Below are 52,897 nucleotides of genomic sequence, written 5' to 3' on the forward strand. Positions count from 1 at the left end.
TCACTCCCCCGCCCATCGGGAGAGGATCGGCAAATCACGGCCGCCGGGCTCCCAGGGCGCGCCCCGGGAGCCCGGCGGCAGACGTCCAACTGAGGAGATTTCAAACGGCGGTTCTGGGGAGTTTCACTCCGGCATCAACACCATCGCGAACGGCGCTCCCACGAGGTCGAGGGCGTACTGCTCGGTCACCTCGTCGGCCCACGGGAAGGCCTCGCGAAGGGCGGCCGCGAACACCGCCGGATCCGGCGTCGGAGCGAGCGGCAGAGGGACCTCGACGAGATCCTCGCACAGCGCCCGCGGGCTGTCGGCCCGTTCGCGTGCGAGCTTGTTGGGCTGGGGGAGGTGATCGAGCCGTGGGAACACGACGAGCGTGCGCCCGCCCCGGCCGGGCGCCTTGGGCGCCGGCGCCGAGACCGGAAGGCGCACGATGCCCCCGCGGTCCTCGGCGATGACCTGCGCGTCGGCCTCCTCGGCCTCGTCGCTGACCGCCACGAGGCGCGCGGCGTCCCGGTGCGCGGCCAGGCCGAGTGCGCGCGCCCTCGCCAGGGCCCCGGGGCGGTGGACCGGATGAAAGCCGCTGCCGCACAGGAACAGCCGGATCCCGTGTGCCATCACGGAGAAGTGCGGCAGGCCGGACCCGACGCAGCCCTCCGCGATCTCCGCGACCTGGACAAGGGCGTCGCGATGGCCGAGGTCGGCCAGGTCGCCGAGGCATGCCCGCTCTAGGCGCAGGAAATCCTCGACGAGGGATGCCTGGCCGGGCGTGTCGTCAGGGACGTAGATCTCGCCATCGGCCCGGATGGCCTGCTCGCCGGCGTCCTGCAGGATCGTGCGCAGGCGGGCGACGGTCGCGGCGTGCATCATCACCCGGTTCGACGCGGACGCCGACAGGGCCTCGTGCACCGTGATGTACGCAGCCCGGTACAGCCCGGCGAGGCGCTCACTGCAGTGCCAGTGCGTGCCGGGGTACGCGGGATCCGGCAGCAGCACGCCGCGGTCCGTGCGGCAGCGGCCGGTGGCCGTGCCAAAGGTGAGGCTGAAGGGACGGTCGTCGGGGCGAGGATCCGGCCGGTCGCCGCGCAGTTGCGCGTACAGCAGGTCCTCCGCCCTCTCGGGGGAGTTGGTCATCGTCGATCTCCAAGGTCTGACGGCGCCTCGGACAGACCAAGGCACTTGAAACGCAGGCTATAGGGGAAGTCTTACTCGTCCGTTACCGGCTTGCGCTGCCGGAACGCGGCTCGCTCCTCAAGGATTGTGTCGACCGCGGCCAAGGCCTTCGTCATGGCGTCGTGCACGAACCGATTCCGCTCGACGTAATCCACGGCCATCGGACGGCCCGTGGAAGCCCGGTCGACCGTGACGCCGTGAGCGTCCTGGATCGCCTCGACGCACAGGAGGGCATGCCCGAGCGCCCGGGGATGGGGGTGATGGCTCGCCTCGGCCAGGAACCGGAGCGCGTACTCGGGCAAGCCGAAGCGCACAATTCTGTCCTTGGCAGTGCTGCGCCGGTTGATCTGCAGGAGGCGGGAGAGCGGATTGACCCACTCGTGGCCGAGTACCTCCGTCGCCGCCCGGTCGACGGCGCGCATCAGGTCCACGCCGACCTCTTCCATCGTCACCAGGCGGTCGCCGGCGTACAGGTCGCGGCCGCGGTAGGTCAGCGGCTCCCCGTCCGCGACGCCGACGCAGACGCCATCGGCGGGCTGGGGCATGGGCTTCAGGTCGATCTTCATGGCGTGCTCCTGACATGAGGAAGGGCGGCCCCGCGGGACCGCCCAGGAATTCGGTGCGATGGTTGCCGGCTCAGGCGTGGCTATGGTCGTAGATCTGGTAGTGGAGGAGTTCGAGCTGCGCCTTCAGGAGCTCCGCCTGCAGCGGGTGGCCGGCCTTGCCGCAGTAGCCCCGGGGCTCCAGCGAGACGGGCCGGAAGCGGAACGTGCAGGGCACGTCGTCCGACCACTCGCCCGCCTCGCCTGCAGCCTGGACGAAGTAGGCGATCTTGGCCTGCTCGGCGTCGGTGAACCACTCGGGATCCCCGCAGTCCAGGGTCCCGACGTTGACCTCCCAATGACCGGCCAGGGTGGGCGCGGGGATGCCCTCCGACAGGTTGCCGGTGCGGGTCTGGGTCGGGCTCTGGTGCCGCTCGCCGCGGTCGTGCCAGCGCCAGAACATGCAGTCGCTCGCGGCGCACATGGCGTCCTCGTTCGTGGTGACGCCGGCGTCGTTGTACACGGTGACGGAGCGGGTCTCGGGGCACCAGGTGGAGTGGGCCTGGCCTTCGGTCAGTAGGGCGGCTTCGAGTTGGGATTCCATGACGATCTTCCCTTGGTGACCGCCGCGGACGTCCCGCAGCGGCGGAGGCCTTGCCGGCGCTCCCCGCTCCCCCGCCGATAGCCTGGCGGGGGAGAAGGGAGCGCCGCCTCAGGTGGCCTTGGGGGCGGGGCTCCGGACCTTGCCGAAGCCCTCCATCGCGGCGCGGAGCACGGCCTCCTTGGCCTTCGGGGTCAGGTCGATGCGGTCGACCTTGCCCTGCTTCGAATAGACGTCCGTGTTGCCGGCGTGGGTCACGGTCCAGCCCTTGGCGCTGCGCTTGAGCGCGAACTCGATGACGGTCTTACAGTACTTGTAGGCGTTCGCCGTCGGGCCGGCCTCGCGGTAGCTGTACAGGCACCCGACGCGGTTCGAGGCGGCGACGCCGGCGTCGGCGAGCCGGTCCTCAAGGGTTTTGGCGCGGTAGAGGATCTCGGTGGCGTCCGGGAAGACCTTGGCGCGGCCCCTGAGGGCGGCGAGGGCCTCGTTGATGGCGGCCTCGTTCTCGGCGGAGATGACGAGGGCGTTGAGAGGCTTGGTGGCCATGGTGTCCGATCTCTCTGGTCTGTAGCGACCGCGGACAACCCGCAGCCGTTAATGTCAATCTAATGGGACATTAACGCTTCGTCAAGGCCCGCTCCGGCGGGCGCCCTGTACGAATCCTGGATCGTGCGTACCCTGTGCTGGAGGACTGTGCGGGGCCGACAGCGAAGGGGGGCGGCGGGATCGACCATGCGCGTCCCCGAGCACATTGCCGTGACCGACGCGGACGGGATGACCTGGCGACCGGACAAGGCGCCCCAGGAGGTCCGGGACGCCATCGCGGCGCGTCAGAAGACCGAAGCGGATGAGACCGACGCCATGTACAGCATCCCCTACAGTCAGATCACGCTCAGGTCGGCGCAGTCTGGGTCACTCCGGCTCAGGACAGTCGTCAGAGACAGGGCCACGGTCGAAGCCGAGATCGCCCAGGTCGAGGATGCGTTCGCCTCGGGAGGTCGAGGCATATCGCTCGAAACGTTGTCGACCCGCCTGCGCGCCCTGTACGTCGAGTTGGAGAGCCTCGGCAGTCCGCCGGTCCTCCGTCTTCGCATTGTCCGCAGCACCGAACCCGGACTGCGGACAATGCCAGATCCGGCGCCCGGCGAGCCGGTCGAGTTTGAACCCGTCCCGACAACAGCAGTCCTCGTCCCGAACGATGCGGAGTGCATCCGGCTCGCGAAGCAGGCGGGTTTGATCAGCAACCACGAAAGGACCGTGGATGAATGGCAGGCCCACGTCATCGAGAGCATGGAGATCCGCGTCGAAGGGACGGGCGATCTGGACACGGTTCTGGCGCAAGTCCTCACGCCGAACGGTGACGGGACGCACGTGTGCCGGGCGTCACGCGACAATTGCCACATCTACCTCCCGCGCGTGCGTAACGAGGGATGGCGGTGGAGCGATGGCGTGCTCACGGTAAAGGTCTCGATTAAGACGCCGCGGCAAGCCCAGGTGAGCCGACCGATGCGTACCGCGGCCGGCGGTCTCGTGATGGTCTCCGAGCTCTGGAGCGAGACGGTGCACCACCATTCCTAAGACCCTGATCCAGGGCTGAGCGTGGTACGTTGGTGGTACACTCGGATTTCAGCGTACCACGGGGACCGGCTAAGTGCCTGAAAAGATTGGAGCGGGCGATCGGGATCGAACCGACGACATTCAGCTTGGGAAGCTGACGTTCTACCACTGAACTACGCCCGCAACGCCAAGCCTTTTGGACGGCTTCGGGGGTCCGAGTCAACGGCCAGTGCCGCCGGCCGGGCCGGAGCGAGACGACGCCGCAGCGGCTCAGGGCCGCCGCCCGGCGCCGCCCTACGGTTCGTGCACCAGCCGATCGAGACGCATCCGGGTGATCGCGCCGATCTCGTCCAGGGCTGCGGCCTCCTCCTCGCCGGGTTCGCGCGCCAGGCGTTGCTCGAACAGCACCAGGATCTCGCGCAGGTCCCGGCCGCGCACCGCGACGATGAAGGGGAACCCGAACCGTCGCCGGTAGGCGGCGTTCAGACGGTCGAAGGTCGCCGCGTCCGCCGCGGAGAGCCGGTCGAGGGCGGCGCTGCCCTGCTCCTGGGCCGACTCGGCCGTCATCGCCCGCGCCCGGGCCTCGGGCCCGGCGAGTTCGGGATGGCCGTTGAGGAACGCGAGACGCTCGTCCGCCGGCGCCGCGCGCACCGCCGCCATCATCGCGTCGTGGAGGTCCTGCACCTGCGTGAACGGCCTGCTGGCGTAGGCCGCCCGTGCCACCCAGGCCGCATGCTCGAACACCCCGCCGAGATGATCGACGAAGGCATCGGCGGTCAGGCCGTTGATGCGCGCGAGGTCGATCATCGCCCTCAGCTTCCGCGATAGGTGGTGAAGCTCGACGGCGCGCACAGCATCGGCACGTGGTAGTGCTGCTTGGCGTCGAAGACCGCGAAGCGCACCACCGGGTCGTCGATGAAGATGTCGGCCTCGTCCGTGCCGGAGCGCGCCTTGAAATAGGCGTCGACGTGGAATTCCAGCTGGTATTGCCCGGTCCGGGCCTGGTCCGCGGGGAGGAGCGGCGCGTCGGTCCGGCCATCGGCATTGGTGACGACGCTCTTGATCAGCCGCCACCGGCCGTCTTCCAGGACGGAGAAGTCGACGCGCACGCCCGCCGCGGGGCGTCCGCGGTCGGTGTCGAGGACGTGGGTGGTGATGCCGGCCATGGCGGGTCTCCTGATCGCATTGGGGGGACCGGCGCCCTGCAGCCGCGTCCCGGGGGGTCGGTCCCGATGTTCCGGACGCCGCGCTAGCTGCCGCGATAGTACGAGTAGCCCCAGGGGGTGAACAGCACCGGCAGGTGGTAGCGCTGCCCCGCGTCGCGGATCCGGAAGCGGATCGGCACGCGGCCGAGGAAGTTCGGGCTCGGAAGCTTCACGCCGAAGGTGGCGAAGTAGTCCTCGACATGCATCACCAGCTCGTAACGGCCCGTCTTGAAGGCGTCGTCGACGAGGAGCGGCTCGGCGGTCCGGCCGTTCGGCGCGGTGGTGACCGTCTTGATCGGCCTGTAGCCGTCGCCGTCAAGCATCGCGAGGTCGCAGACCATGCCGGCGCCGGGGGTGCCGTGGAAGTTGTCGATGGCGTGCATGGTCAGCCGCGGCGACAGACCGGATTGCGAGACGGGGGCGGTCGTCAACGTCCCGGGCTTGGCCGGACTTCCGGTCGGGGCGGGGACGCCCTGGGCCAGCGCCGTACCGGCGGACGCCGCGGCGCCGAGGCCGGTGGCGACGAGGCTCCGCCGCGTCAGGACGTATCGGTCTGCTGCGTGATCCAAAACGCGCTCCTCCTGTCGGTTGGGTCTCAAGCCGGCTCGTGGGCGGCACGGGCCTGGGCGCGGCGCTCCATCCCGGGCGTCGCCGGCGGGACGAAGGCGAGGATCAACATCAGGGCCGCGGCCTCGACGGCCGCCACCAGCCACAGCCCGGTCGAGGCCGCGCCGGTATGCTCGCGCAGGTAGCCCATGACCGCCGGCGCACCGAACCCCGCCAGATTGGCCACGGAATTGATCAGCGCGATGCCGGCCGCGGCCGCCGAGCCGGCCAGGAATCGGCTCGGGATCTGCCAGAAGACCGGGATCGCGCTCATCGTGCCGACGATCGCTAGGCCGAGCGTGACCAACGCCAGGATGGGGGCAGCCGTCACGAGGAGGCCGGTCAGGGCGATCGCCAGGGCGCCGACGAAGGCCGGCACGCCGCAATGCAGCCGCGCCTCGCCGGTCCGGTCCGAATGACGCCCGTTGAGGATCATCCCCGCGCCGCCGCACAGGTAGGCCGCCGACATGATCCAGCCGACGTCGAGCGGATCGGTGACGCCGGCGTCGCGCACCACGCTCGGCCCGAAGAACGTCAGGGCCGAGTTGGCCGTGACGATGCAGAAGAAGATCGCGATGCAGTGCCAGACGCGGACATCCTTCAGCGAGGCGAGGATGCGGTACTCGCGGGGGCCGAGGGCGGCCGCGTCGCGGGCGAGGTCGGCCTCGACCAGCGCCCTCTGCTCCGGCGTCAGCCACCCGGCCTTCGCCGGTCGGTCGGTGAGGTAGACGAGCGTGACCAGGCCCGCGAGGATCGACGGGATGCCTTCGAGAAGAAATACCCACTGCCAGCCGGACCAGCCGTTGACGCCGTGCAACCCCGCCATGATCGCCCCGGCCAGCGGCCCCCCGACGACGCCGGCCAGCGCCGAGGCCGACATGAACAGCCCGAACACCTTGGCGCGGCGCTCGCTCGGATACCAGTAGGTCAGGAACAGGATCACGCCGGGGTAGAACCCGGCCTCGAAGACGCCGAGCAGGAAACGCAGGCCGTAGAAGAACATCGGCGTGGTCACGGTCATCATCGCCACGCAGCAGAGGCCCCACAGGAGGGTGATCCGCGCGATGGTCTTGCGTGCGCCGACATGCTCCAGCAGCAGATTGCTCGGCACCTCGCAGAGGAAGTAGCCGATGAAGAAGATCCCCGCGCCGACACCGTAGACCGTCTCGCTGAAGCGGAGCTCGGAAAGCATCTGAAGCTTGGCGAAGCCGATGTTCACCCGGTCGATCCAGGACAGCACCCAGAGGAACATCAGGAACGGCAGAAGCCGCCACGTGATCCGCCGGTAGGTGGCGTCGAGGGCGGGGTGCGCAATTGCGCCCGGGTTGTCTGCAGCTCGCCGCGCCTCTGTCGTCATGGCTTGTCCTGCACCGGAAGCGTGATGGGACTGGATTGGACAGTGTTCGACAAGGGATCTCTACGCCAGTCCCACGGCCGGGGCGCGGTCTATTCGATCTCTCCGCCGGCGGCTCCGCGCGGCATCAGCAAAGCGGCGAGCGCGTTTCCGAGGCCGACCGTCTCCAGGGCGACGGCCGGCGGCCGCCGATAGGGCGCCCGGGCCGCCGCGACGACGGCATGCACGCCCGTTTCGACGGAGCAGAGGATCGGCACCGACACCTGCGGCTGCAAGAGTGAGGCCAAGCCCACCAGGGCGGCGCCTCCGAGGATGATCGCCTCGGCCTGATCATGGTCGACGCAGGCCCGGCACGCGGCGGCGAGGTCCGGCAGCGCCGCCTCCGGATCCTTGGCGATCTCGCCGCCGGTGCGCTCGATCGTCCGGATGCTCGCGAGGCCGTCGCCGAGGCCCAGGCCGGCGACGGCCTCCGCGAGCATCGGTTTCCACAGGGCGCCGCCGGTCACGATGGCGTAGCGGGACGCCACCGGCTGCGCTGCGCGGCACGCGGCTTCGAGCATCCCGACGACCGGGACCGGCGCGATCTCGCGCAGGGCCAGCAGGCCGGGATCGCCGAAGCAGGCGAGGAGCACCGCGTCGCAGCCGTGCCCGTGTTCCGCGAAGGCGTCGAGGGCGGCATGGCCGGCGATGGCCAGAGCCGCCCGGCTCGCGATGTAGGCGGCGCCGAAGCGCGCCGTGGCCGGAACGAAAGTCGCGGTCCCGCCGGCCATGGCGGCGACGCGGTCGGTCACCAGGGCGGTCACCGCGTCGCTGGTGTTCGGGTTGAGCAGGAGGATCCGCATGGCGCGCCCGGGTCCGACGGTGGGGATGGGAAGGGTTCGGCGGCGCGGGTGATGCCGCGCCGCCGCGACGGTTCCGTCACCGATCCGGGACGGGGCGATATCGGATCCTCGCGCTTCAGGCCGGCTGCGCGCCGAGGACGGGCCGCCGCCGCATGATCAGCGCGTAGATGGTGAAGCCCAGGCCGCAGCCGATGAACCACGTGAAGTTCGCCACGCCCTCGAGGCCCGGGAGGAGCACGCACAGGACCGGGATCAGCGCGGAGGGGATGATGGCTCCCACGGCGGCGCGGTTGTAGCCGTCGGTGTACCAATACGTCCCGGCGGGGCTCATCGTGTAGAGATCGTCGACGATGATCGTCTCGTTCTTCACGCGGTAGAAGTCGGCGATCAGGATCCCGAACAGCGGGCCGATGAACGCGCCGAGGATATCGAGCGTGTAGTGGATCACGGCCGGGTTGTTGTAGAGGTTCCAGGGCGTGATGAAGATCGAGCCGACGGCCGCGATCATCCCGCCCATCCGCCAGGAGATCCGCCGCGGGGACACGTTCGAGAAGTCGAACGCGGGCGAGACGAAGTTCGCCACGATGTTGATCCCGATGGTGGCCGTCATGAAGGTCAGGGCCCCGAGCACGACCGCGAAGGTGCTGTCGATGCGGCTCACCGTCTCCACCGGATCGGTGATCAGGTGGCCGAAGACCGGCACCGTCGCCGAGGCGGTGATGACCGTGAGCAGCGAGAACCCGAGGAAGTTCACCGGAAGCCCCCAGAAGTTGCCCCGCTTCACCGCCTCGAAGCTCGATCCGTAGCGCGCGAAATCACCGAAGTTCAGCATCGGGCCGGAGAAGTAGGAGACCACCAGGGCGACGGCATTGATCATCACCGGGAGCGCGTCCCAGCCGGTGTATTTCACGGTGCCGAGGGTCAGGCCGATCTCGCCGATGCCGGCCTTGGCCACGAGAAAGGCGGCGAGCGCGATCATCACGACGTAGACCGCCGGCCCCGCCCAGTCGATGAACGCGCGGATCGCCTCCATGCCGCGCCAGAAGACCAGCGCCTGCAGCACCCAGAGCGTCATGAAGGCTGCCCAGCCGAGCCCCGACAGGCCTGCGAAGCCGTATTGCGCGCGGTCAGCATAGACGGCGAGGTCCGGCACGAAGCGCAGCGCCACCACCGTGAGGGCGGCCGAGGCGAGGTAGGTCTGGATCCCGTACCACGCGACCGCGATCAGCCCCCGGATAATCGCCGGGATGTTCGCGCCCTTGACCCCGAAGGAGGCGCGGCAGATCACCGGATACGGCGTACCGGTCTGCTGGCTCGGCTTGGCGACCAGGTTGCAGAAAACCTGGACGATCGCGATGCCGACGAGCAGGGCGATCAGCACCTGCCAGCTCACGAGCCCCAGCGAGAACAGGCTGCCGGCGGTCACGTAGCCGCCGACGCTGTGTACGTCCGACATCCAGAAGGCGAAGATGTTGTAGGTGCCCCAGCTCTGCTTCCGGAGGGGGGCGAGATCCTCGTTGACGAGATCCGGATCGTAACTCGGCTTGATCACCACCGTCTGGTGTTCGTCGCCTGCGGACGTGCCGAGCCCGGCGTCGACCTGTGCGGACATCGCGTTTCTCCCTGTCCGATGCAGCCCTGTTGCCGGGCCTTCTCGCGATCGTGCCGGCCCGTGCCGGTCCGGAACGCAAAACGTAGGCTTGGTTCGCCGCCCGCGGTCGGCCGATGCGGGGACGGCGGGATCCCGGAGCGCCCCGGGCCCGCGGTGGCGCTCACACGGCGGGTCGGGGCGATCGGCCGAGGCGGGCATCCAGCCTGTCCCGCAGCCGGGGATTGTCGGCTGAGGTGCGCGTGGCCTCCGCGAAGCGCCGGGCCAGGTCCGGATGCGTATCGGCCTGGGGCCCGAGTCCGTCCGCGTAGACCCGCTCGGCCATCGCGGCCCCCTCGTCGATCGAGCGGCCGGACAGGTCGGCGCAGAGGGCGCCGAAGACCTCGCGGAACAGCGCGCGGCCCATGCGGCTCGGGCGATAGCCGCCGTGCGGCGGATGCGCGGCGATCCAGTGGCGGGCGATGTCCAGCCGGGTCGTCACCCAGGCATCGGGATGGTCGCCGACATAGTCGAGGAACCGTTCCAGGGCGGCCGTCCGGCCGGGGCGGCCGACCAGGCGGCAGTGAAGCCCCACCGACATGATCCCGCCGTGCCGCATCCCGCCCTCGCGGTACAGGACATCGAACGTGTCCTTGAGGTAGGCGAAGAACTGGTCGCCGCTGTTGAAGCCCTGCGGTGTCGCGAACCGCATGTCGTTGGCGTCGAGGGTATAGGGGACGACGAGCTGCTGGCGGCCGCCGGTCAGGATCCAGTACGGCAGATCGTCCGCATAGGAATCGGCAAGATAGAGGAAGCCGCCCTCGGCGGCGGCCAGGGCCACGGTATTCGCGGAGGTCCGTCCCTGGTAGAGGCCGAGCGGCCTGTTGCCGGTCAGCGCCGTCTGGAGCGCGACGGCCGCGTCGAGGTCGGCCCGCTCGGCTTCCGGGCTGTGGTCGCGGTAGTCGATCCAGCGCAGGCCGTGGCTGGCGATCTCCCAGCCGGCCTCGACCATGGCCGAAACGGCCTCGGTGTTGCGCTGCATCGCTGAGGCAACGCCGAAGACCGTGACGGGCAGGTTCCGGCGGGTGAACGCCCGCCAGAGACGCCAGAAGCCGGCCCGCGCGCCGTACTCGTAGAGCGATTCCATGTTGGCGTGGCGCCGACCCGGCCAGGGCAGAGCGCCGACGATCTCGGACAGGAAGGCTTCCGACGCCGCGTCACCATGGAGGACGCAATTTTCGCCGCCCTCCTCGTAGTTGACGACGAACTGAACGGCGACACGCTTGTTCTCGGGCCAGCGCGGGTCCGGCCGGTGCCGGCCATAACCCACCATGTCGCGGGGATAGTCCTGGTCGAGATCGAACATCGTGCGAGGCCTCGTCCCGACGCGTGATAGCGGGCGCGTCGCTCCGCGGTCCAATATCCTGTTCGGCTCGATTGATACGCCGCGCGTCTGGATCGCGCTCACGTCGACCGGGCGACCGAGGCTGCCCCTACCGGTTCCGGTACGCCTCGGCGAGTCCCGCGGCGTCCTCGCCGATCAGGGTCAGGAAGTTGTCGACCACCGGGCTCTTCCGCCGGTGGTGCAACGCATAGACGTCGGCCGAGAGGAAGGGCGGATCGATCGGCAGAACGACGACGTCCGGATGGCGCAGGCGACCGACGAATTCCGGTATGATCGCGAGGCCGAAGCCGGCGGCGACGAGACTGACCAGAGACGACGCCTCCCGGACCTGCTGCGAGATGCGCGGGGTGAAGCCCCGGACGACGCAGGCGCGGAAGATCTCGTCGGCGAAGCGGGAGCTTTCGAGGCGCAGCGAGATCAGCCGCTCGGTTCGAAAGACATCGACGGGAACGCTGCTGCCGGCGGCGAGGTCATGGTCGGCCGGAAGGGCCACACACAGCCGTTCTCGCCACGCCAGGTGGGCGACGAGGTCGGGGTCTTCGGGCGGACAGCGCAGGACGCTCAGATCCGTCCGGTGCGCCTTGAGCGCCGCGATCTGATCGTCCGGCGCCATCTCGTGGATGCGCACGTCCACCGCCCGGAACCGCTGCTCGAAGGCGCGGATCAGGCTTCCGAGCGGCCCGGTGAGGACGGAACTCGTCATCCCGATGTTCAGGATGCCTGCGGCCCCCGTGCCGATGGTCCGCGCCCGGTCGGCCGCATCGACGCTCTGGCGCAGGATCGCCCGGGCGTTCCGCAGGAAATCCGCACCGGCGGCCGTCAAGGCGACGCGTCGGCTCGACCGTTCGAACAGGGTGACGCCGATCTCCACCTCGAGGTCGCGGATCTGCTGGCTCAGCGGCGGCTGAGACACGCCCAGGACGTTGGCCGCCGCGGTGAAGCTGAGGTGCTCGGCGACCGCGACGAAATAACGGAGGTGTCGCAGCTCCATGCGCAGAACCATATGGATTTCGAATAAATCACAACACAGAAGGTATTTGACGTCTAGACCGTTGCTGACGATGGTCAGCGAGCCGGCTGTCCGCGCCGCGTCGAGGCGGGCGTCCGCGTCGCCCCGCGCCGTCCGCAGCCTCGGAGCCCGAGAGAGACCCCCATGTCGCAGTCGCCCTACAATCCCCCCTGCGGCGGCCTGCCCCCGCAGACGGCGCTGATGACCGGTCGGGCGGTGTTCACCGAGGCCTACGCGGTCATCCCGAAGGGCGTGATGAGCGACATCGTCAACAGCGTGCTGCCCTTCTGGACAGGCACGCGGGCGTGGATCCTGGCCCGCCCGCAATCGGGCTTCTCCGAGACCTTCGCACAGTACCTGATGGAGGTCGCCCCCGGCGGCGGCAGCGAACAGCCCGAGCCGGATCCGGAGGCCGAGGGCGTCCTCTTCGTGGTCGACGGCGACCTGCGGCTCGTCCTCGACGGTCACGCGCACGACCTGCGGCCGGGGAGCTACGCCTACCTGACGCCCGGAGCCGCCTGGAGCCTGCGGACCGTCGGCGACGCCCCGGCGCGCTTCCACTGGATCCGCAAGGCCTACGAGCGCGTGCCGGGCCTGGACGCGCCCGAATCCTTCCTCGCCCACGAGTCCGAGATCACGCCCGCGGCCATGCCGGGCACGGACGGAGCCTGGGCCACGACGCGGTTCGTCGCGTCCGACGACGTGCGCCACGACATGCACGTGAACATCGTGACGCTGCGTCCGGGTGCGTCGATCCCCTTCGAGGAGACGCACGTGATGGAGCACGGCCTGTTCGTGCTCGCGGGCAAGGCAGTCTACCGGCTCAACCGCGACTGGGTCGAGGTCGAGGCGGGGGACTTCATGTGGCTGCGCGCGTTCTGCCCGCAGGCCTGCTACACCGGCGGCCCGGGCCCGTTCCGCTATCTGCTCTACAAGGACGTCAACCGGCACGCCGGCCTGCGTCTCCGGTCAGGATCCCAATGACCCGGCGCACGCTCACGGCCCGACAGCTGACGGCCGAGGCCTTCGCGCCCTTCGGGACCGTGATCGACAAGGCCGGCGCCCTGCCGCGCCCGATGAATGCGGGCAAGGCACGCCGCTTCCACGATCTCGCGACGGTGCAGGTGTCCGGCGCGGCGGCCGATGCCGTCGTCGGACTGGTCGAGGCGGAACCCTACGACCTCCCGCTGACGTTCCGGCTCGTGGAACGCCACCCCCTCGGCAGCCAGGCGTTCATCCCCCTCAGCGCGGCCCCGTTTCTCGTGGTGACATGCCCCGACGCCGGGGATCGCCCGGGGGATCCCCAGGCCTTCGTCACAGAGCCCTGGCAGGGCGTGTGCTACGCACCCGGGACCTGGCACGGCGTGCTCACGCCCTTCGGACAACCTCAGGATTTCGTCGTCGTGGACCGCGGCGGCCCAGGGGCGAACCTGGAGGAATACCTGTTCGACGAGGCCTGGACCGTCACCCTGCCGGCCTCCGTCGGATAGCGGCACGGAGCCGGCCGAGTTCGGCCAGCCCGCGTCGGCAGGCCGACCATCCCGTCCGCCCGCCCGGTACGACGGCAGGCGCCTCACTGCGCGCCCTCACCGGCGGGATCCTTCGCAAGGAGGCGGTCGCGCGAGGCGCAACGCCCCGTTCCCGCCGCGCCTCGCGTGCCCCCCGGGCGGGCGACGAGGCGATGCGAACGCGTGCCGCCCGTCAGCTGAGGGCGACCGCGAAGCCGCGTTGCACGGCCGGCCGGTCCATCAGCGCGCGATACCAGCGCTGCACATGCGGGTATTCGGCCAGGTCGACCCGATGGCGCTCGTGCCGCCAAACCCAACCCAGGATCGCGAAATCCGCCACCGAGAGCGCATCCACCAAGTACGCGACCTGAGCCAGGCGCCGGTCCAGGACGCCGTAGAGGCGCCGCGTCTCGCCGAGATAGCGCGCGAGCCCGTAGGCCCGGTCCTTCTCGTCGACCCCGAGAAAATGGTGGACCTGCCCGGGCATCGGTCCGAAGCCGCCCATCTGCCACATGAGCCATTCCAGCACGGCCGTGCGCAGCCGCCGGTCCTCGGGGAGGAAGCGGCCCGACTTCTCGCCCAAATAGAGGAGGATCGCGCCGGATTCGAAGACCGAGATCGGGGCCTGATCGGGCCCGTCCGGATCGACGATGGCCGGGATCCGGTTGTTCGGGCTGATGGCGAGGAAGTCCGGCTCGTGCTGCCGCCCCTTGGTGATGTCCACCGGCCTGACCCGGTAGGGCAGCTCCATCTCCTCCAACGCCACGCTGATCTTGCGTCCGTTGGGGGTGTCCCAGGCATAGAGATCGATCATTGCGGGTCCATCTGCTCGCGAGCCCAAGGCCCATTGTCGCCGATCCGGGCCGGCAATCCACCCGTGATCCGCGCGCGCCGGCCGCCCCTGGCGACCCGACGGCGACATCCCCACAGGTATCCGGACGGACGATCCGCGGAGGGGCGCGCCGCGACGGCGTCGCCGCAACGGAACGCAGCGGCTGCCCGACCGTTGCGCCCCCTTGGAGCGTCGCATCGGCCGGGTCAGGGACGGATCGCCAGGATGTGCGGGATCTGCGGTGAGATCAGCTTCGACGGTCCGGCCGATCCGGCCGCCGTCCATGCCATGATGGGGTGTCTCCGGCCCCGCGGGCCGGACGGGGAGGGCCTGTTCGGCTCGGGCCGCGTCGTCTTCGGGCACCGCCGGCTGAAGATCATCGACCTGTCCGAGGCCGGTCAGCAACCGATGGTCGATCCGGGCCTCGGCCTCGCCATCGTCTTCAACGGCTGCATCTACAACTTCCGTGCGCTGCGCGCGGAGTTGGAGGCCAAGGGCTACCGCTTCTTCTCGACGAGCGACACCGAGGTGGTCCTGAAGGCCTTCCACGCCTGGGGCAGCGCCTGCGTCGAGCGCTTCTACGGCATGTTCGCCTTCGCGGTGCTGGAGCGCGATTCAGGCCGCGTCACGCTGGCCCGGGACCGGCTCGGCGTGAAGCCGCTCTACTACAGCGAGGCGAGGAAGCGATTCCGCTTCGCCTCGTCGCTGCCGGCCCTTCTCGCCGCCGGCGACGTCGATACGGCGATCGATCCGGCCGCGCTCCACCACTACATGAGCTGGCACGCGGGCGTGCCGGCGCCGCTCACCATCCTGAAGGGCGTGCGCAAGCTCGCGCCGGCCACGATCCTGACCATCGAGGCGGACGGCGCGCGCCGCGAGACGACCTACTGGACGGTGACGATCGGACCCCGCGACGCCGATCGCGGGATGACCGAGGCCGACTGGCGGGAGGCCGTGCTCGAAACCCTCGGAACCGCGGTGGAGCGCCGGCAGGTCTCCGACGTCCCCACCGGCGTCCTCCTGTCGGGCGGTCTCGACAGTTCGATCCTGGTGGCACTGCTGGCCCGCAGGGGCCAGACGGGCTTGAAGACGTTCTCCGTCGGCTTCGACGCGGTCAACGGCGTCGAGGGGGACGAGTTCAAGTACTCGGACATCATCGCCAAAACCTTCGACACCGACCATACCAAGCTGGCCGTCGACGGCTCGCGCACCCTCGAGGCGCTGCCGGCGGCGATCGCGGCGATGTCCGAGCCGCAGATGAGCCACGACGCGGTGGCGTTCCTGCTCCTGTCGCAGGAGGTCGCCAAGCACGTGACGGTGATCCAGAGCGGTCAGGGCGCCGACGAGGTGTTCGGCGGTTATCACTGGTATCCGAAGCTGATGGGCTCGGCCGATCCGGTCGCCGATTACGCCGCGGCGTATTTCGACCGCGACCACGCCGAGATGCGCCGCGCCCTGGCGCCCGACATGGTGAACGGCGACTACAGCACCGCGTACATCGCCGATTTCTTCGCCGCCTCGGACAGCAGCAGTGCGATCGACAAGACCCTTCAGCTCGACCAGCAGATCATGATGGTCGATGACCCGGTCAAGCGCGTCGACAACATGACCATGGCCTGCGGCCTCGAGGCGCGCGTGCCGTTCCTCGACCACGACCTCGTCGAGCTGGCGGCCCGCATCCCGGCCGCGCTGAAGGTCCGCGACGGCGGCAAGTACATCCTGAAGGAAGCCGCGCGGGCCGTGGTGCCGTCCGAGGTGATCGATCGGAAGAAGGGGTATTTTCCGGTCCCGGCGCTGAAGCATATCCGCGGCCCGTTCCTGGACTTCGTCCGCGACGTGCTCGACCGGCCCGAGGCGCGGGCCCGCGGGATCTTCGACCGCGCCTACGTTGATCACCTGCTCGCCGACCCGGACGGCACGCTGACGCCGAAGGGCAATTCGAAGCTCTGGCAGGTCGCCCTCCTGGAGAGCTGGCTCCAGACGCAGGGCGTTTGAGGCGGCCGCCGCGGCACGGCCCTCGCGAGGGATCGTGATCGGCACGGCGCTCAAGGTGCCGCGCTTTGTCCACGATCGTCCGAGATCAGAGCCGCGCCCCACACCCGGAGGAGACCCTCGATGTGCCGCTGGATCGCCTACGCGGGACGCACCATCCCGCTCGAGCACTACGTCACCGAGCCGTCCCACAGCCTCGTTTCTCAGAGCATACAGGCGCTCGAATCGACCGCAGCCACGAACGGGGACGGGTTCGGCCTCGGCTGGTACGGCGATCACCCCGAGCCGGGCCGCTACCGCGAGGTCCAGCCCGCCTGGTCCGACGACAACCTCCGCTACCTGTGCCGCCACCTCCACTCGCACCTGTTCTTCGCGCATGTGCGGGCCGCGACCGGCACGCCGATCACGAGGCCGAACTGTCATCCGTTCGCGTGCGGGCCGTGGCTGTTCATGCACAACGGCTATATCGGCGACTGGAGCCGCCTGCGTCGGCCGGTCGAGGCGATCATCCCCGACGCACTCTATCCGTCGCGGGCCGGGACCACGGATTCCGAGGCGCTGTTCCTCGGGCTGCTGGGCTACGGCCTGATGGGCGATGGACCCCGCCGCGATCCGGTCGAGGCCACCGCGCTCGCCCTGGCGCAGCTGACGGCACTGGCGGGCACGCATCCGTTCCGGTTCACCGCCGCGCTCGCCGACGGCCGGGACCTGTACGCCTTCCGATACGCAGCCAACGACAAGGCCAACACGCTCTACTACCGCGCCTCGGAGGGGGGCGTGGTCATCGCCTCGGAACCCCTCGACCGCGACCCGGCGACCTGGACGCCCGTGTCGGAGAACAGCGTCGTGGTCGCCCGGCGGAACGAGCCCGTGGAGGTCCTGTCGCTGGCCCGGTTCGGCCTCGGGACGGCCGCTCCGGGCGCCGATGCCCGGCGGCTGCGGGCCTGAGGGCGCCGCGTCAGGCGACCCGCGAGAGGCCGCCGGCCTGCGAACCGCGCGGTGCGTGCGTGGAATCGTAGGCCCGGTTGCGCAGGGCCGTCTCGCTCGGCAATTGCTCGATGACGTTGCCGGAATTGGGATCGACGACCTGGAACACGATCGAGCTCGTATCGGGGTCCTGGATGTAGCGTGCCTTGTTGCCGTTTGTACCGATATCGAGCTTGACCGCCGGTTCGAGCGTCGGCGCGGCTGCCGGGGTCTCCGGGGGGGCCTGGGTCGCGGCGGAAGCGGCGGTCGCCCCGAGCGCGTCCAGACCCTGGGGCCCCGGCGTCGTGTTCGTCAGCGGGCGGATCTCCATGGTTGATCTCCTGCGATCCTGTGATCGGAGGATTCAGGCGCTCGCCTGCCTAAGCGTCCCTTAACGCAGGTTGGTCATCCACCGGATGTCGGGCGCCGATCCAGGGCGCGATGAACATCCCGTTACCGCGATGACACAAATCCATGCTGTTCTCGCGTTCCGGGCGGGTGTGCGGCGCTCCCCGCCGGAGGCTTTCCGATGCGTACGGTCTGCGCGGCGATGCTCATCGGGGCGGCGTCGCCCCGCGCCGCGGCAAAGCCCGGCAGCCCGATCCGGACGCGGGCGCGGTTCATCGCGCAGTACTGATGCCCGATCGTCGGGCGCCTGGACGTCATGCATCGGCGCGGCCCGGTCTGGAAGTCGCGCGACCGCTTCGTCATCGTCGCGCTGAAGGACCAGCCGCAGCGCTACGTCCAGTGCGTCTTCCACGACCATGACAGCCGGATGTTCTGCGAGGCGTCCTCCGGCGCCTACGGGCCGGCCGGCCCGGGCCGGTTCCGCCTCGACGCGCCGGCCCGGGCGGCCCTGCGCGCCCTCGGCTTCGTCCAGGCCGATCCCGGGAAGAACTTCGTCCGCGACGTCGACCTCGGCGATCCGCCGGACGTCACCGTCGCGGCGGACCTGATGCTCGCGGCTCGGCACGACGGCTACGGCGCGCGACCGGGATCGGTGATCGAGATCTCGGCGCCTTACGGCGACGATCCGGTCGCCGATTGCGGCACGCCCGTCTCCTGACCGGACCGGGCGTGCCGTCGCTTCACTCGGCGGCGTCGACGTAGAGCTTCCCGCCCTCGGCCAGGAACTCCTGCGACTTCGCCCGCATGCCGGCCTCGGCCTCGGCCTGCGACATGGCGGGCGCCGCGCCCACGACCGCGCCGGCCTCCTCCATCGCCAGCACCTCGGCGCGGAGATCCTGCGTGATTTTCATCGAGCAGAATTTCGGTCCGCACATGGAGCAGAAATGCGCGACCTTGTGGGCGTCCTTGGGCAGAGTCTCGTCGTGGTAGCGGCGGGCGGTATCCGGATCGAGGCCCAGATTGAACTGGTCCTCCCAGCGGAAGTCGAACCGCGCGCGGCTGAGCGCGTCGTCGCGCAGCTGCGCGGCCGGGTGGCCCTTGGCCAGATCGGCGGCGTGGGCGGCGATCTTGTAGGTGATGACGCCGGTCTTCACATCGTCCCGGTCGGGCAGGCCGAGATGCTCCTTCGGGGTCACGTAGCAGAGCATCGCGGTCCCGAACCAGCCGATCATGGCGGCGCCGATGCCCGAGGTGATGTGGTCGTAGCCGGGGGCGATGTCGGTGGTCAGCGGGCCCAGCGTGTAGAACGGCGCCTCGCCGCATTCCCGCAGCTGCTTCTCCATGTTGACCTTGATCTTGTGCATCGGCACGTGGCCGGGGCCCTCGATCATCACCTGGCAGCCCTTGTCCCAGGCCACCTTGGTGAGTTCGCCCAGCGTCTCCAGCTCGCCGAACTGCGCGGCGTCGTTGGCATCCGCGATGGAGCCCGGGCGCAGGCCGTCGCCCAGCGAGAACGACACGTCGTAGGCCCGCATGATGTCGCAGATCTCGTCGAAATGCTCGTACAGGAACGACTCCCGGTGCCCGGCGAGGCACCAGCGCGCCATGATCGAACCGCCGCGCGAGACGATGCCGGTGACGCGCCGGGCGGTGAGCGGCACGTGGGCCAGCCGAACGCCGGCATGGATGGTGAAGTAGTCGATCCCCTGCTCGGCCTGCTCGATCAGCGTGTCCTTGAACACCTCCCAGTCGAGCTTGAGCGGGTCGCCGCCGACCTTCTCCAGGGCCTGGTAGATCGGCACGGTCCCGATCGGCACCGGGCTGTTGCGGATGATCCACGAGCGGATGTTGTGGATGTTGCGGCCGGTCGACAGGTCCATGACCGTGTCGGCGCCCCAGCGGATCGACCAGACCAGCTTTTCGACCTCTTCGGCCGCGGACGACGTCACCGCGGAGTTGCCGATATTGGCGTTGATCTTGACCAGAAAGTTCCGGCCGATCGCCATCGGCTCCAGTTCGGTGTGGTTGATGTTGGCCGGGATGATCGCCCGGCCGCGGGCGATCTCGTCCCGCACGAATTCCGGGGTGATGAACGGCGGCACCGAGGCGCCGAAGCTCTGGCCGTCGGCCAGAATCGCCTCCGCGTTTTCCAGCATCGCGTCGCGGCACGCGTTCTCCCGGTGGGCGACGTAGATCATCTCCTCGGTGATGATCCCGGCGCGGGCGAACTCGTACTGCGTGACCATCTGGCCGGGGGCGGCCTTGCGGATCGTCCGGGTGGCCGGGCAGGGGGCCACGAGCTTGTCGCCCGCGAAGCCGTTGTCCTCCGGCTTGACCGCGCGGGGCTCGACGGCGGCGTAGCCGCGCGCCGCGATCCACGGCTCGCGCACGCCGGAGAGACCGGCGCTCAGGTCGATGCGCGCTTCGGTCTCGGTATAGGGGCCCGACGGATCGTAGACCCGCACCGGCGCCTCCTTGGGATCGGAGAGGGCGATCTCGCGATAGGGCACGCGGATGTCCGGCCTGCCGACCGGGCTCGCGTAGACCTTGCGCGATCCGGTGACCGGACCGGTGGTCACGGCCTCGGGGCTGCCTTTCACGTCCTTGGGGAGAACGGGTGCGTTCATCGTGGGCCTCTCCTCGCTCCGGAGCAATCCGATCCACGCGATGGGCGAGATGAGAGTCGGTCGCTGAAGATGCGCCCGCAGGTTCCCGTCCCTCCGCCGGTATGAGCCGGATCAGGTTCAAGGGTCAGGGCAGCGTGCCCAATCTCAGCCCCCTTCAGGGGCCCCCCTCGGAACGGTTCAAGACTCGGGCCGGGGACGGGCTTTGTCAATGCTGTGGCGAACCGGCCCCCTGACAGCGGCGTCTCGGTCACCAGATTTGCATCGCCGGCCCCGCCGCCGCCGGGAAGCCCAAGCCGTCGCGCGCCAGGAAGACGATCGGCATCACCACGGGGAACAACGGATCGATGTAGCGGCGCGGGTCCAAGAGCAGATACCCGGTGGCAGGAATCGTGTCGTCGCCGCCTCTCCACGCCACCCCGGCACGGCCGAACTCATGCAGGCACAGGCTCGGCATCCAGACGGTCAGGTTCGACGCGAAGGTGACACCCGAGCCGCCGATCCAGTCGCGGTCGAGGCTCAGCCCCAGCACCGCGAAGGTCAGGAAGAGCATCAGGACGTTGAAACGCAGGCGACCGGACTGACCGCCGCACGGACGTTGATCGAACCTGGCATGGGCCCCGAGTCGGCTTTACCGATGGCGCCGTCGAGAAAACGCAGTCGGCCTGCGTTGGCAAGCGGAGGCGCCATAGGGGAAAAGCAGAAACGCCGTCGTCCCGAATAGCGCGCGCTCGTCGCGACACTTACCTAGAATGAAAAGGCAGCGATGCGTCTCGTTCTCGTGGTTTTATCCGCATCGATGCTGCTGACGGCTTCGGCCATGGCGGCACTCTTTATTCTTCAAAGGCGGTTGATCTATCCGGGCGCTTTCCGCGGCATCGAGCCGACGGCCGTCCTTGCCGTTCCGCCGGGGACCGGGCGGATCCTATTGACGACCGCGGATGGCGAGCGGCTCCATGCGCTCTGGCGTTCGCCCGCCCCCGGCTGCGGCGTGGTGGTCAGCTTCCATGGCAACGGGTCCCGGCCCGAGCCGCATGCCGAACGGTTCGCCGCCGACCCCTGGGATGCCGCAGGCTGGGGCCTGCTGGCGCCGGCCTACCGGGGCTATCCGGGCTCGACCGGGGAGCCCAGCGAGGACGGCTTGATCCGCGACGGATTGGCGGCGGTCGCGGCCGTCGCCGAGCGCGCGCCGGGCGCGCCGATCCTGCTGCACGGCCATTCCCTGGGCGCCGCCGTCGCGGTGGCGGTCGCCGAACGCATGCCTGCGATCGGCCTCTACCTGGAGGCGCCTTTCGACTCGATGACGCACACGGTGCGGCTGCATGTCCCGCTGGCTCCGTCCTGGCTCCTGCGCGACACGTACCGTTCCGACCTGCGCATCCGTGCCGGGACCACGCCCGTCCTGATCGTACAGGGTCGCGACGACATGGTGGTGCCGGCCAAGCTCGCCCTTCTGCTCGCCCGGGCGGCCGGTCCGCGGGCGCTGGTCGAGCTCGTCCCCGGCGACCACGTCTCCATCCTGGGCGTCCGGGATCGCGAGGCCGTGGCGCTCTTCGGACGCGGCCTCGTCCCGGCCTGCACACAGGCGGGGGAGAAGGTGCGGTAACGGTAGCGATGCGAGGACACGGCGTATGGTTGGACGGCGCTCCCGGCGCTGGTGTGCCGATGATCCCGAGGGGCCTGGATTGGCCCACCGGACCGATCCGGTCTGCCCCCTGTGCCAGCGGCCGATCCCGCCCCGCGCCCGCTCAAGCCTCCATCACCTGACGCCGAAGCTGAAGGGCGGGGTTCACCAGGGGACGGTGCGGCTTCATCAGATCTGCCATTCCGCGATCCATGCCCGTTACAGCGAGGCCGAGATCGCGAAGCGGCTGGCCGAGGTGGAGGCGTTGCGCGCCGATCCGGAGATCGCCCGGTTCCTCGCCTGGGTGCGGGGCAAGCCCGACGATTTCCACGCCGCCACCCGGATGACCCGCGGCCGGCGCGCGGCGAAGCGCCGGACCTGACCCCCGATCCGCGCCAGCCCGCACCAAATCGCGCCGGCGTTTACCGCGCGTTGTGCAAATTCGCAGGTCGGCGGCCGATGGTACAGGCCCGTCAACCCTGTCGAGGCAGGGTCGTCCGGTTGCGGGGACCGGGGCGATGGATCAGGCGGGGGACACGACGGGTCGGCTGGCCTGGGTCGATGTCGCGAAGGGCATCTGCATCCTGCTGGTGGTGATGATGCATTCCGTCACCGGCACGGGCGAGGCCATGGGCGGGGAGGGCTTCCTGCACGCGGTCGTCGCCTTCGCGAAACCGTTCCGGATCCCGGATTTCTTCCTGCTGTCCGGCCTGTTCATGGGCCGGGTCATCGATCGCGACTGGTGCCTGTTCTCGGACCGGCGGGTGGTCCATTTCGCCTACTTCTACCTGCTCTGGCTCGTCATCCAATCCGCGGCGCGGTACGGGAAGATCGTCGGTGACGACGGCTCCGCGGCCTTCGCCGCCCACCTCGCGCACGCCCTGGTCGAGCCCTATTCCAGCCTGTGGTTCATCTACCTGCTGGCGGTGTTCTCCGTGGTGACCAAGCTGCTGCGCCGGATGCCCGCCGCGCTGCTCCTGGGCGGCGCCGCCCTGCTGCAGATCGCCGATATCCGCAGCGGCTCGACGCTGATCGAGGAGTTCTGCGCAAGATACGTCTACTTCGTCGCCGGCTACCTGTTCGCGGAGCGGATCTTCGCCCTGGCCGATACCGCGCGGCGGCGCGTGGGCCTGGCGCTGTGCGGCCTCGCCGCCTGGGCGGTGGCGGAGGGGTGGCTCGCCCTGACGCCGTCGACCGAACCGACCTATCCGACCCTGGCCAGCCTGCCGCTGGTCGGCCTCGCCCTGGGCGGCCTCGGCGCCCTGGCGATCGTCGTGGCGGCGGCACTCATCACCCGGACCGGCGGGCCCATCGCCGAATCGATCCGATTCTGCGGGCAGCGCTCCATCGTGATCTATCTGGCCTTCTCGCTGCCGATGGCCGCGACGCGCGAGATCCTGGTCCGAACGGGCGTCATCGCGGATATCGGACTGGCGAGCCTGACCGTCATGATTTCGGCCGTCCTGCTGCCGCTGCTGCTCGAGCGGCTGGTGCGCGGGACGCCGCTGAAATTCCTGTTCGTGCGGCCGGCCCGCTTCCGGCTCGCCGCGACCAACGTACCCACGAGCCCGGCGCTGCGGGCGACCGGACTGTCCGGCTGAAGCCTTCGGTCGACGCAGCCCGCCCCGTCACCGAGCGCGCGGCGCCGGGCCCGGGTCGGCGGGGCGTCACGCGCCGAGGCGCGAACCGGATCGTTCGCCGGGCCCGTCGCGATGGCAGAGGGTCTGCGCCGTCAGCTCTCGAACGCGATCCCGATCCGCCGGTGAAGGCGCCACGCCACCGTGGCTGGCCGCGGGACGCCGCCCTCCGTGAGCCGCAGCGGAAAGCGATCGGGCACCGGCTGATCGTCCGGCACCTCGATCTGGGCGCCCGCTTCGGTCGCATCCCAGACCAGGCAGCCGACCTCACCGCCAGCGAGCAGGAGGGCGCCGAACGTGAAGGCGTTGCTGCGGAAAGCGCCGCGGCGATTCTCCGTCATCGGGCTCTCCCTCGCCGGCCTAGACCCGCAGAGCGGGACCCGGCGACGTCCGACCGTGCCCGACGGCGGTTAACAGGCTTGATACGTCAGACCGACCGCTGTTGATGTCGTGAATTCAATCTTCGTCCCGATCTTCGTTGTAGCGACGCCGAACAGGTCCGTAATCCTCGTCGTAGGGGCGTCGCACCGGCGGGCGGTCGTAATCGCGGCGGTCCCGGTAATCGTCCCGGCGGGGACGGTCGTCGTAGCCGCGGCGGGGACCGTCATCGTCGTCCCGATAGCGATCGCCGCCCCCGCCGGCGATGATCCGCGGCGCATACCAGCAGCTCTTGGGCTGCCCCGGCGCGGGATCGCCGAAGGTCTGGCTGTTGCAGGGAACCACGCCGCCCTGCGGGAACGGCCGGCCGTTGGTTCGGCCGGGGACGCCGTAATAGACGTTGGTCGGGTAGGGCATCCGGCAGACGCCGCCATCCTGCGCGCAGCCGACCAAGTTCACCGTGTCGAGCTGGTAGGCCTGCGCCGGCGCGGAGGCGAGCAGGCCCGACCCGAGCGCGACGATTTCCAAGGCCAGGACGATCCGATTGTGCATCCCCGATTCCCACCAGTTCGCGGTCACCGCGCCGCATAGGCCGAATGGCGGCTTCCGGCCAGTGGCCAAGCTCGCTATGCGTCCCCTCGGGCGGCGGCCGGTCCGGTCGAGGTGCCGGGATCTGACGATGAGCGGCACCCCGCCCGCTGTGGGACCAGGACTGCGTCTCGGGAGGACTTGATGAGGGACGCATCCGCGCACGAGCTCATGCTGCTCAGTGCGCTGCAGGACTGTCGATTGCAGCTCGACGCGCTGCACGGGGACGCGTCGCGCGGCGTCGCGCTGCAGCGCGACCTGGAGGCGTCGCTTCGGCGCGAGGAGGCGCTCCGGGCCGAGGTCGTGCAGGAGCGGGAACGCGCGGAGGCCGTCCGGCTGGTGCTGTACGCCCTCGCGGCGAGCATCGGGCGATTCGGATTGCGGCGGCGGCTGTTCCTGTCGCGCATCGCCCGCCTCGGTCGCGAGACCCCCGACTCCGGACCGCAATCGGTGCGCCACACGGTGCTGCTCGCCGAAGCCCGCCGCGTGCTCGGCGCGCCGCCGTCGCCGGATGCCGCACCCGGTCGGTGACGCTCCGCGATGGCGGAGATGGGTCACGCGGCGCGCCGATGGCCCCGCCGACCGTGCCGCATGGCACGATCCGTTCGCGTCCGACCCGTCGCGGGCTTTGGGAACTTCGAACGGCGGCCGGCATCCGTCTCGGTCGGCGTCGGATCCATAGCTTCGGCGGGGAGTTCCGACTTCCCGACCTCTTCGATCACTTCATGCAGGCGTCTTCCGCCTTCGAGAAGGCGGCGGGTTTCGGTTCGTGATCGGAGGGACGGTTACGGCCGACAGCGCCGTCGGCGCGTGCCCTCAGGTACGTGTAGATGTCCGGCATGTAGCACATGACGTTCCGGTTATCCCCGAAGGCTGGCATGACCAGTTCCTGCGAGGCATTCACGTCCTTCTTGCCGCCGACGATGATGCCGGCGAAATGCGCGTAATCCATACCCTTCAGAGCATCGACCAGAGAGGGTGCGTAGGTCGATCCCATGCCGTCCGGCCCATGGCAGACGATGCAGTTGGCGTTGTACCGCAGATATCCCGACATCGTATACCAATCGACCTTCTTGCCACCCTCCGTGACATGGTAGGTCGGATCGCCGTTCTTGTCGGTGTACTGCCCGTCTTGGACCTTGGACGGCTGCGTTGGTCCGTCGCTCTTGAGATCGGCCGGTGCGGCCGCCGCTGGTTCCGTCGGAGGGGATGGGGGCGCCTCGGGCCCAGCCGCCAACGCGGATCCGCAGCCGAGAAGCCCCATCGCGAGCGCGGCAGCAACACCTGTACCTGATCTCATGATCGAGTTTCCCCCACCGGATGCATTTCGTTGGCGGGGGACAACGTCAAAACCTTAGGGAAAGCCCTGGCGGAGCAGTCACGTTCTCGCGAAGCACCGAGCCTTGCCGGTGCTGTCGGTTGCGGGCCCACGCCCGCATCGTCGGCACGGGGCACTCGGGGCGGGAGCGGAACGCCCGCTCGCGGACGAGAGGCCGATCCGGATCGCGACCCGTCGCGGAGCATCGGCTCGGAATGGGAGACACCCGACGGCGAGCCGGTTCGGGTGCCAGCAACCTTAACCGATTGGCCACCCTTCTCCCGCACCGTACCGCGAACCGGTCACAAACGGATTCGAGAAGGCGGGACGGCGGTGCCGACCCGATGTCATTTCGGCCCGGGGCGCGAAACCGCCGCATTTAGCGTGCGGAAACCGCGAGGCGTCGCAGCGCGAGCACGCCGGTCCGGATCATTCAAAGACGGGGTACATGGCCAAGGGTCGGGGCAGGATGGAGCCGAATTTCGACGTGCCCGAAGGGCGCGTGAGGGATCGCGGCGAACTCGATCTGCACCTGTCCCGGGAGGACCGTCCGGGAACAGGAGACCGCGTGGCGAAGCGAGGGGGCGGTGCGGCGCAGCGGCCGGCCAAGGCGACGGGCCGCACGAAAGGCGGCGGGGCGGGCCGGTCGAAGGCCTCGGGCTCCGGCCGGCGCCGCCGCTCCTGGCTCGGCCGGCTGACCTACGCCACCGTGGTGCTCGGCCTGTGGGCGGTGATCGGGCTCGCCGGGCTCATCGCCTATCATGCCTCGCAACTGCCGCCCATCGATCAGCTCGCGGTGCCGAAGCGACCGCCCAACATCGCCATCCTGGCCAGCAACGGCTCGCTCCTGGCCAACCGCGGCGAGACGGGCGGCCGCGTGGTCTCGATCAAGGAGCTTCCGCCCTATCTGCCGCGGGCCTTCGTGGCGATCGAGGATCGCCGCTTCTATCAGCATTTCGGGGTCGATCCGGTCGGGATCCTGCGCGCCATCGGCCAGAACCTGACCCGCCGCGGCGTCGCGCAGGGCGGCTCCACCCTGACCCAGCAGCTCGCCAAGAACCTGTTCCTGACGCCCGAACGCTCGGCCTCGCGGAAGATCCAGGAGGCGATCCTCGCGCTCTGGCTGGAGCACAAGTACACCAAGGACGAGATCCTCGAACTCTACCTCAACCGCGTCTATTTCGGCGCCGGCGCCTACGGCGTCGAGGCCGCGGCGCAGCGCTATTTCGGCAAGCCCGCCAAGGAGGTGAGCCTCGCGCAGGCCGCGATGCTCGGCGGCCTCGTCCAGGCGCCGTCGCGGCTCGCGCCGAACCGCAACCTGCCGGCCGCCCAGGCCCGCGCCGCGCAGGTGCTCGCCGCCATGCAGGAGCTCGGCTTCGTCCCCGGGCAGGACGTGAAGGTGGCGCTGGCGCAGCCGGCCAAGCCCGCCAATGCCCGCGGCGGCGGCTCGGCCAACTACGTGGCCGACCTCGTGATGGACGTGCTCGACGACTATGTCGGCAAGTTCGACACCGACATCACCGTCCAGACCACGGTCGATACGGGGCTCCAGGCCGCCGCCGAACGGTCGCTCACCGAGGAACTCAACGCCAAGGGGGCCCGCTTCAACGTCGGCCAGGGCGCCCTGGTGTCGATGCGGCCCGACGGGGCGATCCGCGCGCTGATCGGCGGCCGCGACTACGCGCAGAGCCAGTTCAACCGTGCGACAACCGCCAGGCGCCAGCCCGGCTCCTCGTTCAAGCCCTTCGTCTACCTCGCCGCCGTGGAGCATGGGGCGACCCCCGACACGGTCCGGGAGGACGCGCCGATCCGCATCGGCACCTGGGCCCCCGAGAACTACTCCCACCGCTACGAGGGCCCGGTCACCCTGCGCACGGCGCTGGCGCAGTCCCTCAACACCGTGGCGGTGCGGCTCGGCCAGGAGGTCGGCCCGAAGGCGGTGGTGCAGACCGCCCAGCGGCTCGGCATCACCTCGCCGCTCCAGGCCAACGGCTCGATCGCGCTCGGCACCTCCGAGGTGACCCTGCTGGAGATGGTCGGCGCCTACGGGGCCTTTGCCAACGGCGGCACCGGTGTGATCCCCTACGTGGTGACCGCGGTGAAGGGACAGGACGGCAAGGTGCTCTACAAGCGGGCCGACAGCGGCCTCGGCCGTGTCATCAGCGCCGATGCGGACGGCATGATGAACGCGATGCTGCACGAGACCTTCGTATCCGGCACCGGCAAGAAGGCCGACATCCCGGGCTGGGATCTGGCGGGCAAGAGCGGCACCACCCAGGATTACCGCGATGCCTGGTTCCTCGGGTTCTCGGGCAGCCTCGTGACCGGGGTCTGGCTCGGCAACGACGACGGCGAGCTGACCAAGAAGGTGACGGGCGGCAACCTGCCCGCGGAGGTCTGGAAGACCTACATGACCCAGGCGCTCAAGGGGCAGACTCCCGTGCCGCTTCCGGGCCTGAACCGCTGGCGCCGGGCGCCGGAGACGACCGCCTCGGTGGCGAGCGCCGCTCCCGGCGCGCCCCCCGGGATCCTCGGCCAGATCTTCGGCGAACCGGACGCTCCGGCGCCCCGGCCGGCCGCCCCGGTCCGCCGGGCGCAGAAGGACGACCGCAACTTCATTGAGAAGTTGTTCGGTCTCGGAGACTGAGCGAAGCGCCGTCCGAAGGGTTCCGGCCCGGATCGGGCCGCGCCCGGCCGGTCGCGGAACGATCCTCCGGGTGCCCCGCCCATTCCCCACGGCATCGGTCCGGGGCCCGCCGCTCTCCAGCGACGACGGCGGTCGCAGCGAAGTCGAGACTTTGTAGCTTAGCCAATAACGGCTTATTCAATATTCGCCGTCCAGACTGCGCGCCGATCATCGATCCGGCGACCGCGCATCCGCGTTCGACCGCAGCGGTATTGACGCGATGTCCATGGCCCTGCGATCGATCGTCAGCACGATCCGCACGCATCTTGCAGATCGCGCCACGCGTCTGATCGCCGTCGCGGGCGCGAGCCTGCTCGTCGGCATGACCTTGCTCGGCGCCTATCTCTGCGTCGATCTGCGCGAGACCGCGTGGCTGAATGCCCGCCGCAACGCCGGGAATCTCGTGTCGGTGATCGAGGAGGGCGTGGGTCACAGCATTCGCGGCTACGACCTGTGCCTGCGCGAGGCGGCGCGTCTGGCGGCGCGGCCCGACGTGGCGGCCCTCGAGCCCGGGCTCAAGCGCCTGACCCTGTTCGATGCGGCTGCGGCGGGTTCGAGCCTGGGGGCGCTCGCCGTCACGGATGCGGCCGGTCGCGTCGTCATGACCAGCAATCCCAACCTATCGGGCCAGCCGGAACTGAGCGATCTGCCCGAGTTCCGGACTCTCCAAGCCGAGCCGAGGACGGGCCTGATCGTGTCCGGGCCGACCCGCTCCCGCCTGACGGGACGGTCGATCATCCGCATGACCCGGAGGATCGAGACGCCGGATGGTTCGTTTGCGGGGATCGTGACCGGATCGATTCTCCTCGAACCGCTCCAGGCGCTGCTGGAGCATGTGCGGTTCGAGGACGGTCTCACCATCAACGTGTTCCATCAGGATGGCACGCTCCTGATGCGCGCGCCGGCGAGCCCGGAGACGCTGGGACGAAGCATCGCCGCCGGCGTCGGATACCAGAACTACCGGAACCGCCCCCGGGGAGAGTTCCTGAGCCGCTCGATCCTCGATGGCGAGATCCGGCTCTACACATTCGCCAGCCTCTCCGACCTGCCGCTGATCGTGACCGTCGCCACGAGCGTCGACAGCATCCGGAACCTCTGGTTCTACAAGGCGGCGATCATCGTCGCGTTGATCCTCTGCCTGAATGCGCTGACCTTCGGGCTGACCATCCTGCTGCACCGGGAGGTCGGGCGGCGCGCCGCCGCCGAGGCCTGCACGCGGGAGAGCAATGCCGCGCTCGCGGTTCTGGCGCGGACGGATGGTCTGACCGGCATGCCGAACCGCCGCAGCTACGACGAGCGCGTGGCGGTGGAATGGAAGCGGGCTGCGCAGCTCGGAACGCCGCTGGCACTGATGATCGTCGATGCCGATCGCTTCAAGCAGTTCAACGACTGGTTCGGCCACCAGCGTGGCGACGGTGTGCTCAAGGCGGTCGCCGATTGTCTCCGCCGGACCCATCCGTCCGGCGGCCTCAGCTTCCGGATCGGCGGCGAGGAGTTCGTGGTGCTTCTGCCCGGTCTCGACGCGACGGCCGCGGGCGCCGTGGCCGAGCGCGTCCGCAGGCGCGTGGTCAATCTGCAGATCGCACACGCGCCGGAGATCGGCGGCGTCGCCACCGTCAGCATCGGGATTGCGAGCGCCGAGCCCGCCGCCGGCGTTTCGCCCGACACCCTGTTCGTGGCGGCGGATGCGGCGCTCTACGCCGCCAAGAAGGCCGGGCGCAACCGGATTCGGACAGCGCCCCGGGCGCCGGCGCTCCCGAGCGAGCGGCGCGCCTGACGCACCCGGATCCTCACAGCATCGGCAGCATGCGGGGACGCGGCCCGCGCGGGAAATGCGCGTCGATCAGGGCGATCTCGGCCGGGCTCAGCTGCAGGTCGGCGGCTTTGGCATTCTCCAGCGTCCGTGCCGGACGGACCGATTTGGGGATCGTGAACGTCCCGGGCAGGCGCGTCAGGAAGGCGAGGGCCACCGCATAGGGTGTGGTCCCGTGGGCGTCGGCGACCTGCCGCAGCACCCGGCCGCCGGGACTCGCCGGATCGGGAAAATCCCCGCTTCCGAACGGCGAATAACCGACCATCGCGACGCCCTGCCGCTCGCACCAGGGCAGCACGGCGTGCTCGATCGCCCGCTCGTTGAGATGGTAGAGCACCTGATTGCAGGCGATGCGGTCCGGTCCGGCGATGGCGAGCGCCCGGTCGAGATCGCCGACGTCGAAGTTGCTGACGCCCCAGGACAGGATCTTCCCGGCTCGGCGCAGGTCCTCGAAGCCCGCGAAAGTCTCCTCGAGGGGGTGCTGGCCCGGCCAGTGCAGAAGGTAGCAGTCGAGCCGGTCGGTTCCCAGACGCCGGAGGGAGGCCTCGCAGGCGCGTCCCACGCCCCGACGGGTGGCGTTGCCCGGCACCACCTTCGAGACGAGGAACACCTCCTCGCGGCAATCGGCGATGGCGACCCCCACGATCGCCTCGGCATCGCCGTACATCTCCGCGGTGTCGATATGGGTCATGCCGGCGTCGATGCCGGCCCGCAGCGCGCGGACCGCGTCGGTGCGATCCGCGCCGTCGATATGCCAGGTCCCCTGGCCGATCACCGGCACCGGGACACGCGTCGCGCCGAAGCTCCGTCTATACATGGTGGCGCATCCTTCCCTGTCGCGGCGCCTCCGGGCGCCCGCAGATCCGACGAGCCGCGAATCCCGCTGGTCCGGCGTGACTGCGCGACTCGATCCTCCCCCACGCCTTACTCGCGCCATCTTGGGGGGATGAGCAATGGTCGGCGGGCATCCGCGGCGCTCGACTTCAGGCCGAAGGCGGAAGTGGGCGGCGCGATCTCGCCAAGTCTGCGCCTTCAGATCGGAGCCTCCGCGTGCCGCGCCCGCGCGCGCCGGCCGCGCGGAACCCGGCTCGGGGCGCGGGCAGTCCGTGGGCGATGCTGGAGATGCGCCGATGCTGCCGGCCCATCGGATGTTCTGGGCTCTGATCCTGCTGGCCGCCGCCGGTGCCGGACTGCTCTACAACATCATCTTCGCGGCGGGCGCATCCCCGCTCGCCGGGTTCATCTACGGGCTCTGCATGGGCTCGACGGTCCTTGCCTTCGATCGCGGGCTGATCCTGGCGGGGCTTCAGGCCCGGATCCGCCGGTTCCCGGCCTGGCTGTACGTGGTGGCCGCCGAACTCGCCTACGTCCTGATGATCATGGCGGGGAACGCGCTCGGCGGGTTGGTCGTGTGGGCCTTCGCCCTGACGCCGGACGACCTCTTCACGGCGACCCGCATGACCGCGCGGGTGCTCGCCTACGCGCTGGCCGTGTCGGGCCTGCTGGTGTTCGTGATCCGGATGCGCGATCTCATCGGCGGCGAGGTCTTCGTGAACTTCATGATCGGCCGGTACCACAAGCCCGTGGCCGAGGAGCGGATCTTCCTGTTCCTCGACGTGGTCGGATCCACCGCCTTCGCGGAGGCGCACGGGGATCTGCGGGCCCAGGAATATCTCGGGGCCGTCTTCGCGACCCTGGCCGAACCGGTGCGGCGCAACGGCGGATCCGTGGATGATTATGTCGGGGACCTCGCCATGGTGACGTGGCCGATGAGCCGCGGGCTCAAGGAGGCGCGCTGCGTCACCTGCCTGTTCGACGTGCTCGACCGGATCGAGGCGGATTCCGCGGCCTGGACGGCGCGGTTCGGGACCGTGCCGCGCCTCCGGGCAGCCTTGCACGGCGGTTCCGTGGTCACGGCCGAGGTGGGCGTCGACCGGCACAAGATCGCGTATTTCGGCGACGCCGTGAACGTGACGTCGCGGATCGAGGCCCTGTGCCGCCCGCTGGGTGTCGGCATCCTGATCTCGCAGGATCTGCTCGACCGATTGCCGCGCCTGCCGGTCGGCGTGCGCGCGCGCTCCCTCGGCGCGCATGCGCTGCGCGGCCGCGGCGCGCCGCTGGCCGTGGCCACGCTGGAGCGGGTTCCCGCCGGGGTGGCGGCACCGGCCGAAGACGTGGCGCCGCTCCGCGTCGCGGCGGCCCGGTGATGGAACGCGGCGGGCCGTCGCGCGCGACCCTGCGAACGACCGCGAAGATGGCGCTGCGCTTCGGGATGCCGGTGATCGGGTTGGCGATCTTCGGTGACGCCATCGTGCGTTCGGTCGGCGGTGACATCGAGCACGGGCGGTTCGCCCTCGGGGTGCTCCTGATGCTGGCGGGCTTCACGTCGAAGCTGGTGCCGCGCTCGTGAGCGGCGAAGGGGCGGGGCCCCCGATCTACCTCGACGCCGATGCCTGCCCGGTCAAGGATGAGACCTACCGGGTGGCCGCGCGCTACGGCCTCACGGTCTACGTCGTGGCCAACAGTGTGCTGAACCTGCCGCGCGAGCCCTGGATCGTGCGCGTGGTGGTGGGCTCGGCCCTCGACGCCGCCGACGACTGGATCGCCGCGCGGGCCGGATCCGGAAGCATCGTGCTCACGGCGGACGTGCCCCTGGCCGCGCGCTGCGTGAAGGCCGGCGCCACGGTGCTGGCCTTCACCGGCAAGCCCTTCAGCGAGGCATCGATCGGCATGGCGCTCGCCACCCGCGACCTGATGCAATCCCTTCGGGAGGCCGGGACGATCACCGGCGGTCCGAGGCCGTTCTCGCGGACGGACCGGTCGGCCTTCCTGTCGTCCCTCGATCGGTCGGTGAACCGGATCCTTCGGGAGCGCCCGAAAACCGGCTGATGGCCCTTCGGGGGCCAGCGGCCTCAATCCTCGGTGTTGGGCACCAGTGCCTTGAGCGCCTCGTTGATGCGGTCCTGCCAGCCCGGCCCATCCTTCTGGAAATGGGCCAGCACCGCACTGTCGAGGCGCAGGCTGACGATCTCCCGGGTGCCGGGCACGGCCGCCGGTCGCGGGGCCGGCTGTGCGGCAGGCGCCTCGGCCGGCTTCGGCGTGGTGGCGGCCCTGAAGGCCGCCTCGGCTGCCGCCCGCGGATCAGTGAAACGGCGGCGATTGCGGTCTTCGGCCATCGGCCTCTAATCCTTCACCGCAGTCTTCTTCGCCGCAGCCTTCTTGGGCGCGGCTTTGCCGGTGCTCTTGCCCGCACCCTTGCCGGCACCCTTCGCGGCCGCCTTGGCCGCCTTCTCGGCCGCCTGCGTCTGGGCGTCAGCCGCCTCCTTGGCGAGGCGGAGCGACCGCAGGCGGACGGTCCGCTCGTCGACCGCCTTCAGTGCCGCGTGATGCTCGGCCATCGCCTGGGCGCCTTCACGGGCCATGCGCTCGGCACGCTCGGCACGCTCGGCTCGGTTCTCCGCCCGCGTCTTGGCTTCCGCCTCCGCATCGCGCGTGGCATTCTCCTCGTCGAGGTCGTACTCAGTTTCGTCGCTCATCCTGTCCCTTTCGCCCCGGCTCAGCATTTCCGGTCCTTCGCAGGCTGCGTGGACGGTGACTGGGCGAGTCCGGCCTGTTCGGAGGGGGAGGGAGAAAGGCCGGTTGAACCGCCCCTCTGCACCGTCGTCGGACGCGCACAGCGGCGAGTTCATCAAGGCTTTAGCATGCTGGCCGGCCCGATGGCGAATCCGCGATGCCTACTCGGTCCGCGAACGCACACTATTCGAAGATCGCGCCGAAGAGTTGTTCGGGCGCGCCTCGGGTGTGATGCCCCGGACGTTGTGCAGATGAGCTTAGCGCACGCCGAAGTTGAGTGGGATCGTGACCGGGAGGGTCGACTGCGTGATGCCGGGCGGCGCCGGCGGAAGGCTGCCGCGGACGGCCGACAGGGCAGCGCTGTCGATCTGGCCGACGCCGCTCGACCGGGCGAGTCCCGCGCCCGTGACCTGCCCGGATCGCAGGACCGTGAAACGCACGACCGCGGTTCCGCCGCTCGTGCCGTTCGCGGCGCTCGCGTTCATCCGTCCATGGATCGCCGCCCGGATGGCTCCGGTCCATTGACGCAGGGCGCTCGGATCGTTGCCGGCGGCGGCACGCCCGGCGGCGCTCTGCCGCGACGACGCGGCGGAGTCCCGCGTCTCGGCACCCTGCTGAGCCTTGGCCTGGCGCGCCTTGGCTTCACGGGCGGCCTTGGCTTTCGCCTCGCGGATCTCGTCAAGACGCTCCTGCCGCGCCTCCTCGCGCTTCTGCTCGCGGAGCTTCTCCTCCCGGATCTTCCGGAGCTTGGCCTCCCGCTCGGCCTTGAGCTTGGCGGGATCCGGCGTCGGCTTGGGCGGCTCCTCGGTCTTGGCCACCTCCGTGGGCGGCGGCGCCAGCGGCTCGGCGGCGTCCGAGGACGAGGTGATCACCTGGCTCTGCGCCTCCACCGGCTGGGCCGGCGGCGGTTCGATCGCCTGAACGTCCTCCGGCTTCACCTCGGCCATCTCGGCCGGCGGCGGGGGCTGAGCGGCGTCGTCGGGGGGCAGATCCACCGGCTTCGTCTCCGGCGGAGCCGCCTGGCTCATCTGCTGCTCCGCAGGGGCCTCGGTTGCCGCATCCGTCATGAGCGGCGCGAGATCGACGGTGACCTGCTGCTCGCCGGGAGGCGCGGGCGGCGCGAGCTGCAGGAACATCGCCGCGGCCAGCACAAGGGCGTGCAGGATCAGCGCGACCAGGAAGGCAGCGACAAGCCCGTTCGGACGGCGCTCGTCGAGACCCGCCGGCCTATCCGTCGACGTGAGGGTGCTCATCGGTTCAACGTGCGGTCCCTGCAGGGGCGGCGGGCGGGACCGCGGCCGCCCCGCCGGGCGATTGCGCGATCAGCGATACCTTCGTGAAGCCGGCCTGACCCACCAAGCCCATCACCTCCATGATCTTGCCGTAGGGCACGTCGCGGTCGCCGCGGACCAGGATGACCTGGTCCTTGTCGGCGCTCGCCATGTCCCGGAGACGCGGCACGATGCTCGCCATCGTGAAGACCTCCTTGGCGATGGAGGGATTGCCGTCCTTGTCGACGGTCACCTCCTGCGGCTTCTTCGATTGGGCCACCTTGGCCGCCGCGGTCTTCGGCAGCTGAACCGGGACGCCGGTGGTCATCAGCGGCGCGGCGACCATGAAGATGATCAGCAGGACCAGCATCACGTCGACCATCGGGGTCACGTTGATCTCGGACATCGGCATGTCGTCGAGATCGTCCTCGTCGGTTGCGCGAGGGGAGGCCATCGCCATCGGGCGTCTCCGGTTCCGTTGCGTTCGGCGTGTCGGGGCGGAGCTACTCGGCCGCGGCGCGGCGGTGGGCCGCGTCCGCGCGGTCGCGGGCCAGGCGGTTGCCGAGCACGGAGATGTAGGAGGCGAACGTGCCCTGGACGGCGCTCACGTCGCTCGACAGCTTGTTGTAGGCCATCACGGCCGGGATCGCGACGACGAGGCCGATGGCGGTGGCGAAGAGCGCTTCCGCGATGCCCGGGGCCACGACCGCGAGCGACGTATCCTGGCTGCGCGCGATGGACGAGAACGAGTTCATGATGCCCCAGACGGTCCCGAACAGGCCCACGAACGGGGCGGTGGAGCCCGAGGTCGCCAGCAGCGACAGGCCGGTGCGCAGGCGCTTCATCTCCAGGGTGAGAGCGCCCTTCATCGCCCGCTCGATCCGCTCGCGGCGCTCCGCCCGCGTCTCGGTGGTGTCCTGATCGCGCCACGCGTCGATGGCGGCCTTGACCACGTGGCCGGCGATACCACGGTGGTCGCCGTCGAGGCCTCCGCCGGAGCGCACGAGCGTGGCGAAGGCCTTGGCCTGACGCCGCGCCGCCGTGAGCCGGATCACCTTCTCGAAGACCACCGTCCAGCAGGCGATCGAGGCGATCACCAGGAGGACCATGACGCCCTTCACGATCGGATCGGCCTGCAGGAACAGGCCGAGGAAGGAGAAGTCGTGCACCGCTTCGATCGGGGCTTGTGTCGGGTCCATCGCGGGCTCCTGCAGTCGTGGTGTCGGGCGGCCGTGCGCCGCCTACGGTTCTAGGTGCGGCGAAAGCCGCTGACCGCCCGGCAGTCGCGCCGCCGGGCGGTCCGATCTCGATGAGCCTCGGTCCAGCCGCTTCAGCGGTCGAACGGGACGCCGGCCTTGGTCTCCGTCTCGGTCCGTTCGAGGCAGGCCTCGCGGGCGGCATCGCCGCCGTCGCAGGCCAGGACGTCGTTCAGCAGGACCCGGCCGACCTTGTTGCAGGCGATGCCCGGGAAGTCGAAGATCTTCACCGTGGTCTTGCGCGGCGGGAGCGGGCCGAGCTCGACGGCCACGCGCTTCTGCGCGACGCCCTCCGTGTCGAAGGCGAACAGATCCGTCTTGTAGGATTTCAGACCGGCGCCCTTGCTGTTGTCGATCACCAGCGTGACCCGGCAGGCCTCGCCGGCGGCCTCGAGCTTGTTGAGCTGCAGTTTGAGCGGGGCGGCCTTCTCGGTGGCGTCCTGGGCCAGCGCCGAGGCGACGAGCAGCGCCGAGAGCACGAAGCAGGCCGCCGTATCGAGGGCGATCCGCCCGACGCGCCGGCGGTAAAGGGGTATGCGCAGGGCAAGCACCGAACGGTATTCCTCTTCCTTTTCAGACCGGCGTCGCGACCCGTGCCGCTGCCGCCGGTTGGATCCTCTGGGCCATGGATCAGTGCAGCACGATGCCCCCTGGCCGGGCCGCCGGCGCGAGGCGCTCGGCCGCCGCATCCAGCGGATCGACCGCCGCACGGACCGCGGCCACGAGGCGGGGCGCGGTCGCCCGCCCGGTGATCTCCGCCGCGGCCTCTTCCAGATCGGTCCAGAGCCTCCGCCGGCCCCGATTGATCAGGTTCACCAAGGCGCATTCGTGGCCGGTCACGCGGCAGCAGCTCGCCGGCATGAACGACCAGTCGTCGTCGCGCTCCACCCGCAATGCCCGGACGATCGCCACCACGCAGGCGACGAAGCGGCAGCCGTCCGCCGGGCCCAGCAACTGCTCCGCACCGTCGAAGGCGGCGTTCCAGCATGCCACATCGCTGGTCATGTAGCCGGCCGCCACGAACCGGGCCACCGACAGAGCCAGGACGTCGGCCTCGTCGGCGCAGACGTCGGCCACGCGCCGCATCGCCGCATGCTCCGCCGGACTCGAAGGAGCGCTCATGGGCTCGAATGTCTCGCTGCGCGAAGGTTGCCGAAGGTCTGCGCCGGGCGCAGGGTGTCCGCCGCGGCAGTAGCCAGGAGTGGCGCCCGGATCAAGGCCCAGCGAGAAAATCAGAGCAGTTCCAAACTGTTACGCCGAAGCGTGGCGGTTTCACGGATTGCGCAAAGATCCTGTCGGCGATTGCCACTTCGTCCGAGACGGCGGCGTCGGGATCGCGATACGGCCGGCGGCCGGCATCCCTTGATGGCTGCGGCGCGCTTGGCCATATCTCGAAGTTGCCGTGGCGTCCCGCCCGGTGGAGTGCTGCCTTGTGCGGGCTCCCTATCGCCGAGGTGCTCGAAGTTCTCCGGGTGCGGCATGTCCCGGAGTCTGAGGCCTCGCCTTCTGGATGACGGCCGCGATGACACGACCCTCGCCCTTCGGGCACCCTTTCCTGCTCGGCTTCGACGAGATCGAGCAGGCCCTCGACCGTGTCTCCAAGGCCGCCAACGACGGTTATCCGCCCTACAACATCGAGCGCCTGAGCCGGACCGAGAGCGAACCCGAGCGCCTGCGGATCACCCTGGCCGTGGCCGGCTTCACCCGGGATCAGCTGGACGTGATGCTGGAGGAGAGCCAGCTCGTGGTGCGCGGACGGCAGGTCGAGGAGCGCGAGCGCCACTTCCTTCACCGCGGCATCGCGGCGCGGCAGTTCCAGCGGACCTTCCTCCTCGCGGACGGGATGGAGGTGCTGGGCGCCGACCTCGCGAACGGTCTCCTGTCGATCGATCTGGTCCGGCCGGAGCCGGATCGGATCGTGCGCAAGATCGACATCGGCGCCCGCGGCTGAGCGCGATTGATCCCGCGGCGAGAGACCCCACATAGCAGATAGCCTGCCGGTGCCTTCGGGACCGGCGGCGGACGCTCTGCCACCCAGGAGGGCTTTGATGACCGATCCGAACCCGTCGCCCCTGACCCCCGCCGATCTCGACCCGGCCGATTTCAATCCGGCCGACCTGGCCGCGTTGGGAGAGGGCCATATCGCCTACGTCCGGCCGATCCGGTCCGACGAGGTGCGCCGTTTCTTCCCGCAGGCCCCCGAACTGACCCCCGGGCTCGACCTGTTCGCCCTGCTCTCGGCGAGCGGCGCGCCGATCATGCTCGCCGATTCGCGCGATGTCGTGCTCGCCAACGCATTCGCGCACGATCTGCAGCCCGTCAGCCTGCACTGAGTCAGGCGAACCCGGCCACGGCGGCGACCAGCCGGGCGATGTCCTGCGGCCGCGACAGCCGGTGGTCGCCGTCGGCGATCAAGGTCAGGACCGTTCCCTCCGCCGGAAGATGGCCGAGGATCTTCAGGGCGTGCGTGTAGGGCACATCGGTGTCGCGCATGCCCTGGAGCATGTGGACGGGACAGCCCGGATCCAGCGGACCGTCGAGCAGGCAATGCCGTCGGCCGTCCTCGATGAGGCTCAGGGTGATCGGATCGGGTTCGGGCGCGTAGGCGCTCGGCTTCTTGAGCACCCCGTCCCGGACCAGCATGGCGCGCGCCGCCTCGCTCAGGCGATTCCAGATCAGCTCTTCCGTGAAGTCCAGCGCCGGCGCGATGAGCACGAGGCTCGCGGTCCGCCCGCCCTGCCGCGCGCGGGCGCGGGCGGCAAGACACGCGATCCAGCCGCCCATCGATGAGCCGACCAGGATCGGGGCCTCGTGGACGTAGGCATCCAGCACCGCGCACGCATCCTCGAGCCATGTCGCGATGGTGCAATCCGTGAAGGTGCCGCTCGACGCGCCGTGGGCGGCATAATCGAAGCGGACCAGCCTGCGCCCGGCTTCGGCCGCCCAGGCATCGAGCGCCGTCGCCTTCGTGGCGGTCATGTCCGAGCGGAAGCCGCCGAGCCACACCACCGGCGGTCCCGAACCGTCGCGCACCCGGACCGCGACGCGCCGGGCCGCCGCGCCCGTGCCGACGTCCAGGAATTCGGGCCCTGTTTCGGTCATCGTCGTCTCCGATATCCCTGTCCGCGCGTTGAAGACGTCCAGCCCTGACCGGGTCGGCTTCAAATTCCGTTTACCAGACCGTAAAGCCCGGCAGCGATGCTGGAGCAATGGCAGCAAGCATTTGGCAGACACCGGCCGGGACTCCGCGTCCCCTGGCCGGCGGACCGCGGGTGAGCGATGTGACCCATGGCCTCTCGGCCTTTCCGGCCGAGATCGGGGCGCTGGCGGGCGCCCGGATCCTTCAGATCATCCCGGAGCTCGAGGCCGGGGGCGCCGAGCGCACGACGGTCGACGTCGCCGGTGCGCTGGCCGCCGCCGGCGCCCGCGCCCTGGTGGCGACCGAAGGCGGCCGGCTCGTGGGTGAATTGCAGGCGAAGGGCGGCCACTGGCTCCGGTTTCCCGCCGCCTCGAAGAACCCGGCGCGCATGGCGGTGAACGTCCTGCGGCTGATGGCGCTCTGCCGCCGCGAGGGCGTGCAGGTGATCCACGCCCGGTCGCGCGCCCCCGCCTGGGTGGCGCTGGGCGCCGCGCGCCGCCTCGGCCTGCCGTTCGTGACGACCTATCACGGCAGCTATTCCGGGCGAACCGGCGTGAAGGTGCTGTACAATTCCGTGATGGCCCGCGGCGACGTGGTGATCGCCAATTCGCGCTACACCGCGGACCTGATCGGGCGCCTGCATGCCGAGCAGGCCGGCGACCGGATCCGGGTGATCCACCGCGGCACCGATCTCACCGTCTTCAACCCCGTCGCCGTCGGGGCGGCCCGGGTCGAGGCCCTGCGCCGGGCCTGGAACGTGGCGCCGCACGAGCGCGTGATCCTGCTGGCGGCACGGCTGACAGCCTGGAAGGGCCACCGCGTGCTGATCGAGGCCGCCGCACGGATGCGCGACCGCGGCGTCCCGGACATCGCCGTCGTCCTGGCGGGGGACCCGCAGGGGCGGGCCTCCTACGAGCGCGAGCTCGACGCCCTGATCGCGGCCCGGGGGCTCGGCGACGTCGTGCGCCGGGTCGGCCATTGCACCGACATGCCGGCCGCCTTCCGGGCGGCCTCTGTGGTGGCCGTGCCGTCGGTGGAGCCCGAGGCGTTCGGGCGTTCCGCCGTGGAGGCGCAGGCCCTCGGCACGCCGGTGGTGGTCTCCGATCTCGGCGCCGTCCCGGAGACGGTTCTGGCCCCGCCGGATCTCCCCGCCGGCCGGCGCACCGGATGGCGCGTCCCCGCCGGCGACGCAGGCGCGTTGGCCGCGGCGCTGACCGAAGCCCTGTCGCTGGGCGCCAGCGCCCGGGACGCCCTCGCCCGCAGGGGGCGGGCGCATGTCGAGGCCAACTTCTCCCTCGAGCGGATGGCCGGCGACACGCTGGCGGTCTACGCGGAGCTGCTGCGTCGCCCGCGCTGAGGCGTCCGGTTCAGGCGCCGTCCGACGTGTCCGGAGCGGCGGCGAAAACCTCCTTGGCGGCGAACAGGCCGTTGAGGGCGGCGGGAAAGCCGGCATAGACGGCCATCTGCATCAGGATCTCGACGATCTCGGTGCGGGTCAGGCCGACATTCAGGCCCGCCGCGATGTGCACCTTGAGCTGCGGCGCGGCATTCCCGAGCGCCGCCAGCGCCGCGATCGTGGCGATCTCGCGGCTGCGCAGGTCCAGGCCCGGGCGGCAGTAGATGTCGCCGAACGGGAACTCGATCAGGTATCGGGCGAAGTCGGGGGCGATGTCGGCCAGCGCCGCGACGACCTTCTCGCCGCCCCGTCCGTCAATCCGGGCGAGCGCCGCCCGCCCGCGTTCGTACCGGCTGTCCTCCGATGTCGTTCGATCGTGCGTCATCAACCGTCTCCGTGTCGGTGCCGTGATAGCCGGCGATCTTGGCGTCGAGGACGAGAAGGCAGGCGCTGAATTCGGCGATCCGGAGACGAACCTGCCGGCGATGCTGCTCGAGCATCCGCCGGCGTGTCGCGCCGGTGGCCTCACCTTGCGCGCGCAGCGACGCGTACCGCAGCATCTCGCGGATCGGCATCCCGGTCGCCTTCAGCCGCCCGAGGAACGCGATCCAGGCCAGGATCGAGTCGTCGTAGTCGCGCCGTCCCGACCGGTCCCGGTCGGCATAGGGCAACAGGCCGATGCGTTCGTAGTAGCGGAGCGTATGGGCCGACAGGCCGGTTCGCCGGGCGAGATCACCGATCCTCATGGCGTCCTGATTCGCGTCACGACGAGGGGACAGGTACCGCTTCGAGCGCGCTCTCAGTCAAGGCGGCCCGGCACGCCGGGCGCCGGGCCGTTATTTCACCCGGCACAGCGGTAGGCCGTTGACACTGGCCGCGCTTCCCCCAACGTAGTATGTCCGGATGAGACCGGAGCGACCGGCGGTCAGGAGATCCTCTCGGGATCGTCCGATCCGCCATTCGTCGTTGCAGCAGGAGACTGAAGCCATTCGTAGACCGATGAGAGCCATGCCGGCCCCGCAGAAGGACGGGCCGCGCGCCAACCGCGATATTCGCGGGGTGCGGGAAGTGCAGCTGATCGACGACACCGGCCAGAACCGCGGCGTCGTCCCCTTCTTCGACGCCCTGACGCTCGCCGAGGAGGCCGGCCTGGATCTCGTGGAGATCGCGCCGAACTCCGTCCCGCCCGTCTGCAAGCTGCTCGATTACGGGCGCTTCCGCTTCAACGAGCAGAAGAAGCAGAACGAGGCTCGGAAGCGACAGAAGACGGTCGAGGTCAAGGAGATCAAGCTCCGCCCCGGCATCGACAAGCACGATTACGACACGAAGATGAAGTCGGTGCACCGCTTCTTCGAGGAGGGCGACAAGGTCAAGGTGACCCTGCGCTTCCGCGGTCGTGAGATGGCTCACCAGGACATCGGCCTTCGGCTCCTCGAGCGCGTGAAGAGCGAGACGGCGGAGATCGCCAAGGTCGAGAGCGAGCCGATGCTCGAAGGCCGCCAGATGATCATGATCCTCGCGCCGCGCTGAGCGGCGCGGCCCACCGACCCGACACCCGCGCCGCCTCCTCACCGGGGCGGCGTTCCTTTCTCGGCGCCCGCGAGCGCCGCCGCCGCGGATGACACGGGCAGCCATGGCCCTCGCCCCCGACGAGATCGAACGCTACGCCCGCCACCTCGTCCTCGCCGAGGTCGGCGGACCCGGGCAGGCCCGGATCAAGGCGGCCCGGATCCTGGTGGTCGGGGCAGGGGGGCTCGGCGCCCCGCTGATCCAGTATCTGGCGGCCGCCGGGATCGGGACGATCGGCATCGTCGACGACGACACGGTCTCGCTGTCGAACCTCCAGCGGCAGATCATCCACGGGACGCCGGATCTGGGCCGGCCGAAGGTCGAGAGCGCGGCCGACGCGGTGGCGCGCCTCAACCCGCACGTCGCGGTGACCCGGCATCCGTTCCGGATCGACGCGGACAACGCGGTCGACCTGATCGCGGGCTACGACCTCGTCGCCGACGGCTCGGACAACTTCGCCACGCGCTACGCCGTCTCCGACGCCTGCTTCCGCGCCCGGCGGCCCCTGGTCACGGCGGCTCTGGGCCGGTTCGACGGCACGCTGACCACGATCCGGGCGCACGAGACCGGCCCGGACGGGACGCCGAACCCGACCTATCGCTGCCTGTTCCCGAGCCCGCCGCCGCCCGGCAGCGTCCCCGCCTGCGCCGAGGCCGGGGTCCTCGGCGCCCTGGCGGGCGTGATGGGCTCGCTCATGGCGATGGAGGTGATCCGCGCGGTGGCGGGTTTCGGCGATCCCCTGGTCGGGCGCCTGCTGATGGTCGATGCCAGGGCCATGCGGTTCGAGACCCTGAACTACGGCTGGGATCCCGAGAATCCGCTCAGCGGCACCGGCGCCTCAGCCCCCTGATGCCCCCGGCGGCATCCAGGGTCCTTCGACGGCTTCCCGGCCGAGGCAGCATTTCTTGAACTTCTTGCCCGAGCCGCAGGGGCAGGGGTCGTTCCGGCCGACATCCTTGAACGGGTTGCGCTGCGGCTCGCCTGCGCCCTCGGCGGCCCAGTCGAGGGCTTCCACCGGGTCGTCCAGGTAGCCGTACTGGTAGGGGCCGAGCCGGTCCCGGTCGTGGGGTTTGGTCTCGGCCTTCCGTAGGGCCTCCTTGAACCATTCGGCGTCGCTGATCTCGTCGGTGAGGCGTCCGTCGGCGCGGGCCGCCGCCGCCCTCGGCGCGAGGTCCCGGAAGCCGAGATGGGCGATGGTCTCTTCCCAGCCGGCCCAGACCGGCGCCTCCTCCACGGCCGCCTTGGCGTCGTCGAAGCGGATCAGCAGACCGTGCAGCGCCGCGGGCTCGATCCGACCCTCCAGGGCGAGGAAGGTGCAGGCCGACAGCAGCGCCATGCGGACGAAATCGTCCACCGTGCTGTCGAGGATCAGGCGGAACAGCGGCGTCGGGTCGCCGTCGAACAGGCTCGCCACGACCCGGGCGAGGGTCGCCGTGACGGCGTCACCGAGCACGGCGTCGAGGGTCTCCTCGTCCTGCCGGAGCAGCTGGAGCAGCGGCGCCAGGGCACGCGTGTCGCGGGCATGGGCCACGACGTGCAGGCCCCAGAACAGGAGGTTCGTCTCCTCCGGGGTCAGCTCGCGACCGTCCGCGGCCGCCGCCAGCAGCGGCAGGGTCGCCTCGGCGATGGCAGCCGGATGCTTCAGGGCTTCCTTCAGGGCCGCGGCCGGCCGGTGCTCGGCCGCCGCGAGATCCTCGATGAGCAGGGCGATCCGGTCCATGTCTCAGAGCCTCAGCCTCGGAGGGTCGCGCCCGTCCGCCGGGACACCTCGGCGACGATCTTCGCGCTCACGGCCTCGATCTCCGCGTCGGTGAGGGTCCGCTCCACCGGCTGGAGCCGCACGGCGACCGCCACCGACTTCGAGCCCTCGGGGATGCCGGGGCCCTCATACAGATCGAACACATCGACGCCGGTCACGAGCTTGCGCTCGGCGCCCTGGGCGGCCTTCACGATGTCGCCCGCCGGCACGTCGCGGCCGACCACGAAGGCGAAGTCCCGGGACAGGGGCTGGAACTCCGACAGCACCAGCGCGGGCTTCGCCTTGGTGGGCTTGTGCTTGGGCAACGGCAGCGCGTCGAGGACGATCTCGAAGGCCACGAGGCTGCCCTTCAGGTCGAGCGCCTGAAGCGTCCGCGGATGCACCTCGCCGAACCAGCCGATCTCGGTCTTCGGCCCGAAGCGCAGGGTTCCGGAGCGGCCGGGATGCAGCCAGGACGGGCCGCCCGCCGTCACCTGGAGGCCGCCCGTCGGGACCCCGAGGCTGCCGAGCAGGGCGAGGGCGTCGGCCTTGGCGTCGAAGGCGTCCACGGTCTCGCTGGCCCCGTCCCAGTGCCGCCCGGCGCCGGACAGGGTGGCGCTGCCGCGGCGAACCGCGGCCGCCCGCACGGTCTGGCCCTCGGGCTCGTCGGAGGCGAAGCACTGGCCGACCTCGAACAGGGCCACGTCCGGAAAGCCGTGGTCGGCGTTGCGCTGCGCGGCCCGCAGGAGCCCCGGCAGGAGGCTCGGCCGCATGTCGGACAGTTCCGAGGCGATCGGGTTGGCCAGGACGAGGTCGGCGCCGCCGCCGCCGAACAGAACGGCGTCGGCATGCGGGACGAACGACCAGGTGACGGCCTCCATCAGGCCCCGGCTCGCCAGGGCCCGCTTGGCCGTGCGGGTGCGCCGCTGCATCACCGTGAGCAGCGGCCGCCCGAGGCCTGCCATCCGCGGCAGCGGCTTGGCCTCGATGCGATCGAGCCCGGCGATGCGCACGATCTCCTCGACGAGATCGGCCTTGCCCTCCACGTCGGGCCGCCAGGACGGCGTGAGCACCTTCACCCGGTCGCCCGTTCCCGAGACGTGGAAGCCCAGCGTCTCCAGGATCAGCTTCATCTCGATGCGCGGCACCTCGATCCCGGCGAGGCGGCGAACCTCGGTCCAGGGGAAGTCGATGATCCGCTCGGCCTCGGGGGGCTCCCCGGCGATCCGCGCCTGGGTCGGCGTGCCGCCGCAGAGATCCACCACCAGGCGCGTCGCCAGATCGAGGCCGGGCAGGGTGAAGGCCGGATCGACCCCGCGCTCGAAGCGATAGCGCGCGTCGGTGATGATGCCGAGGCGTCGGCCCGACTGTGCGATGTTGGCCGGATCCCACAGGGCGGACTCGATCAGCACGTCCGTGGTGCCCGCGTCGCAGCCGGATTCCTGTCCGCCCATGATGCCGGCGATGGATTCGACGCCGGACCGGTCGGCGATCACCACGGTGTCGCCGGTGAGCGCGTAGGTGCGGCCGTCGAGGGCCAGCAGGCTCTCGCCGTCGCGCGCCCGCCGCACGGTGAGCGGCCCCGAGACCTTCGCGGCGTCGAAGACATGCAGCGGACGGCCGCGGTCGAAGGTGACGTAGTTGGTGATGTCGACGAGCGCGTTGATCGGGCGCAGGCCGATGGCCCGCAGCCGGGCCTGCATCCAGGCCGGCGACGGACCGTTTGTCACGCCGCGCACCAGGCGCAGGGCGAAGAGCGGGCAGAGGTTCCGGTCGGCCGGTTCGAAGGCCAGCTCGACCTCGACCGGGCAGGGGCCTTCGCCGCGCAGGCCCGGCAGGGTCTCGCGCTTCAGGGTGCCGATCCCGGCGGCGGCGAGGTCGCGGGCGATGCCGTGGACCGAGGTGCAGTCCGGCCGGTTCGGCGTCAGGTTGATCTCGATGACCGGATCGTCGAGCCCGACATAGAGGGCGTAAGGCTGGCCGACCGGCGCGTCCGCCGGAAGCTCCAGGATGCCGTCATGATCGTCGCCGAGGCCGAGTTCGGCGCCCGAGCACAGCATGCCGTGGCTCTCGACGCCCCGGATCGTGCCGACCGACAGGGTGATGTTCTTCCCCGGGACGTAGGTGCCGGGCGGCGCGAAGACCGACACGAGGTCGGCCCGGGCATTCGGCGCGCCGCAGACCACCTGCACCGGTTCGGCCGCGCCCGTATCCACCGTGCAGACCCGGAGCCGGTCGGCGTTGGGGTGCTGCTCGGCCGTCAGGATCCGGGCGATCACGTAGGGCTTGAGCGCGGCGGCCTTGTCCTCGACGCCCTCCACCTCCAGGCCGATCCGCGTCAGCGTGTCGGCGATGGTGTCGAGGGAGGCCTCGGTGTCGAGGTAGTCCTTGAGCCAGGAGAGGGTGAATTTCATGGGATCTGTTCTTGTTGCATGCGTCAGCGCGCCTTCGTGACGAGAAGGATCGCAGGTTTCAGTCGGTCTTCCGGCGTAGGCGCTTCGATGCGCTCGACGATCCGCCGGGCCTCCGCAATCTGGCTGAGGGCCCAGCCCTGGCTCACCGGCATGGCGGAAGACGTGTAGTCGGCGCTGTGTCGCGCTTCCTGAAGATCCTTGAAGAGCGTGCCGATCCGCAGGATGTCGGGCGCAATCCCAGCCGCTTCCTTGCCGGTCCGGCGCGAGCGCGCGATCCCATGGTCAACCAGGCGATAGACCGGTTCGCGCAGATCCTCCCCCTTGGTCCACACGCCGAACTGGTCCGCGCAGACATAGCAAAGCTCGTGGAACGCCGCATGATAGGCGCTGCTCAGCGCCCGGCGCATCGCAGTCTCGCGCAGGTTCTGCCGACCCGTCTGAGCGGCCCGCGTATCGGCGGCTTCGAGCAGATCCGCCACCAGCGTGTTCCGCGAACGCGCCATCAGGCCGTCTCCAGCCCGTCATCTCCGAGAACCTCGTCGTCGGCAAAATGTTTGCGCTGGTAGGGGGAGCGCTCCTCAACGAGATCGAGAAGGCGCCGTAGCAGATCGGCATGCGCGTTCGATATGTCGGTCACGTCGCGCGGATCCACACCCGGACGGAAGTACAGCGCCACGAAGAACGAGGGATCACCGTAATGGTCGGGGCCGACTTCGACATCGAGGTGATCGAAACGGTCCGGCCCGAGGGCGCGGGCGAAGATCTCGTTGGCGACGGACCGGACTTCGGCGTCCTTCAGCATCGTTTGTCTCCTGTGCTGGAGCGCGGCGTGCGGCCTAACCCGTCAGGCCGCCCACGAGACTCGGCACGTCGAGCGGCCGGAAGCCGTAATGGTCGAGCCAGCGGACATCCGCCTCGAAGAATGGCCGCAGGTCCGGCATGCCGTATTTGAGCATGGCGATGCGGTCGAGGCCGACCCCGAAGGCGAAGCCCTGCACGGCGTCCGGATCGAGCCCGCAATTGCGCAGCACGTTGGGGTGCACCATCCCGCAGCCCAGGATCTCCAGCCAGTCGTCGCCCTCGCCGAAGCGGATCTCGCCGCCCTTGCGGGAGCACTGGATGTCCACCTCCGCGGAGGGCTCGGTGAACGGGAAGAAGGACGGGCGGAAGCGCATCGTCACGCCCTCGACCTCGAAGAACGTCTTGCAGAACTCCTCCAGCACCCATTTCAGGTTGGCGATGTTGGCCGCCTTGTCGATCACCAGGCCCTCGACCTGATGGAACATCGGCGTGTGGGTCTGGTCGGAATCGTGCCGGTAGGTCCGGCCCGGGATGATCACCCGGATCGGCGGCGTCTGCGACCGCATGGTCCGCACCTGGACGGGCGACGTGTGGGTCCGCAGGACCTTGCGCTTCCCGTCCCGGTCCGGCGCGAGGAAAAACGTGTCGTGCATCTCCCGGGCCGGGTGGCCGGGCGGGAAGTTGAGGGCGGTGAAGTTCAGCTCGTCCGTCTCGATGTCCGGACCCTCGGCCACCGCGAACCCCATGTCGGCGAAGATCGCCGTGATCTCGTCGATCACCTGCGAGATCGGATGGATCCGGCCGCGCACCTCGGGCGCCTCGCGGACCGGCAGGGTCACGTCGACCCGCTCGGAGGCGAGACGCGCCTCCAGGGCGGCCTCGGTCAGGGCGGCCTTGCGCGCCGAGACGGCACCCTGCACCCGGTCGCGCAGGCCGTTGATCAGCGGGCCGCGCTCCTTGCGCTCGTCGGGCGTCATGGCGCCCAGGGTCTTCAGCAGATCCGAGACGCTGCCCTTCTTGCCGAGCGCCGCGACGCGGACCGCGTCGAGGGCCGCCTCGTCGGACGCCGCGCTCACCTGGGCCAGGAGGTCGCGTTCGAGGGTGTCGAGATCGGTCATCGCTGTCTTCGAGCAGGGTGGGCGGAGTCGGTCGTGGCGGCGTGCTGTCGCGCGTCGGGCGCCGGGACGCAAGCCGGGCCCCCGGAACGACGAAGGCGCGGCTCCCTGGGAGAGCCGCGCCTTCCGTACGTCCCGCCGCGTGCCTGGATCAGGCGGCCTTGGCGGTGGTCTGCGGCAGCGCGGCCTTCGCCTCCTCGACGACGGCGGCGAAGCTCGCCGGCTCGTGGATCGCCAGCTCCGACAACGCCTTGCGGTCGACGACGATGCCCGACTTGGCCAGGCCGTCGATGAAGCGCGAGTAGGTCAGGCCGTGCTCGCGGACCGCCGCGTTGAGGCGCTGGATCCAGAGCGCGCGGAACGTGCGCTTCTTGTTCTTGCGGTCGCGGTAGGCATACTGCATGCCCTTCTCGACCGCCTGCTTGGCGATGCGGATCGTATTCTTGCGCCGGCCGTAATAGCCCTTGGCGGCCTTCAGAACTTTCTTGTGCTTCGCGTGACTGGTCACGCCGCGCTTGACGCGGGCCATCGGTTATCTCCTGGATTCGACGAAAGACAGTGGCAACGGGTGTCGAAGGCCTACCGCGAGTTCGGCAGGAAGTACTTCTTCACGTTGACGGCATCGCCCTCGAACAGGGTCGTGGTGCCGCGCAGGTTGCGGATCTGCTTGGTCGTCCGCTTGATCATCCCGTGGCGCTTGCCGGCCTGGGCGTACATCACCTTGCCGGTGCCGGTGATCTTGAAGCGCTTCTTGGCGCCCGACTTCGTCTTCAACTTGGGCATTTGGCTCTCCGTTGCGCGAAACTCCGTCAGGCCGACCCGCGAGGGTCGGAGGAGGTTCGCGCGCTGATGCTTCTGATGGAGCAGCACGAGCCGCCACGGCAGCCCTATCGGCCGGGCGGTTCGACGCGGTGCGGCTTATGACAGAAAGCCGACGCGGCGGCAACGGCCGTGCACGGGGCAGGATGGGAGCCCCGGAGATCGAAGGCGCGCCTTCCCCCGTCTGTGTCGGCTGCGATGCCCACGCTCAGGCTTCCGCGAGCCGTTCCCGTCCTCGTCCCCCAATGCGGGAGGCGGTCCGGGTATGGACTGCGGTCTCTCCGGAAGGGTTTCGACCCTCATCCTGTGCCGCCGGGGGACGGGACCTGCGACCGATTCCGCGGCCGTGTTGCGGCGCAGGCTGCGGGGATGCGGCCGCCTCTGCGGACGAGGGCGGGCCGGCCCCGTCCGCCGCGGTGATTCGGGGAATGCGGGGACAGCTCCCGCGCTGCACAAAACAGCGCGCGACAGGCGGGGTGCCAGGAACCATAACCTTGGCCGTCTGTTTCATTCATGTCCCGCTCAGGCCGGCAGGGTTAGACCCCCCGTCAAAGATGGCCAACCAGGAGACACTTCGTGCGCATTGCCCAGATCGCTCCGTTGTCGGAGGCTGTCCCTCCGAAGTTCTACGGCGGCACCGAGCGCGTCGTCAGCTGGATTACAGAGGAATTGGTCCGCCAGGGCCACGACGTCACGCTGTTCGCCAGCGGTGACTCCCAGACCTCCGCGAAACTCGCGGCCTGCACGCCCGAGGGTCTGCGCCTGCTCGGGTACCGCGATCACACCGCCAGCCACCTCGCGATGCTGCATCAGGTGCATCGGCGTGCCCACGAATTCGACATCCTGCATTTCCACATCGATCTGCTTCAGTATCCGATGTTCGAGGACTTGAACCACAAGTGCCTCACGACGATGCACGGCCGCCTCGATGTGCCGGATTTCATGCCGGTCTACCGGACCTTCACGGGCATGCCCCTGGTGTCGATCTCCGACAACCAGCGCCTGCCCATGCCGCCGACCTCGAACTGGCTGGCGACGATCCACCACGGCCTGCCGGCCGAGAATTGCCCGTACTACCCGGAGGCCAAGGGCGGCTACCTCGCCTTCCTCGGCCGGATCTCGCCCGAGAAGCGGCCCGACCGTGCGATCGAGATGGCGATCCGATCCGGCACGCCGCTGAAGATCGCCGCCAAGGTCGACAAGGCCGACCAGGATTACTGGAATGAGGTCATCGAGCCGATGATCCATCATCCGCTGATCGAGTATATCGGCGAGATCAACGAGGAGCAGAAGAAGGACTTCCTCGGCAACGCCCTGGCGCTGGCCTTCCCGATCGACTGGCCGGAGCCCTTCGGCCTGGTGATGATCGAGGCGATGTCGGCCGGCACGCCGGTGATCGCCTTCCGCAACGGGTCCGTCCCGGAGGTCATCAAGGACGGCGTCGGCGGCGTTCTGTGCAACACCATGGACGACGCGGTGGCCGCCGTCGCGCAGGTCAAGGCCATGAGCCGCGCGGGCGTCCGCCGTCACTTCGAGAGCCAGTTCACCGCCGAGTGCATGGTGACGAAGTACGTCGCCGCCTACGAGGAGCTGCTCGCCCGCGGCGCGGACGTGATCCAGCTGCCGAAGTCGGGCTTCAAGCCGCAATACGGTGAGGTGAACGGCTCTGCGCGCCCGGCGATCTCCGTCGCCGCCATGCCGGCCTGAAGGGCGGCACCGGGCTTGCGAGACGGGCCCCGACCGGCCTAGCGTCTTAAAGGCGACTCATCCGTAGCGTGGAACAGGGCCGCCGCATCACAGCAGATGCGGCGGCCCTCTCGATTCGCACCCCTCATACGACCCGGAGAAGCCCTGCATGGCGGCGGAGAACACGGCAGCGGCCCACGATGCGACGGCCCGGACCGCGGCGAGTGCCGGAAAGGTGGCGCTCGGCTTCCAGGACGCGGACGACGTGCTGCCGCCCTATCACATCGAGGCCCAGACCTCCCTGGTCGAGCGGCCCCTGCGGTCGCTGAAGTTCGGCGAGGCCTTCGGCGTCCTGGATTCCTACGGCGACATCGGGGTCCAGCCCGGCCCCGAGGGCCTGTACTTCCAGGACACGCGCTATCTGTCCCGCCTGGAGCTGTCCGTCGAGGGCCAGCGCCCGCTGATGCTCTCCTCGGTCATGCAGGACGACAACGGCGCGCTCAGCGTCGACATGACCACCCCCGACATCCGCCTCGACGCGCACGACGAGACCTCGATCCCCCGCGAGACGATCGCCATCGAGCGCACCAAATTCCTCTTCCGCGGCACCTGTTACGACCGGATCGGGCTGCGGTCGTTCGACTCGAAGCACCGCCGCCTGCGCATCGCCGTGTCGTTCGATGCGGATTTCCGCGACCTGTTCGAGGTGCGGGGCACCGATCGCGCGCAGCGCGGCAAGCGCGGCGTGCTCGTCGCGAGCGACCGGGAGGTGCAGTTCCGCTACGTCGGCCTCGACGAGATCGTGCGCACGACGGCGCTGCATTTCGGCCCGCGGCCGGACGTGATCGAGCCCGGCCGCGTGGCCTTCGACATGTCGCTGCCGCCCGGCGGGCGCACCTCGCTGTTCATCCGCGTCGCCTTCGAGGCGCACCGCGCCTTCACCAAGCCGCCGACCGACATGATGGTCGGCGAGGATTCCGCCGCCAAGCTGACGCTGGCGGCCAATGCCGGCGGCGCCCGGCGCGAGGCCAAGGATCTCGGCGAGGGCACGATCTTCGCCCGCGCCTACCGCGACGCGCGCCGCGACCTGCGCGCGCTCACCGCGGGGATCACCACGATCATCTCGTCGAACGACCAGTTCAACGAAGGCCTGTGCCGCGCCACGGCCGACCTCTACATGCTGGCCAGCCGCACGCCGGAGGGCATCTATCCGTTCGCCGGCATCCCCTGGTACTCCACGGTCTTCGGCCGCGACGGCATCATCACGGCGATGATGGCGCTCTGGATCGACCCGAAATTCGCCCGCGGCGTCCTGCGCTACCTCGCGGCGACGCAGGCGAAGGCGGTCGACCCGGCGGCCGACGCGCAGCCCGGCAAGGTCCTGCACGAGACCCGCCGGGGCGAGATGGCGATGCTCGGCGAGGTTCCGTTCCGCCACTATTACGGCACCATCGACGGCACGCCGCTCTTCGTGATGCTCGCCTGGGAGTATTACGCGGTCACCGGCGACCTGGAGACGATACGGGCGATCTGGCCGGCGCTCGAACTCGCCCTCGAATGGATGGACCGCTACGGCGACCGGGACGGCGACGGCTTCGTCGAGTACGCCCGCGACACCGACAAGGGCCTGGAGAATCAGGGCTGGAAGGACAGCCACGATTCGATCTTCCACGCGGACGGTCATCTGGCCAAGGGCCCGATCGCCCTGTGCGAGGTGCAGGGCTACGTCTACGCGGCCAAGCACGGCATGGCGAAGCTCGCCGCGCTGCTCGGGCACGATCCCCTGGCCGAGCGCCTGACCCAGGCGGCGGCTTCGTTGCGCGAGCGCTTCGACGCGGCGTTCTGGAACGAGGAGATTGGTACCTACGCCCTCGCCCTCGACGGGTCGAAGCAGCAATGTGCGGTGCGCTCGTCCAATGCCGGACACGCC

At 69.9% G+C, this 52,897-nt stretch carries 59 protein-coding genes, 1 tRNA gene and 1 riboswitch (1 of these 61 cut by a window edge); of the genes, 22 read left to right on the plus strand and 38 right to left on the minus strand.

Annotated features, from left to right (window positions below):
- Positions 1-123: 123 nt before the first annotated feature.
- The 4 genes from MKL01_RS28300 to MKL01_RS28315 form a co-directional block, all read right to left on the minus strand.
- Entirely contained in the window at positions 124-1,128 is a 1,005-nt protein-coding gene (locus MKL01_RS28300; RefSeq protein ID WP_243908511.1) for a hypothetical protein, read from the minus strand.
- 71 nt (positions 1,129-1,199) lie between these two features.
- Entirely contained in the window at positions 1,200-1,733 is a 534-nt protein-coding gene (locus MKL01_RS28305) for a hypothetical protein (RefSeq protein ID WP_243908512.1), read from the minus strand.
- 70 nt (positions 1,734-1,803) lie between these two features.
- Complete coding sequence (locus MKL01_RS28310; protein ID WP_243908513.1) at positions 1,804-2,313, minus strand: hypothetical protein; 510 nt, start codon at positions 2,311-2,313, stop codon at positions 1,804-1,806.
- Positions 2,314-2,421: 108 nt separating this feature from the next.
- The gene (locus MKL01_RS28315; RefSeq protein ID WP_243908514.1) at positions 2,422-2,856 is read right to left on the minus strand and encodes a hypothetical protein; all 435 of its coding nucleotides are present in this window, start codon (positions 2,854-2,856) and stop codon (positions 2,422-2,424) included.
- A gap of 186 nt (positions 2,857-3,042) precedes the next feature.
- Here MKL01_RS28315 and MKL01_RS28320 point away from each other — a divergent pair, with 186 nt between their 5' ends.
- On the plus strand, positions 3,043-3,888 hold the full coding sequence (locus MKL01_RS28320) for a hypothetical protein (RefSeq protein ID WP_243908515.1): 846 nt from the start codon (positions 3,043-3,045) through the stop codon (positions 3,886-3,888).
- A gap of 87 nt (positions 3,889-3,975) precedes the next feature.
- On the opposite strand, the gene MKL01_RS28325 is transcribed toward MKL01_RS28320, so the two are convergent.
- The 9 genes from MKL01_RS28325 to MKL01_RS28365 all read right to left on the minus strand — a co-directional run bounded on the left by MKL01_RS28325 (position 3,976) and on the right by MKL01_RS28365 (position 11,858).
- A tRNA-Gly gene (locus MKL01_RS28325) sits at positions 3,976-4,050 on the minus strand.
- A 111-nt stretch (positions 4,051-4,161) separates the two neighbouring features.
- Positions 4,162-4,674 carry a 2-oxo-4-hydroxy-4-carboxy-5-ureidoimidazoline decarboxylase gene (gene uraD, locus MKL01_RS28330; RefSeq protein ID WP_243908516.1) on the minus strand — a complete coding sequence of 171 codons (513 nt, stop codon included), beginning with the start codon at positions 4,672-4,674 and terminating at the stop codon, positions 4,162-4,164.
- A 5-nt stretch (positions 4,675-4,679) separates the two neighbouring features.
- Positions 4,680-5,033 carry a hydroxyisourate hydrolase gene (uraH, locus tag MKL01_RS28335; RefSeq protein ID WP_243908517.1) on the minus strand — a complete coding sequence of 118 codons (354 nt, stop codon included), beginning with the start codon at positions 5,031-5,033 and terminating at the stop codon, positions 4,680-4,682.
- Positions 5,034-5,116: 83 nt separating this feature from the next.
- Complete coding sequence (gene uraH, locus MKL01_RS28340) at positions 5,117-5,641, minus strand: hydroxyisourate hydrolase (RefSeq protein WP_243908518.1); 525 nt, start codon at positions 5,639-5,641, stop codon at positions 5,117-5,119.
- Between the two features lie 26 nt (positions 5,642-5,667).
- Positions 5,668-7,035, minus strand: a complete 1,368-nt coding sequence (locus MKL01_RS28345) for an MFS transporter (protein WP_243908519.1) — start codon at positions 7,033-7,035, stop codon at positions 5,668-5,670.
- 89 nt (positions 7,036-7,124) lie between these two features.
- A complete protein-coding gene (locus tag MKL01_RS28350; protein ID WP_243908520.1) occupies positions 7,125-7,874 on the minus strand; it encodes an aspartate/glutamate racemase family protein in 750 nt (249 codons plus the stop codon).
- 115 nt (positions 7,875-7,989) lie between these two features.
- On the minus strand, positions 7,990-9,486 hold the full coding sequence (locus MKL01_RS28355; RefSeq protein ID WP_243908521.1) for an NCS1 family nucleobase:cation symporter-1: 1,497 nt from the start codon (positions 9,484-9,486) through the stop codon (positions 7,990-7,992).
- A 160-nt stretch (positions 9,487-9,646) separates the two neighbouring features.
- Positions 9,647-10,828 (minus strand): allantoinase PuuE, encoded by a 1,182-nt coding sequence (puuE, locus tag MKL01_RS28360; RefSeq protein ID WP_243908522.1) that lies wholly within the window; start codon positions 10,826-10,828, stop codon positions 9,647-9,649.
- Positions 10,829-10,955: 127 nt separating this feature from the next.
- On the minus strand, positions 10,956-11,858 hold the full coding sequence (locus tag MKL01_RS28365) for a LysR family transcriptional regulator (RefSeq protein WP_243908523.1): 903 nt from the start codon (positions 11,856-11,858) through the stop codon (positions 10,956-10,958).
- A 162-nt stretch (positions 11,859-12,020) separates the two neighbouring features.
- Between MKL01_RS28365 and MKL01_RS28370 the strand changes: the two genes are divergently transcribed.
- Complete coding sequence (locus MKL01_RS28370) at positions 12,021-12,860, plus strand: bifunctional allantoicase/(S)-ureidoglycine aminohydrolase (protein ID WP_243908524.1); 840 nt, start codon at positions 12,021-12,023, stop codon at positions 12,858-12,860.
- Positions 12,857-13,366: an ureidoglycolate lyase gene (locus tag MKL01_RS28375; protein WP_243908525.1), complete on the plus strand. Its 510-nt coding sequence runs from the start codon at positions 12,857-12,859 to the stop codon at positions 13,364-13,366. The genes MKL01_RS28370 and MKL01_RS28375 overlap by 4 nt, the downstream gene beginning before the upstream one ends.
- A 211-nt stretch (positions 13,367-13,577) precedes the next feature.
- Here the strand turns inward: MKL01_RS28375 and MKL01_RS28380 are convergent, their stop codons facing one another.
- Positions 13,578-14,198: a glutathione S-transferase family protein gene (locus MKL01_RS28380; protein WP_243908526.1), complete on the minus strand. Its 621-nt coding sequence runs from the start codon at positions 14,196-14,198 to the stop codon at positions 13,578-13,580.
- Between the two features lie 243 nt (positions 14,199-14,441).
- Here MKL01_RS28380 and MKL01_RS28385 point away from each other — a divergent pair, with 243 nt between their 5' ends.
- Positions 14,442-16,211, plus strand: a complete 1,770-nt coding sequence (locus MKL01_RS28385; protein ID WP_243908527.1) for an N-acetylglutaminylglutamine amidotransferase — start codon at positions 14,442-14,444, stop codon at positions 16,209-16,211.
- 120 nt (positions 16,212-16,331) lie between these two features.
- A complete protein-coding gene (locus MKL01_RS28390) occupies positions 16,332-17,156 on the plus strand; it encodes a class II glutamine amidotransferase (protein ID WP_243908528.1) in 825 nt (274 codons plus the stop codon).
- 10 nt (positions 17,157-17,166) lie between these two features.
- On the opposite strand, the gene MKL01_RS28395 is transcribed toward MKL01_RS28390, so the two are convergent.
- Positions 17,167-17,505 carry a flagellar protein FlaG gene (locus tag MKL01_RS28395; RefSeq protein WP_243908529.1) on the minus strand — a complete coding sequence of 113 codons (339 nt, stop codon included), beginning with the start codon at positions 17,503-17,505 and terminating at the stop codon, positions 17,167-17,169.
- 333 nt (positions 17,506-17,838) lie between these two features.
- Here MKL01_RS28395 and MKL01_RS28400 point away from each other — a divergent pair, with 333 nt between their 5' ends.
- Entirely contained in the window at positions 17,839-18,240 is a 402-nt protein-coding gene (locus MKL01_RS28400) for a TY-Chap domain-containing protein (RefSeq protein WP_243908530.1), read from the plus strand.
- A gap of 22 nt (positions 18,241-18,262) precedes the next feature.
- Here MKL01_RS28400 and thiC read toward each other — a convergent pair whose 3' ends face one another.
- Together thiC and MKL01_RS28410 are read right to left on the minus strand one after the other, a co-directional pair.
- A complete protein-coding gene (thiC, locus tag MKL01_RS28405; protein WP_243908531.1) occupies positions 18,263-20,149 on the minus strand; it encodes a phosphomethylpyrimidine synthase ThiC in 1,887 nt (628 codons plus the stop codon).
- 71 nt (positions 20,150-20,220) lie between these two features.
- Positions 20,221-20,327, minus strand: a riboswitch (TPP riboswitch).
- Positions 20,328-20,396: 69 nt separating this feature from the next.
- The gene (locus tag MKL01_RS28410) at positions 20,397-20,699 is read right to left on the minus strand and encodes a hypothetical protein (protein WP_243908532.1); all 303 of its coding nucleotides are present in this window, start codon (positions 20,697-20,699) and stop codon (positions 20,397-20,399) included.
- Between the two features lie 375 nt (positions 20,700-21,074).
- On the opposite strand from MKL01_RS28410, the gene MKL01_RS28415 reads away from it, so the two are divergent.
- From MKL01_RS28415 to MKL01_RS28425, 3 genes are all read left to right on the plus strand, one after another.
- Positions 21,075-21,752, plus strand: coding sequence for an alpha/beta hydrolase (locus tag MKL01_RS28415; protein WP_313901496.1), 678 nt, complete (start codon positions 21,075-21,077; stop codon positions 21,750-21,752).
- 25 nt (positions 21,753-21,777) lie between these two features.
- Positions 21,778-22,152, plus strand: a complete 375-nt coding sequence (locus MKL01_RS28420) for a restriction endonuclease (RefSeq protein ID WP_243908534.1) — start codon at positions 21,778-21,780, stop codon at positions 22,150-22,152.
- A 136-nt stretch (positions 22,153-22,288) separates the two neighbouring features.
- The gene (locus tag MKL01_RS28425) at positions 22,289-23,371 is read left to right on the plus strand and encodes an acyltransferase family protein (RefSeq protein WP_243908535.1); all 1,083 of its coding nucleotides are present in this window, start codon (positions 22,289-22,291) and stop codon (positions 23,369-23,371) included.
- A gap of 131 nt (positions 23,372-23,502) precedes the next feature.
- Here the strand turns inward: MKL01_RS28425 and MKL01_RS28430 are convergent, their stop codons facing one another.
- Positions 23,503-23,748 (minus strand): PilZ domain-containing protein, encoded by a 246-nt coding sequence (locus MKL01_RS28430; protein WP_243908536.1) that lies wholly within the window; start codon positions 23,746-23,748, stop codon positions 23,503-23,505.
- 115 nt (positions 23,749-23,863) lie between these two features.
- Positions 23,864-24,337, minus strand: coding sequence for a hypothetical protein (locus tag MKL01_RS28435; RefSeq protein ID WP_243908537.1), 474 nt, complete (start codon positions 24,335-24,337; stop codon positions 23,864-23,866).
- Between the two features lie 180 nt (positions 24,338-24,517).
- On the opposite strand from MKL01_RS28435, the gene MKL01_RS28440 reads away from it, so the two are divergent.
- Positions 24,518-24,904 (plus strand): ATP-dependent helicase, encoded by a 387-nt coding sequence (locus MKL01_RS28440; RefSeq protein ID WP_243908538.1) that lies wholly within the window; start codon positions 24,518-24,520, stop codon positions 24,902-24,904.
- Positions 24,905-25,091: 187 nt separating this feature from the next.
- Here MKL01_RS28440 and MKL01_RS28445 read toward each other — a convergent pair whose 3' ends face one another.
- Positions 25,092-25,673, minus strand: a complete 582-nt coding sequence (locus tag MKL01_RS28445; RefSeq protein ID WP_243908539.1) for a c-type cytochrome, methanol metabolism-related — start codon at positions 25,671-25,673, stop codon at positions 25,092-25,094.
- 466 nt (positions 25,674-26,139) lie between these two features.
- Between MKL01_RS28445 and MKL01_RS28450 the strand changes: the two genes are divergently transcribed.
- Positions 26,140-28,338 (plus strand): transglycosylase domain-containing protein, encoded by a 2,199-nt coding sequence (locus MKL01_RS28450; protein WP_243908540.1) that lies wholly within the window; start codon positions 26,140-26,142, stop codon positions 28,336-28,338.
- 265 nt (positions 28,339-28,603) lie between these two features.
- Positions 28,604-30,154, plus strand: coding sequence for a sensor domain-containing diguanylate cyclase (locus MKL01_RS28455; protein ID WP_243908541.1), 1,551 nt, complete (start codon positions 28,604-28,606; stop codon positions 30,152-30,154).
- 13 nt (positions 30,155-30,167) lie between these two features.
- On the opposite strand, the gene MKL01_RS28460 is transcribed toward MKL01_RS28455, so the two are convergent.
- Positions 30,168-31,007, minus strand: coding sequence for an aldo/keto reductase (locus MKL01_RS28460; protein WP_243908542.1), 840 nt, complete (start codon positions 31,005-31,007; stop codon positions 30,168-30,170).
- 313 nt (positions 31,008-31,320) lie between these two features.
- On the opposite strand from MKL01_RS28460, the gene MKL01_RS28465 reads away from it, so the two are divergent.
- Genes MKL01_RS28465 through MKL01_RS28475 form a run of 3 tightly spaced genes read left to right on the plus strand, consistent with a single transcriptional unit; the run spans position 31,321 to position 33,079 of the window.
- Entirely contained in the window at positions 31,321-32,397 is a 1,077-nt protein-coding gene (locus MKL01_RS28465) for an adenylate/guanylate cyclase domain-containing protein (protein ID WP_243908543.1), read from the plus strand.
- 47 nt (positions 32,398-32,444) lie between these two features.
- Complete coding sequence (locus MKL01_RS28470; RefSeq protein ID WP_243908544.1) at positions 32,445-32,600, plus strand: hypothetical protein; 156 nt, start codon at positions 32,445-32,447, stop codon at positions 32,598-32,600.
- Entirely contained in the window at positions 32,597-33,079 is a 483-nt protein-coding gene (locus MKL01_RS28475; RefSeq protein ID WP_243908545.1) for a YaiI/YqxD family protein, read from the plus strand. The genes MKL01_RS28470 and MKL01_RS28475 overlap by 4 nt, the downstream gene beginning before the upstream one ends.
- 23 nt (positions 33,080-33,102) lie before the next feature.
- Here MKL01_RS28475 and MKL01_RS28480 read toward each other — a convergent pair whose 3' ends face one another.
- From MKL01_RS28480 to MKL01_RS28510, 7 genes are all read right to left on the minus strand, one after another.
- Positions 33,103-33,366 (minus strand): BrnA antitoxin family protein, encoded by a 264-nt coding sequence (locus tag MKL01_RS28480; protein WP_243908546.1) that lies wholly within the window; start codon positions 33,364-33,366, stop codon positions 33,103-33,105.
- Positions 33,367-33,372: 6 nt separating this feature from the next.
- Complete coding sequence (locus MKL01_RS28485; RefSeq protein WP_243908547.1) at positions 33,373-33,726, minus strand: hypothetical protein; 354 nt, start codon at positions 33,724-33,726, stop codon at positions 33,373-33,375.
- A gap of 294 nt (positions 33,727-34,020) precedes the next feature.
- Complete coding sequence (locus tag MKL01_RS28490; protein WP_243908548.1) at positions 34,021-35,016, minus strand: cell envelope integrity protein TolA; 996 nt, start codon at positions 35,014-35,016, stop codon at positions 34,021-34,023.
- A 4-nt stretch (positions 35,017-35,020) separates the two neighbouring features.
- Complete coding sequence (locus tag MKL01_RS28495; protein ID WP_243908549.1) at positions 35,021-35,494, minus strand: ExbD/TolR family protein; 474 nt, start codon at positions 35,492-35,494, stop codon at positions 35,021-35,023.
- Between the two features lie 43 nt (positions 35,495-35,537).
- Positions 35,538-36,233: a MotA/TolQ/ExbB proton channel family protein gene (locus MKL01_RS28500; protein WP_243908550.1), complete on the minus strand. Its 696-nt coding sequence runs from the start codon at positions 36,231-36,233 to the stop codon at positions 35,538-35,540.
- Between the two features lie 131 nt (positions 36,234-36,364).
- Positions 36,365-36,841, minus strand: coding sequence for a Tat pathway signal protein (locus tag MKL01_RS28505; RefSeq protein ID WP_409566368.1), 477 nt, complete (start codon positions 36,839-36,841; stop codon positions 36,365-36,367).
- Between the two features lie 79 nt (positions 36,842-36,920).
- Positions 36,921-37,412, minus strand: coding sequence for a hypothetical protein (locus MKL01_RS28510; RefSeq protein ID WP_243908551.1), 492 nt, complete (start codon positions 37,410-37,412; stop codon positions 36,921-36,923).
- A 400-nt stretch (positions 37,413-37,812) separates the two neighbouring features.
- Between MKL01_RS28510 and MKL01_RS28515 the strand changes: the two genes are divergently transcribed.
- Both MKL01_RS28515 and MKL01_RS28520 read left to right on the plus strand, forming a co-directional pair.
- Positions 37,813-38,241: an Hsp20 family protein gene (locus MKL01_RS28515; protein WP_243908552.1), complete on the plus strand. Its 429-nt coding sequence runs from the start codon at positions 37,813-37,815 to the stop codon at positions 38,239-38,241.
- A 97-nt stretch (positions 38,242-38,338) separates the two neighbouring features.
- Positions 38,339-38,623, plus strand: a complete 285-nt coding sequence (locus tag MKL01_RS28520; RefSeq protein ID WP_243908553.1) for a DUF1150 family protein — start codon at positions 38,339-38,341, stop codon at positions 38,621-38,623.
- A gap of 1 nt (position 38,624) precedes the next feature.
- On the opposite strand, the gene MKL01_RS28525 is transcribed toward MKL01_RS28520, so the two are convergent.
- Positions 38,625-39,392 (minus strand): alpha/beta hydrolase, encoded by a 768-nt coding sequence (locus tag MKL01_RS28525; RefSeq protein WP_243908554.1) that lies wholly within the window; start codon positions 39,390-39,392, stop codon positions 38,625-38,627.
- A 107-nt stretch (positions 39,393-39,499) separates the two neighbouring features.
- Between MKL01_RS28525 and MKL01_RS28530 the strand changes: the two genes are divergently transcribed.
- The gene (locus MKL01_RS28530) at positions 39,500-40,786 is read left to right on the plus strand and encodes a glycosyltransferase family 4 protein (protein WP_243908555.1); all 1,287 of its coding nucleotides are present in this window, start codon (positions 39,500-39,502) and stop codon (positions 40,784-40,786) included.
- Positions 40,787-40,796: 10 nt separating this feature from the next.
- Here the strand turns inward: MKL01_RS28530 and MKL01_RS28535 are convergent, their stop codons facing one another.
- Together MKL01_RS28535 and MKL01_RS28540 are read right to left on the minus strand one after the other, a co-directional pair.
- The gene (locus tag MKL01_RS28535) at positions 40,797-41,210 is read right to left on the minus strand and encodes a carboxymuconolactone decarboxylase family protein (protein WP_243908556.1); all 414 of its coding nucleotides are present in this window, start codon (positions 41,208-41,210) and stop codon (positions 40,797-40,799) included.
- The gene (locus tag MKL01_RS28540; protein WP_243908557.1) at positions 41,140-41,571 is read right to left on the minus strand and encodes a MerR family transcriptional regulator; all 432 of its coding nucleotides are present in this window, start codon (positions 41,569-41,571) and stop codon (positions 41,140-41,142) included. The genes MKL01_RS28535 and MKL01_RS28540 overlap by 71 nt, the downstream gene beginning before the upstream one ends.
- A 262-nt stretch (positions 41,572-41,833) precedes the next feature.
- On the opposite strand from MKL01_RS28540, the gene infC reads away from it, so the two are divergent.
- Together infC and MKL01_RS28550 are read left to right on the plus strand one after the other, a co-directional pair.
- On the plus strand, positions 41,834-42,355 hold the full coding sequence (infC, locus tag MKL01_RS28545) for a translation initiation factor IF-3 (protein WP_243908558.1): 522 nt from the start codon (positions 41,834-41,836) through the stop codon (positions 42,353-42,355).
- Positions 42,356-42,458: 103 nt separating this feature from the next.
- A complete protein-coding gene (locus MKL01_RS28550) occupies positions 42,459-43,244 on the plus strand; it encodes a HesA/MoeB/ThiF family protein (protein WP_243908559.1) in 786 nt (261 codons plus the stop codon).
- Here MKL01_RS28550 and MKL01_RS28555 read toward each other — a convergent pair.
- From MKL01_RS28555 to rpmI, 7 genes are all read right to left on the minus strand, one after another.
- Complete coding sequence (locus tag MKL01_RS28555) at positions 43,233-44,114, minus strand: DUF1186 domain-containing protein (RefSeq protein WP_243908560.1); 882 nt, start codon at positions 44,112-44,114, stop codon at positions 43,233-43,235. The two genes, MKL01_RS28550 and MKL01_RS28555, sit on opposite strands and share 12 nt — an antisense overlap.
- 11 nt (positions 44,115-44,125) lie before the next feature.
- The gene (gene pheT, locus MKL01_RS28560) at positions 44,126-46,546 is read right to left on the minus strand and encodes a phenylalanine--tRNA ligase subunit beta (RefSeq protein ID WP_243908561.1); all 2,421 of its coding nucleotides are present in this window, start codon (positions 46,544-46,546) and stop codon (positions 44,126-44,128) included.
- A gap of 23 nt (positions 46,547-46,569) precedes the next feature.
- Entirely contained in the window at positions 46,570-47,049 is a 480-nt protein-coding gene (locus tag MKL01_RS28565) for a hypothetical protein (RefSeq protein ID WP_243908562.1), read from the minus strand.
- Complete coding sequence (locus MKL01_RS28570; RefSeq protein WP_243908563.1) at positions 47,049-47,348, minus strand: hypothetical protein; 300 nt, start codon at positions 47,346-47,348, stop codon at positions 47,049-47,051. The genes MKL01_RS28565 and MKL01_RS28570 overlap by 1 nt, the downstream gene beginning before the upstream one ends.
- Positions 47,349-47,382: 34 nt before the next feature.
- Positions 47,383-48,465 (minus strand): phenylalanine--tRNA ligase subunit alpha, encoded by a 1,083-nt coding sequence (gene pheS / locus MKL01_RS28575; RefSeq protein ID WP_243908564.1) that lies wholly within the window; start codon positions 48,463-48,465, stop codon positions 47,383-47,385.
- A gap of 148 nt (positions 48,466-48,613) precedes the next feature.
- A complete protein-coding gene (gene rplT / locus MKL01_RS28580) occupies positions 48,614-48,991 on the minus strand; it encodes a 50S ribosomal protein L20 (RefSeq protein ID WP_243908565.1) in 378 nt (125 codons plus the stop codon).
- A gap of 50 nt (positions 48,992-49,041) precedes the next feature.
- Positions 49,042-49,245: a 50S ribosomal protein L35 gene (rpmI, locus tag MKL01_RS28585; RefSeq protein WP_243908566.1), complete on the minus strand. Its 204-nt coding sequence runs from the start codon at positions 49,243-49,245 to the stop codon at positions 49,042-49,044.
- Positions 49,246-49,857: 612 nt separating this feature from the next.
- Here rpmI and MKL01_RS28590 point away from each other — a divergent pair.
- Both MKL01_RS28590 and MKL01_RS28595 read left to right on the plus strand, forming a co-directional pair.
- Positions 49,858-50,988, plus strand: coding sequence for a glycosyltransferase family 4 protein (locus MKL01_RS28590; protein ID WP_243908567.1), 1,131 nt, complete (start codon positions 49,858-49,860; stop codon positions 50,986-50,988).
- Positions 50,989-51,136: 148 nt separating this feature from the next.
- Positions 51,137-52,897: the 5' portion of an amylo-alpha-1,6-glucosidase gene (locus MKL01_RS28595; RefSeq protein WP_243908568.1), read on the plus strand. 585 nt of this gene lie beyond the right edge of the window; only the first 1,761 of its 2,346 coding nucleotides appear in the window; it begins with the start codon at positions 51,137-51,139; its stop codon lies beyond the right edge, outside the window.

The organism is Methylobacterium sp. J-070, from assembly GCF_022829385.1.
Classification (GTDB): Bacteria; Pseudomonadota; Alphaproteobacteria; order Rhizobiales; family Beijerinckiaceae; genus Methylobacterium.

What these genes read in the sequence shown, in the direction of transcription:
- MKL01_RS28300 (WP_243908511.1), bottom strand. Translation starts at nt 1,128, where the DNA reads ATGACCAACTCCCCCGAGAGGGCGGAGGACCTGCTGTACGCGCAACTG.
- MKL01_RS28305 (WP_243908512.1), bottom strand. Translation starts at nt 1,733, where the DNA reads ATGAAGATCGACCTGAAGCCCATGCCCCAGCCCGCCGATGGCGTCTGC.
- MKL01_RS28310 (WP_243908513.1), bottom strand. Translation starts at nt 2,313, where the DNA reads ATGGAATCCCAACTCGAAGCCGCCCTACTGACCGAAGGCCAGGCCCAC.
- MKL01_RS28315 (WP_243908514.1), bottom strand. Translation starts at nt 2,856, where the DNA reads ATGGCCACCAAGCCTCTCAACGCCCTCGTCATCTCCGCCGAGAACGAG.
- MKL01_RS28320 (WP_243908515.1), top strand. Translation starts at nt 3,043, where the DNA reads ATGCGCGTCCCCGAGCACATTGCCGTGACCGACGCGGACGGGATGACC.
- uraD (WP_243908516.1), bottom strand. Translation starts at nt 4,674, where the DNA reads ATGATCGACCTCGCGCGCATCAACGGCCTGACCGCCGATGCCTTCGTC.
- uraH (WP_243908517.1), bottom strand. Translation starts at nt 5,033, where the DNA reads ATGGCCGGCATCACCACCCACGTCCTCGACACCGACCGCGGACGCCCC.
- MKL01_RS28345 (WP_243908519.1), bottom strand. Translation starts at nt 7,035, where the DNA reads ATGACGACAGAGGCGCGGCGAGCTGCAGACAACCCGGGCGCAATTGCG.
- MKL01_RS28350 (WP_243908520.1), bottom strand. Translation starts at nt 7,874, where the DNA reads ATGCGGATCCTCCTGCTCAACCCGAACACCAGCGACGCGGTGACCGCC.
- MKL01_RS28355 (WP_243908521.1), bottom strand. Translation starts at nt 9,486, where the DNA reads ATGTCCGCACAGGTCGACGCCGGGCTCGGCACGTCCGCAGGCGACGAA.
- puuE (WP_243908522.1), bottom strand. Translation starts at nt 10,828, where the DNA reads ATGTTCGATCTCGACCAGGACTATCCCCGCGACATGGTGGGTTATGGC.
- MKL01_RS28365 (WP_243908523.1), bottom strand. Translation starts at nt 11,858, where the DNA reads ATGGAGCTGCGACACCTCCGTTATTTCGTCGCGGTCGCCGAGCACCTC.
- MKL01_RS28370 (WP_243908524.1), top strand. Translation starts at nt 12,021, where the DNA reads ATGTCGCAGTCGCCCTACAATCCCCCCTGCGGCGGCCTGCCCCCGCAG.
- MKL01_RS28375 (WP_243908525.1), top strand. Translation starts at nt 12,857, where the DNA reads ATGACCCGGCGCACGCTCACGGCCCGACAGCTGACGGCCGAGGCCTTC.
- MKL01_RS28380 (WP_243908526.1), bottom strand. Translation starts at nt 14,198, where the DNA reads ATGATCGATCTCTATGCCTGGGACACCCCCAACGGACGCAAGATCAGC.
- MKL01_RS28385 (WP_243908527.1), top strand. Translation starts at nt 14,442, where the DNA reads ATGTGCGGGATCTGCGGTGAGATCAGCTTCGACGGTCCGGCCGATCCG.
- MKL01_RS28390 (WP_243908528.1), top strand. Translation starts at nt 16,332, where the DNA reads ATGTGCCGCTGGATCGCCTACGCGGGACGCACCATCCCGCTCGAGCAC.
- MKL01_RS28395 (WP_243908529.1), bottom strand. Translation starts at nt 17,505, where the DNA reads ATGGAGATCCGCCCGCTGACGAACACGACGCCGGGGCCCCAGGGTCTG.
- MKL01_RS28400 (WP_243908530.1), top strand. Translation starts at nt 17,839, where the DNA reads ATGCATCGGCGCGGCCCGGTCTGGAAGTCGCGCGACCGCTTCGTCATC.
- thiC (WP_243908531.1), bottom strand. Translation starts at nt 20,149, where the DNA reads ATGAACGCACCCGTTCTCCCCAAGGACGTGAAAGGCAGCCCCGAGGCC.
- MKL01_RS28410 (WP_243908532.1), bottom strand. Translation starts at nt 20,699, where the DNA reads ATGCTCTTCCTGACCTTCGCGGTGCTGGGGCTGAGCCTCGACCGCGAC.
- MKL01_RS28420 (WP_243908534.1), top strand. Translation starts at nt 21,778, where the DNA reads ATGGTTGGACGGCGCTCCCGGCGCTGGTGTGCCGATGATCCCGAGGGG.
- MKL01_RS28425 (WP_243908535.1), top strand. Translation starts at nt 22,289, where the DNA reads ATGGATCAGGCGGGGGACACGACGGGTCGGCTGGCCTGGGTCGATGTC.
- MKL01_RS28430 (WP_243908536.1), bottom strand. Translation starts at nt 23,748, where the DNA reads ATGACGGAGAATCGCCGCGGCGCTTTCCGCAGCAACGCCTTCACGTTC.
- MKL01_RS28435 (WP_243908537.1), bottom strand. Translation starts at nt 24,337, where the DNA reads ATGCACAATCGGATCGTCCTGGCCTTGGAAATCGTCGCGCTCGGGTCG.
- MKL01_RS28440 (WP_243908538.1), top strand. Translation starts at nt 24,518, where the DNA reads ATGAGGGACGCATCCGCGCACGAGCTCATGCTGCTCAGTGCGCTGCAG.
- MKL01_RS28445 (WP_243908539.1), bottom strand. Translation starts at nt 25,673, where the DNA reads ATGAGATCAGGTACAGGTGTTGCTGCCGCGCTCGCGATGGGGCTTCTC.
- MKL01_RS28450 (WP_243908540.1), top strand. Translation starts at nt 26,140, where the DNA reads ATGGCCAAGGGTCGGGGCAGGATGGAGCCGAATTTCGACGTGCCCGAA.
- MKL01_RS28455 (WP_243908541.1), top strand. Translation starts at nt 28,604, where the DNA reads ATGGCCCTGCGATCGATCGTCAGCACGATCCGCACGCATCTTGCAGAT.
- MKL01_RS28460 (WP_243908542.1), bottom strand. Translation starts at nt 31,007, where the DNA reads ATGTATAGACGGAGCTTCGGCGCGACGCGTGTCCCGGTGCCGGTGATC.
- MKL01_RS28465 (WP_243908543.1), top strand. Translation starts at nt 31,321, where the DNA reads ATGCTGCCGGCCCATCGGATGTTCTGGGCTCTGATCCTGCTGGCCGCC.
- MKL01_RS28470 (WP_243908544.1), top strand. Translation starts at nt 32,445, where the DNA reads ATGGCGCTGCGCTTCGGGATGCCGGTGATCGGGTTGGCGATCTTCGGT.
- MKL01_RS28480 (WP_243908546.1), bottom strand. Translation starts at nt 33,366, where the DNA reads ATGGCCGAAGACCGCAATCGCCGCCGTTTCACTGATCCGCGGGCGGCA.
- MKL01_RS28485 (WP_243908547.1), bottom strand. Translation starts at nt 33,726, where the DNA reads ATGAGCGACGAAACTGAGTACGACCTCGACGAGGAGAATGCCACGCGC.
- MKL01_RS28490 (WP_243908548.1), bottom strand. Translation starts at nt 35,016, where the DNA reads ATGAGCACCCTCACGTCGACGGATAGGCCGGCGGGTCTCGACGAGCGC.
- MKL01_RS28495 (WP_243908549.1), bottom strand. Translation starts at nt 35,494, where the DNA reads ATGGCGATGGCCTCCCCTCGCGCAACCGACGAGGACGATCTCGACGAC.
- MKL01_RS28500 (WP_243908550.1), bottom strand. Translation starts at nt 36,233, where the DNA reads ATGGACCCGACACAAGCCCCGATCGAAGCGGTGCACGACTTCTCCTTC.
- MKL01_RS28510 (WP_243908551.1), bottom strand. Translation starts at nt 37,412, where the DNA reads ATGAGCGCTCCTTCGAGTCCGGCGGAGCATGCGGCGATGCGGCGCGTG.
- MKL01_RS28515 (WP_243908552.1), top strand. Translation starts at nt 37,813, where the DNA reads ATGACACGACCCTCGCCCTTCGGGCACCCTTTCCTGCTCGGCTTCGAC.
- MKL01_RS28520 (WP_243908553.1), top strand. Translation starts at nt 38,339, where the DNA reads ATGACCGATCCGAACCCGTCGCCCCTGACCCCCGCCGATCTCGACCCG.
- MKL01_RS28525 (WP_243908554.1), bottom strand. Translation starts at nt 39,392, where the DNA reads ATGACCGAAACAGGGCCCGAATTCCTGGACGTCGGCACGGGCGCGGCG.
- MKL01_RS28530 (WP_243908555.1), top strand. Translation starts at nt 39,500, where the DNA reads ATGGCAGCAAGCATTTGGCAGACACCGGCCGGGACTCCGCGTCCCCTG.
- MKL01_RS28535 (WP_243908556.1), bottom strand. Translation starts at nt 41,210, where the DNA reads ATGACGCACGATCGAACGACATCGGAGGACAGCCGGTACGAACGCGGG.
- MKL01_RS28540 (WP_243908557.1), bottom strand. Translation starts at nt 41,571, where the DNA reads ATGAGGATCGGTGATCTCGCCCGGCGAACCGGCCTGTCGGCCCATACG.
- infC (WP_243908558.1), top strand. Translation starts at nt 41,834, where the DNA reads ATGCCGGCCCCGCAGAAGGACGGGCCGCGCGCCAACCGCGATATTCGC.
- MKL01_RS28550 (WP_243908559.1), top strand. Translation starts at nt 42,459, where the DNA reads ATGGCCCTCGCCCCCGACGAGATCGAACGCTACGCCCGCCACCTCGTC.
- MKL01_RS28555 (WP_243908560.1), bottom strand. Translation starts at nt 44,114, where the DNA reads ATGGACCGGATCGCCCTGCTCATCGAGGATCTCGCGGCGGCCGAGCAC.
- pheT (WP_243908561.1), bottom strand. Translation starts at nt 46,546, where the DNA reads ATGAAATTCACCCTCTCCTGGCTCAAGGACTACCTCGACACCGAGGCC.
- MKL01_RS28565 (WP_243908562.1), bottom strand. Translation starts at nt 47,049, where the DNA reads ATGGCGCGTTCGCGGAACACGCTGGTGGCGGATCTGCTCGAAGCCGCC.
- MKL01_RS28570 (WP_243908563.1), bottom strand. Translation starts at nt 47,348, where the DNA reads ATGCTGAAGGACGCCGAAGTCCGGTCCGTCGCCAACGAGATCTTCGCC.
- pheS (WP_243908564.1), bottom strand. Translation starts at nt 48,465, where the DNA reads ATGACCGATCTCGACACCCTCGAACGCGACCTCCTGGCCCAGGTGAGC.
- rplT (WP_243908565.1), bottom strand. Translation starts at nt 48,991, where the DNA reads ATGGCCCGCGTCAAGCGCGGCGTGACCAGTCACGCGAAGCACAAGAAA.
- rpmI (WP_243908566.1), bottom strand. Translation starts at nt 49,245, where the DNA reads ATGCCCAAGTTGAAGACGAAGTCGGGCGCCAAGAAGCGCTTCAAGATC.